Source organism: Gracilibacillus lacisalsi DSM 19029, from assembly GCF_000377765.1.
In the GTDB taxonomy this organism is placed as follows: domain Bacteria; phylum Bacillota; class Bacilli; order Bacillales; family Amphibacillaceae; genus Gracilibacillus; species Gracilibacillus lacisalsi.
The window spans coordinates 1-57,671 of the sequence record NZ_KB898667.1 but is presented as its reverse complement, the minus strand read 5'-3'; the positions used below and the strand labels follow the sequence as shown (position 1 = coordinate 57,671).

The 57,671-nt window shown below is 38.6% G+C and carries 52 protein-coding genes and 3 riboswitches; of the genes, 5 read left to right on the top strand and 47 right to left on the bottom strand.

Annotated features, from left to right (window positions below; all coding sequences use genetic code 11):
- Positions 1-245: 245 nt before the first annotated feature.
- Genes D569_RS0110430 through D569_RS0110420 form a run of 3 tightly spaced genes read right to left on the bottom strand, consistent with a single transcriptional unit; the run spans position 246 to position 2,589 of the window.
- Positions 246-755: a MogA/MoaB family molybdenum cofactor biosynthesis protein gene (locus tag D569_RS0110430; protein WP_018932359.1), complete on the bottom strand. Its 510-nt coding sequence runs from the start codon at positions 753-755 to the stop codon at positions 246-248.
- 54 nt (positions 756-809) lie between these two features.
- Positions 810-1,670 (bottom strand): hypothetical protein, encoded by an 861-nt coding sequence (locus D569_RS0110425; protein ID WP_018932358.1) that lies wholly within the window; start codon positions 1,668-1,670, stop codon positions 810-812.
- On the bottom strand, positions 1,654-2,589 hold the full coding sequence (locus D569_RS0110420) for a WD40/YVTN/BNR-like repeat-containing protein (RefSeq protein ID WP_018932357.1): 936 nt from the start codon (positions 2,587-2,589) through the stop codon (positions 1,654-1,656). Before D569_RS0110420 ends, D569_RS0110425 begins: the two co-directional genes overlap by 17 nt.
- A 141-nt stretch (positions 2,590-2,730) precedes the next feature.
- On the opposite strand from D569_RS0110420, the gene D569_RS0110415 reads away from it, so the two are divergent.
- Positions 2,731-3,606 (top strand): helix-turn-helix transcriptional regulator, encoded by an 876-nt coding sequence (locus D569_RS0110415; protein ID WP_018932356.1) that lies wholly within the window; start codon positions 2,731-2,733, stop codon positions 3,604-3,606.
- 167 nt (positions 3,607-3,773) lie between these two features.
- Here D569_RS0110415 and D569_RS0110410 read toward each other — a convergent pair whose 3' ends face one another.
- The 16 genes from D569_RS0110410 to D569_RS0110330 all read right to left on the bottom strand — a co-directional run bounded on the left by D569_RS0110410 (position 3,774) and on the right by D569_RS0110330 (position 20,056).
- Complete coding sequence (locus D569_RS0110410; RefSeq protein WP_018932355.1) at positions 3,774-4,622, bottom strand: VOC family protein; 849 nt, start codon at positions 4,620-4,622, stop codon at positions 3,774-3,776.
- 116 nt (positions 4,623-4,738) lie between these two features.
- Positions 4,739-5,995 carry a phosphoribosylamine--glycine ligase gene (gene purD, locus D569_RS0110405; protein WP_018932354.1) on the bottom strand — a complete coding sequence of 419 codons (1,257 nt, stop codon included), beginning with the start codon at positions 5,993-5,995 and terminating at the stop codon, positions 4,739-4,741.
- 389 nt (positions 5,996-6,384) lie between these two features.
- Positions 6,385-7,920 (bottom strand): bifunctional phosphoribosylaminoimidazolecarboxamide formyltransferase/IMP cyclohydrolase, encoded by a 1,536-nt coding sequence (purH, locus tag D569_RS0110395; RefSeq protein WP_018932352.1) that lies wholly within the window; start codon positions 7,918-7,920, stop codon positions 6,385-6,387.
- A 2-nt stretch (positions 7,921-7,922) separates the two neighbouring features.
- Complete coding sequence (purN, locus tag D569_RS0110390; RefSeq protein WP_018932351.1) at positions 7,923-8,495, bottom strand: phosphoribosylglycinamide formyltransferase; 573 nt, start codon at positions 8,493-8,495, stop codon at positions 7,923-7,925.
- A complete protein-coding gene (gene purM / locus D569_RS0110385; protein ID WP_018932350.1) occupies positions 8,488-9,516 on the bottom strand; it encodes a phosphoribosylformylglycinamidine cyclo-ligase in 1,029 nt (342 codons plus the stop codon). The genes purN and purM overlap by 8 nt, the downstream gene beginning before the upstream one ends.
- A 162-nt stretch (positions 9,517-9,678) precedes the next feature.
- Entirely contained in the window at positions 9,679-11,091 is a 1,413-nt protein-coding gene (gene purF, locus D569_RS0110380; protein WP_018932349.1) for an amidophosphoribosyltransferase, read from the bottom strand.
- Entirely contained in the window at positions 11,067-13,295 is a 2,229-nt protein-coding gene (gene purL / locus D569_RS0110375; protein WP_018932348.1) for a phosphoribosylformylglycinamidine synthase subunit PurL, read from the bottom strand. Before purL ends, purF begins: the two co-directional genes overlap by 25 nt.
- Positions 13,279-13,962, bottom strand: a complete 684-nt coding sequence (gene purQ / locus D569_RS0110370) for a phosphoribosylformylglycinamidine synthase subunit PurQ (protein WP_018932347.1) — start codon at positions 13,960-13,962, stop codon at positions 13,279-13,281. The genes purL and purQ overlap by 17 nt, the downstream gene beginning before the upstream one ends.
- Positions 13,959-14,210, bottom strand: coding sequence for a phosphoribosylformylglycinamidine synthase subunit PurS (purS, locus tag D569_RS0110365; protein ID WP_018932346.1), 252 nt, complete (start codon positions 14,208-14,210; stop codon positions 13,959-13,961). Before purS ends, purQ begins: the two co-directional genes overlap by 4 nt.
- Positions 14,207-14,920, bottom strand: coding sequence for a phosphoribosylaminoimidazolesuccinocarboxamide synthase (purC, locus tag D569_RS0110360; RefSeq protein WP_018932345.1), 714 nt, complete (start codon positions 14,918-14,920; stop codon positions 14,207-14,209). The genes purS and purC overlap by 4 nt, the downstream gene beginning before the upstream one ends.
- Positions 14,921-14,933: 13 nt before the next feature.
- Positions 14,934-16,229: an adenylosuccinate lyase gene (purB, locus tag D569_RS0110355; RefSeq protein ID WP_018932344.1), complete on the bottom strand. Its 1,296-nt coding sequence runs from the start codon at positions 16,227-16,229 to the stop codon at positions 14,934-14,936.
- Between the two features lie 13 nt (positions 16,230-16,242).
- Complete coding sequence (purK, locus tag D569_RS0110350) at positions 16,243-17,370, bottom strand: 5-(carboxyamino)imidazole ribonucleotide synthase (RefSeq protein WP_018932343.1); 1,128 nt, start codon at positions 17,368-17,370, stop codon at positions 16,243-16,245.
- Entirely contained in the window at positions 17,357-17,848 is a 492-nt protein-coding gene (gene purE, locus D569_RS0110345) for a 5-(carboxyamino)imidazole ribonucleotide mutase (protein ID WP_018932342.1), read from the bottom strand. Before purE ends, purK begins: the two co-directional genes overlap by 14 nt.
- Before the next feature lie 342 nt (positions 17,849-18,190).
- Positions 18,191-18,289: riboswitch (purine riboswitch) on the bottom strand.
- Positions 18,290-18,475: 186 nt separating this feature from the next.
- Complete coding sequence (locus tag D569_RS22790; protein ID WP_018932341.1) at positions 18,476-19,168, bottom strand: hypothetical protein; 693 nt, start codon at positions 19,166-19,168, stop codon at positions 18,476-18,478.
- 122 nt (positions 19,169-19,290) lie between these two features.
- Positions 19,291-19,455: an NETI motif-containing protein gene (locus D569_RS23985; protein ID WP_018932340.1), complete on the bottom strand. Its 165-nt coding sequence runs from the start codon at positions 19,453-19,455 to the stop codon at positions 19,291-19,293.
- On the bottom strand, positions 19,445-20,056 hold the full coding sequence (locus D569_RS0110330) for a DUF2179 domain-containing protein (protein ID WP_018932339.1): 612 nt from the start codon (positions 20,054-20,056) through the stop codon (positions 19,445-19,447). Before D569_RS0110330 ends, D569_RS23985 begins: the two co-directional genes overlap by 11 nt.
- Before the next feature lie 102 nt (positions 20,057-20,158).
- On the opposite strand from D569_RS0110330, the gene D569_RS0110325 reads away from it, so the two are divergent.
- On the top strand, positions 20,159-20,590 hold the full coding sequence (locus D569_RS0110325) for an Hsp20/alpha crystallin family protein (RefSeq protein ID WP_018932338.1): 432 nt from the start codon (positions 20,159-20,161) through the stop codon (positions 20,588-20,590).
- Positions 20,591-20,640: 50 nt separating this feature from the next.
- Here the strand turns inward: D569_RS0110325 and D569_RS0110320 are convergent, their stop codons facing one another.
- The 8 genes from D569_RS0110320 to D569_RS0110285 form a co-directional block, all read right to left on the bottom strand.
- Positions 20,641-21,771, bottom strand: a complete 1,131-nt coding sequence (locus tag D569_RS0110320; protein WP_033404870.1) for a Gfo/Idh/MocA family protein — start codon at positions 21,769-21,771, stop codon at positions 20,641-20,643.
- A gap of 20 nt (positions 21,772-21,791) precedes the next feature.
- Positions 21,792-22,760 carry a sugar phosphate isomerase/epimerase family protein gene (locus D569_RS0110315; protein ID WP_018932336.1) on the bottom strand — a complete coding sequence of 323 codons (969 nt, stop codon included), beginning with the start codon at positions 22,758-22,760 and terminating at the stop codon, positions 21,792-21,794.
- Positions 22,761-23,027: 267 nt separating this feature from the next.
- The gene (locus tag D569_RS22785) at positions 23,028-24,140 is read right to left on the bottom strand and encodes a Gfo/Idh/MocA family protein (protein ID WP_018932335.1); all 1,113 of its coding nucleotides are present in this window, start codon (positions 24,138-24,140) and stop codon (positions 23,028-23,030) included.
- Positions 24,141-24,153: 13 nt separating this feature from the next.
- Positions 24,154-24,804, bottom strand: a complete 651-nt coding sequence (locus D569_RS22780; RefSeq protein WP_018932334.1) for a ThuA domain-containing protein — start codon at positions 24,802-24,804, stop codon at positions 24,154-24,156.
- Positions 24,805-24,817: 13 nt separating this feature from the next.
- The gene (locus tag D569_RS0110300; RefSeq protein ID WP_018932333.1) at positions 24,818-26,395 is read right to left on the bottom strand and encodes a glycoside hydrolase family 43 protein; all 1,578 of its coding nucleotides are present in this window, start codon (positions 26,393-26,395) and stop codon (positions 24,818-24,820) included.
- Positions 26,396-26,407: 12 nt separating this feature from the next.
- On the bottom strand, positions 26,408-27,229 hold the full coding sequence (locus D569_RS0110295; RefSeq protein ID WP_018932332.1) for a carbohydrate ABC transporter permease: 822 nt from the start codon (positions 27,227-27,229) through the stop codon (positions 26,408-26,410).
- Positions 27,229-28,158 (bottom strand): carbohydrate ABC transporter permease, encoded by a 930-nt coding sequence (locus D569_RS0110290; RefSeq protein WP_018932331.1) that lies wholly within the window; start codon positions 28,156-28,158, stop codon positions 27,229-27,231. The genes D569_RS0110295 and D569_RS0110290 overlap by 1 nt, the downstream gene beginning before the upstream one ends.
- Positions 28,159-28,226: 68 nt before the next feature.
- Positions 28,227-29,579 carry an extracellular solute-binding protein gene (locus D569_RS0110285; protein ID WP_018932330.1) on the bottom strand — a complete coding sequence of 451 codons (1,353 nt, stop codon included), beginning with the start codon at positions 29,577-29,579 and terminating at the stop codon, positions 28,227-28,229.
- 323 nt (positions 29,580-29,902) lie between these two features.
- On the opposite strand from D569_RS0110285, the gene D569_RS0110280 reads away from it, so the two are divergent.
- Positions 29,903-31,891 carry a YjhG/YagF family D-xylonate dehydratase gene (locus D569_RS0110280; protein ID WP_018932329.1) on the top strand — a complete coding sequence of 663 codons (1,989 nt, stop codon included), beginning with the start codon at positions 29,903-29,905 and terminating at the stop codon, positions 31,889-31,891.
- A gap of 72 nt (positions 31,892-31,963) precedes the next feature.
- Here D569_RS0110280 and gucD read toward each other — a convergent pair whose 3' ends face one another.
- The 9 genes from gucD to D569_RS0110235 form a co-directional block, all read right to left on the bottom strand.
- On the bottom strand, positions 31,964-33,418 hold the full coding sequence (gucD, locus tag D569_RS0110275; protein WP_018932328.1) for an alpha-ketoglutaric semialdehyde dehydrogenase GucD: 1,455 nt from the start codon (positions 33,416-33,418) through the stop codon (positions 31,964-31,966).
- Positions 33,415-34,314: a fumarylacetoacetate hydrolase family protein gene (locus tag D569_RS0110270; RefSeq protein WP_018932327.1), complete on the bottom strand. Its 900-nt coding sequence runs from the start codon at positions 34,312-34,314 to the stop codon at positions 33,415-33,417. The genes gucD and D569_RS0110270 overlap by 4 nt, the downstream gene beginning before the upstream one ends.
- A 108-nt stretch (positions 34,315-34,422) precedes the next feature.
- Positions 34,423-35,187, bottom strand: a complete 765-nt coding sequence (locus D569_RS0110265) for an IclR family transcriptional regulator (protein WP_018932326.1) — start codon at positions 35,185-35,187, stop codon at positions 34,423-34,425.
- 250 nt (positions 35,188-35,437) lie between these two features.
- Complete coding sequence (locus D569_RS0110260; RefSeq protein WP_018932325.1) at positions 35,438-36,739, bottom strand: NCS2 family permease; 1,302 nt, start codon at positions 36,737-36,739, stop codon at positions 35,438-35,440.
- A 102-nt stretch (positions 36,740-36,841) separates the two neighbouring features.
- A riboswitch (purine riboswitch) is annotated at positions 36,842-36,944 on the bottom strand.
- 72 nt (positions 36,945-37,016) lie between these two features.
- The gene (locus D569_RS0110255; RefSeq protein WP_018932324.1) at positions 37,017-37,577 is read right to left on the bottom strand and encodes a DUF3267 domain-containing protein; all 561 of its coding nucleotides are present in this window, start codon (positions 37,575-37,577) and stop codon (positions 37,017-37,019) included.
- Positions 37,578-37,789: 212 nt separating this feature from the next.
- A complete protein-coding gene (locus tag D569_RS0110250; protein ID WP_026287291.1) occupies positions 37,790-38,632 on the bottom strand; it encodes a metal ABC transporter permease in 843 nt (280 codons plus the stop codon).
- The gene (locus D569_RS0110245) at positions 38,578-39,288 is read right to left on the bottom strand and encodes a metal ABC transporter ATP-binding protein (protein ID WP_018932322.1); all 711 of its coding nucleotides are present in this window, start codon (positions 39,286-39,288) and stop codon (positions 38,578-38,580) included. Before D569_RS0110245 ends, D569_RS0110250 begins: the two co-directional genes overlap by 55 nt.
- 52 nt (positions 39,289-39,340) lie before the next feature.
- Positions 39,341-40,963 (bottom strand): metal ABC transporter solute-binding protein, Zn/Mn family, encoded by a 1,623-nt coding sequence (locus D569_RS0110240; RefSeq protein ID WP_018932321.1) that lies wholly within the window; start codon positions 40,961-40,963, stop codon positions 39,341-39,343.
- Positions 40,964-41,151: 188 nt separating this feature from the next.
- Complete coding sequence (locus D569_RS0110235) at positions 41,152-42,162, bottom strand: ZinT family metal-binding protein (protein ID WP_018932320.1); 1,011 nt, start codon at positions 42,160-42,162, stop codon at positions 41,152-41,154.
- Positions 42,163-42,597: 435 nt separating this feature from the next.
- On the opposite strand from D569_RS0110235, the gene D569_RS0110230 reads away from it, so the two are divergent.
- Positions 42,598-43,119 (top strand): GNAT family N-acetyltransferase, encoded by a 522-nt coding sequence (locus D569_RS0110230; RefSeq protein ID WP_018932319.1) that lies wholly within the window; start codon positions 42,598-42,600, stop codon positions 43,117-43,119.
- 160 nt (positions 43,120-43,279) lie between these two features.
- Here D569_RS0110230 and guaA read toward each other — a convergent pair whose 3' ends face one another.
- From guaA to D569_RS0110195, 7 genes are all read right to left on the bottom strand, one after another.
- Positions 43,280-44,860 (bottom strand): glutamine-hydrolyzing GMP synthase, encoded by a 1,581-nt coding sequence (gene guaA, locus D569_RS0110225; RefSeq protein WP_051084516.1) that lies wholly within the window; start codon positions 44,858-44,860, stop codon positions 43,280-43,282.
- 280 nt (positions 44,861-45,140) lie between these two features.
- A riboswitch (purine riboswitch) is annotated at positions 45,141-45,242 on the bottom strand.
- 61 nt (positions 45,243-45,303) lie between these two features.
- Positions 45,304-47,517, bottom strand: a complete 2,214-nt coding sequence (locus D569_RS0110220; RefSeq protein ID WP_018932317.1) for a transglutaminase TgpA family protein — start codon at positions 47,515-47,517, stop codon at positions 45,304-45,306.
- A complete protein-coding gene (locus D569_RS0110215) occupies positions 47,514-48,782 on the bottom strand; it encodes a DUF58 domain-containing protein (protein ID WP_018932316.1) in 1,269 nt (422 codons plus the stop codon). Before D569_RS0110215 ends, D569_RS0110220 begins: the two co-directional genes overlap by 4 nt.
- Positions 48,779-49,729, bottom strand: coding sequence for an AAA family ATPase (locus D569_RS0110210; RefSeq protein WP_018932315.1), 951 nt, complete (start codon positions 49,727-49,729; stop codon positions 48,779-48,781). The genes D569_RS0110215 and D569_RS0110210 overlap by 4 nt, the downstream gene beginning before the upstream one ends.
- 393 nt (positions 49,730-50,122) lie before the next feature.
- On the bottom strand, positions 50,123-51,490 hold the full coding sequence (locus tag D569_RS0110205; protein ID WP_018932314.1) for a TrkH family potassium uptake protein: 1,368 nt from the start codon (positions 51,488-51,490) through the stop codon (positions 50,123-50,125).
- Between the two features lie 50 nt (positions 51,491-51,540).
- Positions 51,541-52,911, bottom strand: a complete 1,371-nt coding sequence (locus D569_RS0110200; protein WP_018932313.1) for a TrkH family potassium uptake protein — start codon at positions 52,909-52,911, stop codon at positions 51,541-51,543.
- 76 nt (positions 52,912-52,987) lie between these two features.
- The gene (locus D569_RS0110195) at positions 52,988-53,434 is read right to left on the bottom strand and encodes a hemerythrin domain-containing protein (RefSeq protein WP_018932312.1); all 447 of its coding nucleotides are present in this window, start codon (positions 53,432-53,434) and stop codon (positions 52,988-52,990) included.
- 113 nt (positions 53,435-53,547) lie between these two features.
- Between D569_RS0110195 and D569_RS0110190 the strand changes: the two genes are divergently transcribed.
- Complete coding sequence (locus D569_RS0110190; protein ID WP_018932311.1) at positions 53,548-54,327, top strand: ion transporter; 780 nt, start codon at positions 53,548-53,550, stop codon at positions 54,325-54,327.
- Positions 54,328-54,804: 477 nt separating this feature from the next.
- Here the strand turns inward: D569_RS0110190 and D569_RS0110180 are convergent, their stop codons facing one another.
- From D569_RS0110180 to D569_RS0110165, 4 genes are all read right to left on the bottom strand, one after another.
- Positions 54,805-55,479: a uracil-DNA glycosylase gene (locus D569_RS0110180; protein WP_018932309.1), complete on the bottom strand. Its 675-nt coding sequence runs from the start codon at positions 55,477-55,479 to the stop codon at positions 54,805-54,807.
- A gap of 5 nt (positions 55,480-55,484) precedes the next feature.
- Positions 55,485-56,354 (bottom strand): ribokinase, encoded by an 870-nt coding sequence (gene rbsK, locus D569_RS0110175; protein WP_018932308.1) that lies wholly within the window; start codon positions 56,352-56,354, stop codon positions 55,485-55,487.
- Between the two features lie 15 nt (positions 56,355-56,369).
- Entirely contained in the window at positions 56,370-57,302 is a 933-nt protein-coding gene (locus tag D569_RS0110170) for a nucleoside hydrolase (protein ID WP_018932307.1), read from the bottom strand.
- A gap of 77 nt (positions 57,303-57,379) precedes the next feature.
- Positions 57,380-57,671 (bottom strand): IS3 family transposase (locus tag D569_RS0110165; protein ID WP_018932306.1); only part of this gene is annotated, 292 nt, incomplete at its 5' end.

Below are 57,671 nucleotides of genomic sequence, written 5' to 3'. Positions count from 1 at the left end.
TCCCATCTCGCTATTGCGATTTTTCCAGTGCTTTTCGTTCTGAGGGACTGCGTGTTCGGGATTTTTTCGCCTTCCTGGTGGTCGAGATTCTCGGATGATAGCATTTGCTTGTACGGTTTTCTTCAATTCTTTGCTCCAAGTCTTCCATTTTCATTTTTCTCAACATCCTTACCACCTTTCAAATATTTTAAAAGTATAAGCAGCACTATGCTCTCAAACGGGTGGTTTACGAATGATTAGTATCGTTAGATATCCTTATTAATCTCCCTCATAACATGTCCCAATTCTGGAATAATCAATTTTTCCATCGCTAATTTAACAGCTCCTGAGGAACCTGGCGTAGCAAAAATAGCTTTATCCTGCACTACTCCTGCTGTTGCTCGGGAAAGAATCGCTGCTGAACCAATATCTTCGGTGTAACTTAGCATACGAAAAATTTCTCCGAATCCTGGTATTTCTTTATCTAGCATATATTCAATCACTTCAATGGTCACATCACGTTTGGCAATTCCTGTACCGCCATTGATTAAGATTGCATCAATGTCAGTCTGCTGAATACCATTTTCGATCGCTCGTTTAATTTCTATTTGTTCATCTTTTACAATATCATACGCATTCACTTGATGATGATGTTCTTCTAAATATTGGTGCATTAGTTTCCCACTTTTATCGGTGTCTTTTGTTCTGGTATCGCTGACGGTAATAATTTTACATCTTACTATTTTAGGTGCTTCTGCTTTGTGTACTTGTGACATGCTATTAAACTCCTTTTTTAGAGAAAGCTGTTTCGTTCATTTTATCATAGAAAACTAGCGTAGTGGTGCCTCTCCCTGGTACTGTAATCGGATTATTTTATTATCTACAAGTGTTGCTGGGTATAGAATAATTTCACCGGTAGGAGGATCTGTTGTGTTTTGATCAAAGTAAAAATCATCCCCTAATCCAATCGTCCATACAGCTTCATTATTTTCCGCTAACACGATAGCCAATGTACCATATTGATGTACCTGTTCCCATTTAAACAGATGTTGGTCATCATGATGGACGACCATGATCCCCTCTGAACTAGCAGTTACTACCGTATTCTCCCCTTTCCATTGTCCATGAATTTGAGCTCCAACATAAGAATAGGATAACCCGTCATTTCGATCACCATATGTACCTACAAATTGCTGAATATGCTTCTGATTATCTTCATACGTAAAAACAGCAATATCATCCGCTAACCATTTTATCTCTCCTGCTGTAACAATCGAACTGGGCAACGCTTCTTTCGGACGAGCTAATATCCGATAATAACTCCGATAATAGACCGCTTCATTCGTATCCGTATTTTTCTTCAACGAGAAAACTTGCTTCATATCTGGTGAAATACTTGTGATATTTTCAATCATTTGATTGCTTTGATACATCAGATAGCCATTTACACTAATAATCATTATCGTTATCACGACAAGAATACTATTTCCCATTTTCTTCAATGATAATAGTAGCAACAGACTGAGCGCCAGACTAACGGCAATGACCATATTAAAAATATAAAGTAAGCGGTTATCAATGTACTCCGCCTGATAGTTTGATTGAACAATTAGACTACCTATTTGCAATACGGTTAATGAGGTAGCTATTAACAATAAGCTGATCCCGATCCACTTAACCCATTTCTTCATTTTCTGGCACAACCTCCTCTGCAAACTCCCATGTACGTCCATTATCCGTTGAAATAAATTTTGCTCTAATCAATCCATCTTGGTAGTAATCACCATTAGGTCCTTGATCCATTATTAACGCAAGGTGATCCTCTTCTTTATATGGTGCTCTGGCTATGACAAAGACTCTATCATATTGAGAAGGCATATTAAATACTGCCTGTTCCCATGTCTCCCCTTGGTTATTTGTCACATATAAATCTGGTGCCTCAGGGTTTATCGTACCGTAGGACATAAAGCCTGTCTCCTCATCAACAAACCCACCATCCGCTACCAGTCTTGTTGTATCCGGCATATTGATAGATTTCCAGCTTTCACCTTGATTAGTAGATATATATATCAATGATCTCTCCTGTGACATCGTTCGATTATTAGATAAAATAACATACCAGAATTGATCATCCATGAATTCTATTTTTCTGAACCTGATGACAGGAATCCCATTATCTACAATGCTCTTTTCCCATGTTTCCCCCTGATTCTGTGAGTAGATCACTTTTATTCCACCTTCTGAATAAAGAAAAGCAGCATTGTCTTCTGTTAGAATAAAACTATTCTCGATTAACTCTGTTTCTCCGCCTTGATATTCTCCTTGGAAAAGTAGATCCTTTTCAACAGGAACAGTCGTCCATGTATTACCGTCATAATTAGTCATTTGTAATTCATCATTTTGAAGGCTATAACCTATTGTATCCTCCTCATTTCCCTTGATCGGAACTAGTGATTCCTTTTCTTCGGGTGTATTGCTTTCCTCTTGTTGTTGGTTCTGTTCAATATTATAGTAAGGTAAAGGGACTGGTTCACGACTTTGCTCATAAAAAATGGTTAAGATAATCGTTAGAACGATCATACAACTAAGTGCTATTAATACTTTTTGCATAATGTGATCCTCCTTAATCAAATTATACAACATTTTCTTACATTTAAGGGTATTATTAGTTTTTTTACATATTCGAAGCAAAAAAAATCAAAAAAAGAAAAAAATGTGCTTTTATAATGAATGTGTGAGGGGGAATTTATATTGTCATACAATGAAGCCATAAAAAGAACCATTGACTGGATCGAACAGCACCTTCAAGAAGAGATTCATATTGACGATGTTACCAGAGTCAGCCATTTCTCTAGATATCACTTTCATCGTATTTTCCAGAATGAAGTAGGGATATCAGTTGCTTCGTACATTCGATTACGAAGAATCGTTCATGCAGCAATGAAATTACTACATACATCAGACAGAATCCTTGATATTGCATTAACATATCAATTTGAATCTCAAGAAGCATTTACTAGAGCATTTAAGAAAATATATCACCTTCCCCCTGGACAATATCGAAAATTCATGAAGCAAATGATTGTGAAAAAGGAGGAACTTCACATGCACGAAGAAATTAATGGATGGTTTATCAGCGGAAGTCATCCGCACTTTTACAAAAGCGGAATTGATCGCGAACAGGTTCATCAAGGTAATGCTTCTGCTTACTTAGAATCACTCACAGTCGATGAAAACGACCAATTTGCAACACTAATGCAACAAGTTAATGCAGACAAGTACAAAGGAAAAAGAATAAAGCTTTCAGGCTTTATCAAATCTGAAAATGTAGCAACTTTTTCAGGTTTATGGATGAGGGTGGATAGTGCATCAGAGGACTTATTACAATTTGACAACATGCATGATCGTCCCATTACCGGCACAAATAATTGGAATCACTATGCTATCATACTTGATATTCCAGAAAACAGTGCCACTATCTCTTACGGAATTTTACTAACAGGAGCAGGTAAAGTATGGTTGGATGGATTAAAGTTTGAAGAGGTAGATAACAATGTGCCTACAACACATTTAGAGATTAATGTGGTACTGCTGGATGAACCAACCAACCTAAATTTTGAAGAGTAAAAAAAGCTTGGTGTAGACCAAGCTTTTTCTCCTTCTATAGCACATTATCTATGATGGACACTTTTTTGGGATTTATCACTTTTCTGTCCGTCATGACGCTTATGATGGATACTTTTTTCTGATTCACCTATCTTCTGTCCTTCATTTCGTTTATCACATCAGTTGCCTTAAGAAGTAATAATAATCTTATTACCAGACGGATCTTTTGTAATAGCTTGGTTTTCTTCTTCCTTAACTGAAGCACCAATTGCCTTCAATTTTTGCACCGTATGATGGACCGCTTCTTTTGTTGGATAGCTGATCGTATATGATTGCAAACCGACGCTATTTTCTGAAGGTTGCGGGGCACCTACTCCATTCCATGTGTTCAATCCAATGTGATGATGATACTTCCCTGTTGAGATAAATAATGCTTGATTACCGAATTGGGATACCGTTTCGAAACCTAAACCTTTTTCATAAAAATGTTTGGTATTCTCCATTTCTGCAACATGCAAATGAATATGACCCATCACAGTCTCTTTAGGAAGTCCTTGCCATCTCCCTTTTTCTCCTGCTTGTAAAAGATCTTCAAAATCCAATGGGTCAACAGCCATTTCCACTTGATTATCTTGCCAAGTCCATCCAGCAGGATCTCTGTCACGATAAACTTCAATCCCATTTCCATCTGGGTCTGAGAAGTATAATGCTTCACTTACTAAATGATCAGACGAAGCTAAAGGTAAGCCAATATCTATACTATAAAAAACAAAGTTTGCGAGGTCCCTTCTTGTTGGTAGTAATATAGCAAAATGGTACAAACCTGTTGTACGTGACTGTTTCGGCTCAGCATTATCAGGTTGTTCCAAGGTAAGAATACTTGTCTTACCATCTGCAGTTAGCTCAGCTGTTGTGTTGTTTTTTTCTAATATATCAAAACCGATAACTTTTTGGTAAAAAGCTATCGATCTAATTAAATCCTGCACTTTTACGGTGACATTGCTGACAAATGTAATCGGTTTTCGATGAAAATTCATTATTTGTCTCCTTTTTAGGTTATTTTATGTAAGTAATTATACTTTTGTAAGCATTATATATCAAGAAAAAGCTACTAATCTGGCATGAATAGTAGCTTTCCCTTTTGTTCGTTATTTTATTGTTTAGAGAAGCCTATATCTTTTCGATAGAAGAAATCATCGTTTTGATCAAATCGTTCCAAGTATTGATAAATCTCTTTTTGTGCTTGCTCCGGACTGTCCTGGATCGAACCTACTAATAGAACACGACCGCCTGTAGAGGAGAATGAGCCATCTTCTGTACGGGCTGTTCCAGCATGGATTACATAAACTTGATCATCTGCCTTAAGATCTGGGAGGCTTACATTTTTAGCATATGAACCAGGATAACCCTTGGAAGCCACTACTGTCCCTATTGCGTAGCCTTTCTTCCATTTTAGTTGTGGATCTTTTCCGGCGGTGACATCCTCAATCACTTGGATCAAGTCATTTTCCAACAATGGCAAAACAACTTGTGTTTCCGGGTCACCAAATCGAGCATTAAATTCGATTACTTTAGGTCCTTCCTTCGTCTCAATCAGACCACCATAAAGAACACCGGTATAGGTGCGTCCTTCCTTCTTCATTCCTTTGGCAACAGGCTTTAAGATTTTTTCCACTGTAAACTCAATATGCTTTGGATCTAAATCTGGTACTGGTGAAAAAGCACCCATTCCACCGGTGTTGGGACCTTCATCATTGTCATAGGCGCGTTTATGATCACGAGCAGGTACCATCGGATAGACATTTTCACCATCAACGAAAGCAAAAAGAGAGAATTCTTTTCCTTCTAAATATTCTTCAATCACAACTCTGCTTCCAGCTTCGCCAAATTTATTGTCAATCAGCATATCCTCAACCGCAGCTAACGCTTGATGCTCTGTCATGGCAACAACAACACCTTTTCCGGCTGCTAGTCCATCTGCCTTAATTACAATTGGTGCTCCCTCTTGTTGTATATACGCCTTTGCTTTTTCTACATCAGTAAATGTCTGATATTTCGCTGTCGGAATATCATATTGTTTCATAAATGCTTTAGCAAAGTCTTTACTTCCCTCAATAAGAGCAGCGCCTTTTTTAGGGCCGAATACTTTTAAATTTTTCTCTTGGAAAGCATCTACTACACCTTTTGTTAAAGGAACTTCAGGACCGACAATCGTCCAATCGATTTGTTCCTTTTGCGCAAATGCCACTAATTCTTCAATTGCTTCATCTTTGATTGGCACACATGTGGCATCTTGCGCAATACCGCCATTTCCAGGTGCAGCGAAAATTTCTGTTACACGCTCACTACTCTTTAATTTTTTTACGATGATATGCTCACGACCACCACCGCCGATTACTAATACTTTCATGGGAGGCCTCCTTTTTCTATCTATGAATAAGGGAAGATTCTCATAGACACTTTTTTGGATTTGGGATTATTTTGTCCATGAGAATGCTTCTCGTGGACATTTTTTGCGGATTCCGCTTGCTTTTGTCCGTGAGAGTGCTCCTCGTGGACACTTTTTACCGATTTCGCTTGCTTTTGTCCTTGAGAATGCTTCTCGTGGACACTTTTTGCCGATTTCGCTTGCTTTTGTCCTTGAGAATGCTTCTCGTGGACACTTTTTGCCGATTTCGCTTGCTTTTGTCCTTGAGAATGCTTCTCGTGGACACTTTTTGCCGATTTCGCTTGCTTTTGTCCGTAAGAGTGCTTCAATCTGCGAAAAAGGATTCCCAAATTATTGAGAATCCTTTTTGCTTAATGCTTGAAGTGACGCATCTTTGTGAATACCATTGCGATACCGTGTTTGTTGCATTCATCAATGGAATCTTGGTCACGCTTGGATCCACCTGGTTGGATAATCGCTTTGATTCCTGCTTTTGCAGCATTTTCTACGGTGTCTGGCATTGGGAAAAATGCGTCTGAGGCCATGACAGCACCTTCTGCTTTTTCTCCTGCCTGCTCAAAGGCAATTCCTGCAGCACCAACACGGTTCATTTGTCCAGCACCAACTCCAAGAGTTTGGTCTCCTTTGGCAACAACAATTGCATTAGACTTCACGTGTTTTACCACTTTCCATGCAAAGAGAAGCTCATCGATTTCTTTTGCATCTGGTTTACGATCTGTCACAACTTCGATATCTTCTACTAACACTTTGCCATTGTCGCGGTCTTGAACAAGTAGTCCGCCAATCACGCTGACTACTTTTTTCGTATCATTCTCGTTTACTTGCATAGGTGTTTCCAGTAAGCGAATGTTCTTTTTCACGGTTAGGATCTCGAGAGCTTTCTCAGAAAAGCTTGGTGCAATAACAATTTCTAAGAAAATTTCTTTCAGTTGGTTGGCAGTAGCTTCGTCCACTTCACGATTTAATGCTACAATACCACCAAATATAGATACCGGATCACCGGCATAAGCCTTTTTGAAGGCACCAGAAATTGAGTCACCGATACCAACTCCACACGGATTCATATGTTTTACGGCTACCGCTGCTGGTTGTTCAGGAAATTCAAGTACCACCTCTAAAGCGGCATTCGCATCTTGAATATTGTTATATGATAATTCTTTACCATGTAATTGTTTTGCATTGGCGATAGACGCGCCTTTTACATTACCCTCTTTGTAAAATGCCGCCTTTTGATGTGGGTTTTCACCATAGCGAAGGGATTGAACTTTTTCGAAAGTTTGAGTAAATGTTTCCGGATCCTCTTCACCCGTAATATCGACAAAATAGTTCGCAATCATTGCATCATAGTTTGCGGTATGACGGAACACTTTTGCCGCTAGTTGTTTACGAAACTCAACTGTTCCACCATTATTGCCTAAGTTGTCTAACACCGCATCATAATCAGATGGATCCACTACTACCGTGACATCACGGAAGTTTTTCGATGCAGATCGTAGCATCGTTGGACCGCCAATATCAATATTTTCAATTGCATCCTCTTCTGTTACATCTTCTTTTGCAATCGTTTCTTTAAACGGATAAAGATTGACAACGACAACATCAATCGGTGTAATGTCACGCTCTTCTAATTGCGTGACATGAGACTCTTGGTCTCGACGTGCAAGAAGTCCCGCATGGATATATGGGTGTAACGTTTTAACACGACCATCTAAGATTTCATCAAAATTGGTGATTTCCGAAACACCTTTTGCAGGTAATCCAGCATCTTGTAATGCTCGTAATGTACCACCTGTTGAGATTAATTCATAACCTAATTTATCTAATCCTTCTGCAAAAGGAACTAAATTGCTTTTGTCAGAAACACTTAGTAATGCACGTTTTTTCAACGTTATTCTCCTCTCGTGATCAGTTTTTGAATCGTAGTTGGATAAAGCTGATGTTCTACTTGCTGAATGGCTTTTTGCAATTCTTCTCTTGTCATGCCGTCTTCAACATCTACCGCTTGTTGTGCAATAATTTTTCCCGTATCCATACCGGCATCTACATAATGCACGGTAACACCGGAAACTTTTACCCCTGCATCGAATGCTTGTCCAATGGCATCTAGTCCTGGGAAAGCAGGCAAAAGAGAAGGATGAATATTAATGATTTTCCCTTCAAAGGGGTGTAATAAAGTGTCACCAATTAAGCGCATGTAGCCTGCAAGGATGATCCAATCGATTTTTTCTTCTTGGAGCACTTCCACTATTTTCGCTTCGAACATCTGCTTATTTCGATATTGCTTTGGATCAAATACAAAAGCAGGTGTTCCATTTTGTTTTGCCTTCTCTATTACTTTTGCATTCGGTTTATCACAAACAAGTAAGGCTACTTCTGCCTCAAGTGTACCATTTTTCGTTGCTTCGATAATAGCATCGTAATTACTGCCGGTCCCTGATGCAAACACCGCTAATTTATTCATTAGAGAATGTCACCCCAGTTTCTTCTGTCACCTCTCCGATAATAGCTGCTTGTTCGTCGATATCTTTTAATAATTGAAGTGCCATATCTGCTTCATGTGCTTCAATGATAACCGCCATGCCGATCCCCATATTGAAGACACCATACATCTCTTCTTCTTGTAAATCTGCTTGTTTTTGTAAGTAATCAAAGATAGCTGGCTTTTGCCATGATCCTTTTTCAATTCTTACACCAAGATGTTCTGGAATAGCACGTGGTAAGTTCTCATAGAAGCCACCTCCTGTGATATGACTAATCCCTTTGATCGTGAGGTCTAATTTTAATTGTTGAATTGCTTTTGTGTAAATTTTTGTTGGTTCTAAAAGTGCTTCGCCTAATGTTTTGCTCAACTCTGGTACTTGATCTTGGTAATGTAACCCTTTATCATCAATTATTTTACGGACTAAGGAAAAACCGTTGGAGTGTACTCCTGATGAAGTTAAACCAATGATTTTGTCACCAACTTTTATCTTTTCTCCAGTAATAATTTGTTTTTTATCCGCAATCCCAACGACAAAGCCTGCAAGATCATATTCATCCTCACTGTACATGCCTGGCATTTCTGCTGTTTCGCCACCAATTAGAGCAGCACCCGATTGGACGCAACCATCTGTTATCCCTTTTACAATTTGCTCGATTTTTTCTGGCTGGTTCTTACCACAAGCAATATAATCTAAGAAAAAGAGTGGGTCGGCACCTTGGGCAACAATATCATTGACACACATAGCTACAAGATCGACGCCAACCGTGTCATGTTTATCCAACATAAAGGCAAGCTTCAGTTTTGTTCCGACACCATCTGTTCCAGAAACTAAGACTGGTTCTTCATATGAGAATTTACTTAAGTCAAACAGGCCGGCGAAAGCACCGACTCCTCCGATCACTTCAGGGCGATTCGTCTTTGCGATATGTTTTTTCATTAAATCAACTGCTTTGTATCCTGCGTTCACATCGACGCCTGCATCTTTATAGATATCACTCATTCCTATAGACTCCTTTTTGGTGCGGAATTTTTATTGTCTGATTTTATTGGACACTTTTCATGGTTTATTGGACACTTTTCAACATTTACTGGACATTTTTTGCTATTTATTGGACACTTTCCAGAAGTTATGCGGACACTTTCGCCCATTTACTGGACACTTTTAATCTTTATAAGCAGGAATTACCGTATCTGGATAGATTTCGGTCGGGTAATTTCCTGTAAAACATGCTTGGCACACACCATGTTGCATACGATCACGGTCCTCTACGATTGAAACTTCCAATCCTTCTGTTGATAAAAAGAATAAGCTGTCTGCACCGATAATTTCGCGCATTTCTTCGATCGTATTATTTGCTGCGATTAACTCTCCCTTTGTCGATGTATCAATACCGTAGTAGCACGGATTTTGAATTGGAGGAGACGCGATTCGAACATGTACTTCTGTGGCTCCTGCTTCTTTTAATAATCGAACTATTCGCCGACTTGTTGTGCCACGGACGATTGAATCATCTACCATAACGACACGCTTTCCTTCTACAATCCCTCGTACGGAGGATAATTTCATTTTGACACCTTGCTCGCGTAGTTCTTGTGAAGGTTGGATAAACGTTCGACCAACATAGCGGTTTTTAATTAAACCTAACTCATATGGAATACCAGTTGCTTCAGAAAAACCGATTGCTGCTGATATACTGGAATCCGGTACACCTGTAACAACATCCGCTTCAATTGGTGCTTCCTTTGCTAATTGTTTCCCCATTGTTTTACGACTTGCATGAACATTTTTCTCATTTAAATCACTGTCCGGACGGGAAAAATAGACATATTCCATGGAGCAAAGTGTGCGTTGCATGGGAGACGTAAATTGTTTGGTTCTAAATCCATCATCATCGATCACGATTAATTCACCAGGTTTTACTTCACGCTCGTAAGTCGCACCGATTAAATCAAATGCACACGTTTCTGATGCAACAACATATGCATCACCTAAACGGCCAATAGATAGTGGGCGCAAACCGCGCGGATCCAATCCGATAAACAGTTGATCCTCTGTTAAAATCGAGAATGCATAGGCACCTTTGATCATCCCTAAAGCAGAAGAGATCGCTTCTTCCATCGGTACATTACCACTGCGTTTTACTAGGTGGGCGATCACCTCTGTATCTGAAGTAGTCTGCAAAATACTTCCTTGTGCTTCCAGTTGATTCTTTAAGGCATGGGCATTGACGAGGTTTCCGTTATGGGCCAATGCCATACTATTCGTTTGTGAGCGAAAAACAAGTGGCTGTACGTTTTCAAAGCCACCACCACCTTGAGTGGCATAACGAACATGCCCAATTGCCGCATGTCCTTGCAGGCGGGAGACTTCTCCTTCTGAAAAAACGTCATTGATTAAGCCGACACCTTTATGAACATTTAATTTTTCACCATCTGTTGTGACAATTCCGGCACCTTCTTGCCCACGATGCTGGAGAGCATGGAGGCCGTAATAGGTCATTTCGGCAGCTTTCTCATGTCCCCAGATCGCAAATACACCACACTCTTCATTTAAGCCTTTGATTTCAGCAAGCACGGGATAGCTCCTTTCCACAGTTGTTGTAATGATCTTACATCTTCTGTGATTGCTTCTGTTTCTCCGTTTTGAACCACTAGTTTATTCGTATTTGTTACCGTTCCTAATAATGTTGCATCTTCTACTTTTGCTTCGAACGCTTCACGATCTTTCTCTGGAATCGATACGATAAAACGTGATTGTGTTTCACTAAACAATACCGTTGTTAAATCTCCTTCTACTTGGACGTCCGCACCAAGACCTTTTTCAGTAAAAAGGCATTCTGCTAATGCGACACCAAGCCCTCCTTCTGCAATATCGTGAGCTGAGGAAACAAGACCAGCACGGATTGCTGCTAATAATTGCTCTTGACGTTTTGCTTCCGTCTCTAAATCAATTGCCGGAGCTTTACCGAAGTATTTACCTTCCAAAAGGTTCTGCAGCTCACTTCCACCAAACTCTGCTTCTGTTTCACCAATTACGTAAATCAGGTCCCCTTCATTCTGGAAATGAGAAGGTGTAATATGATCGAGTGACTCGTGTAATCCAACCATACCGACAACTGGTGTTGGAAAGATTGCCTGACCGTTTGATTCGTTGTAAAGAGAAACATTACCGCTGATAACCGGTGTGTTCAACTTTAAGCTGGCCGCACTCATTCCTTCTACACTTTTCTCCATTTGCCAGAAGTTTTCTGGTTTATCCGGATTACCAAAGTTTAATCCGTCTGTAAGTGCTAATGGTTTTGCACCAGATGCAACAATATTTCGTGCTGCTTCTGCAACCGCAATTTTACCGCCTGCTTCCGGATCTAAATGAATATATCGGGAATTACAGTCCGTTGTCATCGCAATTGCTTTATCATATCCACGAACACGGACAACTGCCGCATCTGATCCTGGAGAGAATACGGTGTTCGCCTGTACCATTGAATCATATTGATCATAGACATATTCTTTGCTTGCGATCGTAGGTTGCTGTAATAACTTTTTCAATGTTTCTGAATGATCTTTCACTTCTGGGATATATGCAGGCATTCTTTGGTATTCTTCATAAAAGCTTGGTACTTTCGATTCTTTATGGAAAATCGGTGCATCCTCTGCTAAATTATCAACAGGAATGTCTGCCACAACTTCTCCTTTATGCAATAAGCGGAACATTTTATCATCGGTAACATGACCTACTGCTACCGCTTCTAATCCATATTTCTTGAAAATATCCACAATTTCTTGTTCCTCACCTTGTTTCACGCATAATAACATACGTTCTTGTGACTCTGACAACATCATTTCGTACGCTGTCATGTTTTCTTCACGCTGTGGGATTAGATCTAGGTTCATTTCCATGCCCATGCCAGCTTTACTTGCCATCTCACTTGCGGATGAAGTAAGTCCAGCTGCCCCCATATCTTGAATACCAACTAATGCGTCAGAATGAATTACTTCCAAACATGCTTCAATTAGTAATTTTTCCATAAAAGGGTCGCCAACTTGTACATTAGAACGTTTGCTTTCAGAGTCTTCAGATAAATCTTCCGAAGCGAATGTTGCGCCATGGATTCCGTCACGACCTGTTTTCGAACCAACATACATAATCGTGTTTCCTAGTCCTGATGCGATCCCTTTTTGAATATCTTTCGTATCTATTAAACCGACACACATTGCATTAACAAGTGGATTGCCTTCATAACAATCATCGAATTGTACTTCTCCTCCGACTGTTGGTACTCCTACACAATTACCATATCCGGCGATTCCGTGGACCACTTCATCAAAAAGATATTTAACCCGACCAGTATGAAGATTACCGAAACGTAATGAGTTTAATGATGCAATCGGACGAGCCCCCATCGAGAAAACGTCACGGATAATACCACCGACACCTGTTGCCGCTCCTTGATACGGCTCAACCGCTGAAGGGTGGTTATGGCTTTCCACTTTAAATACGACACCTTGACCATCACCGATATCAACAACTCCGGCGCCTTCGCCAGGACCTTGCACGACTTGTGGTCCTTCCGTCGGAAATTTCTTTAATAATGGTTTAGAAGTTTTATAACTGCAGTGTTCCGACCACATTACCGAGAAAATACCGATTTCAGTAAAGTTAGGGCGACGACCCATAATATCTTTAATCATGTCATACTCTTTATCTGTTAATCCCATTTCCTGATAGACTTTATCTTGTTCTACCAATTCAGGAGTAATCTCAGGCGCCTGCAACATAACGTTCCCTCCAGTTTTCTAACATTGATTGGAATAGTTTTAATCCGTCATCACTATTTAAGATTGCTTCTACCGCACGTTCCGGGTGTGGCATCATACCTAGCACATTTCCTTGTTCATTGATGATTCCAGCAATATCTGCGACAGAACCATTTGGGTTGTTTTCATACGTGAATACAATCTGATTATTTTCTTTTAATCTAGCGAGTGTCTCTTCATCACAGTAATAGTTTCCATCATGATGTGCGATCGGAATCGATACTACTTCGTCTTTTTCATATTTCGAGGTAAAAAGGGTATCATTGTTTTCCACGATTAAGTTTTCAAAATGACACATAAATTTCAGATTTTTATTGCGTAGCATTGCACCTGGCAATAAACCAGATTCTAGTAAAATTTGAAAACCATTGCAGACCCCGAGAATGGGAACCCCTTTGTCTGCTTGTTCTCGTAATTGTACGACGATATCAGATGTAGACGCGATTGCTCCAGAACGGAGATAATCACCGTAGGAGAAGCCACCAGGAATTAAAATCGCATCATAACCTTCCAAGTTTGCTTCTTGATACCAAAGCATATCCGCTTCTTCACCCAGTGCATCCTTAGCTGCATAGTACATATCGCGGTCACAGTTGGAACCAGGGAAGACAATCACAGCAAATTTCACTGGACTACCCCCTCTTCTACTGTATATTTATAATTCTCGATAACTGGATTCGCGAGTAGTTTGTTACACATTTCTTCAATCTCTGCTTCGATATTTGCATCATCATTCACAGTTAATTCTAAATATTTTCCAACACGAACTTCTTTCACATTATCATAGCCTAATGTATTTAAAGATCCTTGTACTGCTTTACCTTGTGGGTCTAATACGCCCTCTTTTAATGTAATGTGTACTTTTACTAGTTTCATTGTTTTGCCTCCAGTCTCGATAATATATTGTCATATACAGTAACTAAGTCACCTAAGTCTTCGCGAAATACGTCTTTGTCCATCTTCTCGCCTGTTCCGATATCCCAAAGACGGCAAGTGTCAGGACTCACTTCGTCTGATAGCACAATTTCCCCGCTAGCATTGCGTCCAAATTCCAATTTGAAATCGACAAGCTGTAAATTAATTTCTTTGAAGAAAGCTTGCAATTGCTCATTTACTTGAAGGGCCATTTTTTTAATTTTTACAAGGTCTGCTTCGGTTACATCTGTTAAAAGCAATGCATGTTCGTCATTGATTAACGGATCACCAAGCTCATCTTTTTTATAAAAAAGTTCCACTAGTGGCGGATTGAAAATCGTTTTCTCCTCGATTCCTGTACGACGGACGATGCTTCCTGCCGCTACATTACGAACGACGACCTCAAGCGGTATAATCGTTGTTTTTTCTACTAATTGTTCCGTTTCATTTAATGCTTCTTTAAAATGACTATTAATCCCTTTTTGATGGAGATATTCGAATACTTTAGCAGAAATCAAATTATTATAGCGTCCTTTTCCTTGAAATTCCGCTTTTTTCTCGCCATTAAAGGCTGTTGCATCATTTTTGTAAGACAGGACTAATAAATTCGGATCATCCGCTACCGTAAATACTTGCTTTGCCTTTCCTTCATATAACAGCTTGTCTTTCATTGGATTCCTCTCCTTATGCTAGGCCAATTTTTTTGAAAATCTGATCAACATTTTTTAAATGGTACGTGTAATCAAAGCAATCATCTAATTGTTCTTTCGATAATGTACTATTAATACGCTCTTCTTGTTCGATCAGATGACGGAATGGTGTTGCTGTCTCCCATGCCTTCATCGCATTCGGTTGTACAATGTCATATGCTTCTTCACGACTCATACCTTGATCAATTAAAGAAAGCAATACGCGTTGGGAGAAAATGACACCATACGTACGATCAATATTCCGTTTCATATTTTCCGGGAATACCGTTAAGTTTTTCACGATATTACCAAATCTGTTCAACATATAATTCAAGGCTATTGTTGCATCCGGTAAAATGACACGCTCTGCAGAAGAGTGAGAAATATCACGTTCATGCCATAAGGACACATTTTCATACGATGTCATCATATAACCACGGATAACACGAGCCATCCCCGTCATGTTCTCAGATCCGATTGGGTTACGTTTATGAGGCATTGCTGATGAACCTTTTTGACCTTTCGCAAAAAATTCTTCCACTTCTCTTGTTTCTGTTTTTTGCAATCCGCGGATCTCGGTTGCGAATTTTTCAATGGAGCTTGCAACTAATGCCAGTGCGGACATATATTGCGCATGACGATCACGCTGTAATGTTTGGGTAGAAACCGGTGCTGGCTGTAATCCTAATTGTTCACAAACATATTGTTCAACAAATGGATCGATATTCGCATAAGTACCAACTGCACCTGAAAGTTTTCCTGTTTCAATCACTTTAGCTGCCGCATCAAAGCGTTCAAGGTTACGTTTCATTTCTTCATACCATAGCGCCATTTTCAGACCGAAAGTTGTCGGTTCTGCATGAACACCGTGTGTACGTCCCATCATAACAGTATTCTTATGCTCGATTGCTTTATCTTTTAAAATCTCAATAAAATTCTCGATATCACGACGGATTAATTGGTTTGCTTGCTTTATCATATAGGAGAGTGCAGTATCGACAACATCTGTTGAAGTAAGACCATAATGCACCCATTTCTTCTCTTCACCTAATGTTTCTGAAACAGCACGAGTGAATGCTACGACATCATGACGAGTCTCTTTTTCAATTTCAAAAATGCGGTCGATATGAAAAGAAGCATTTTCTCTAATTTTTTTGACATCCTCTTTTGGAATGATCCCTAACTCACTCCATGCTTCACATGCTAAAATCTCCACCTCAAGCCATGCATTAAAGCGATTCTCATCAGTCCAAATCTTGCCCATTTCTTCTCTTGTATAACGTTCGATCATAAAATGTTTCCTCCTAGTTTTCGATTATCTTTTTTTCCACTAGTTTATTATATATGATTAAAGGATTGTCCCCAATAAAAGTTACATGACCCATTTTACGCAGTGGCTTATTTTCGGCTTTTCCGTACATATGAATGTGTGCTTGTGGATTGTCATCTAATTGACTGAAAAAAGGCTCTACATCTTTTCCTAGTAAATTAACCATTACTGCTCCACCATGAGAGTGAACGGGTATTAATGGTAATCCGCAAATGGCACGAACATGCTGCTCAAATTGCGAGACATCACATGCTTCAATCGTAAAATGCCCTGAGTTATGTGGCCTTGGTGCTAATTCATTGATTAAGATATCTTCTCCACAAACGAACATTTCGATGGCGAATGTGCCGACAACACCGATCGTTTCTGCAATGGCTTTTGCCGCTTGCCGAGCTTTTTCGGCAATCTGTTCAGAAACTCGAGCAGGTGCAATTGTTGCGTGTAAAATATGATCACGATGGATGTTTTCTGCTACTGGAAAATAAGAAATTTCTCCGGATTGTGATCTTGTGAAAACAATCGAGATTTCTTTATCAAAAGGTACCCATTTTTCTATAATTAAACGATCTGCTTGTTGTAGCATTTCTACTGCTGATTCAATATCTGTTTTATTAGTAAGTTTCACTTGGCCCTTTCCGTCATATCCTCCACGGCATGTTTTGGCAACAGAGGGATAGCCAATTTCTTCAACTGCAATTTGTAATTCTTCGGTGGATGTGACAATTGCAAAATCGGCCACTGGCTGATTACTATCAACCATTGCTTTTTTCTCTAATTCACGGTCTTGCGTAACCCTCAGCGAGTTTGCCCCTTGTGGAAGAATTCCGGCATCTTCTAAAATTTGTGCTGCTGTTAAATCAACATTCTCAAATTCGTATGTCACAACATCACTTTTCTCAGCAAGTTCTCTGACAGCGTCTAAATCATCATAAGCTGCGACTATTTGCTCATCAGCTACTTGTGCGGTCGGGCAGTCTGGGGTAGGGTCGAGTACCATAACACGATATCCCATATGCTTAGCTACTGTTGTCATCATTCGTCCTAGCTGGCCACCACCAATAATTCCGATAGTAGACCCGAATAATAATTTATTGTTCTGCAAGATTGTCCCTCATTTCCGCTACTTTATCTTTTAATTGATTTTGATGATCAACTAATCGTGCTGCTGTTTCTTGATCTGTTGTGCCAATGATTTGTGCTGCGAGAATGCCTGCATTTTTCGCTCCCGCTTTACCGATGGCGACTGTGGCAACTGGTACACCGCCTGGCATCTGTACGATGGAATAAAGTGAATCGACACCGCTAAGTGTACTTGTTTTCACTGGTACACCGATGACTGGCAAGGTTGTTTTGGATGCGACCATGCCTGGTAAGTGTGCTGCACCACCTGCTCCTGCAATGATTACTTTTAATCCTCTATCACGTGCAGTTTCGGCATATTCAAACATATCTTCCGGTGTTCTATGCGCAGAGATGACTTCTTTCTCATAACTAATGCCAAGCTCTTCCAACGCTTCACAAGTATGCTGCATCGTTTCCCAATCCGATATGCTCCCCATAATAACACCAACTTGTGCCATACAATCCCCACTTCCCTTTATTTAATATCTGTTTGATTAGTATATACTGCGAATTAACATGAACTTTGACACGTTCTTGGACATTTAGCCTCGGACGGACATCTATTCCGCTATTCATCGAAAATCCCGTTCATTTAAACAGAAAGGAACTGAATAAAGGATTAAATGTCTGCTAGCACCAAAATACAGGTGTTATTCCAGCAAATAACGCACGAAATGTCCGCTCCGTTCATAACAATTAATTTATCATTGGATACAAAAAAACCTATCCATTTCTCTATCAGGAGAGAAGATGAATAGGTGGTGATTCCATAACTATCCTGATGATTTTTCTCGATAAAATCATCGGTCATCTTCCCTCATAGTCCATCATTTACGGTGATGGGTAGAAACTTTTGAGCCGTATTCTCAAATTATATGAGGTAATTACTTTGTTAGGTTTTTTACTACACTGTTATGATAACAAGAGCACTCGAATTCTGTCAACAAAAAATCGAACATTAAAATAAGAGTTTATGCCAACGTTCGGTTTTTAAGAAGTTGATCGTCTGAACTCTAGTTAATAGGAAGTTTAAACGCTAAAAAACAAGAGCTTGCTGACCATCTTGGCCATACAAGCTCTTGTTTCTATATCGTCCATTCATCATTCACCAATGCAACGAGTTTCCATTCACCTTGTTCATTTGGCTCAAAAACGACATGCAAGCTGCTCCAATCTAACTCTTCCTGACCTTCTTTATAAAATTCTACGTGATGCGAATCTGGAAAGAATTCTTTAATATTATTGATCATATTTCCACGGCTATCCGTGTTATCAAACGTTACCTCATCTGGATTAAGGTAATCAGCTTGATAAACATACTCTTCATGATATTCGACTGGGGTTAACTCAATAGGAAATCCACTACCATCTTCCACACCCCAAACATACTCTTCTGTATCTTCCTTGAATGCTGCTACTTCGCTTGGCTCAAATACAAGATCATCTTCACTCACATTAACATATGGGGAAAATAAGAGTCCCTTCTCCTCATGTACATAGTTTGCAAGCTCTTCAAAGTTTTGATTTGCTAATAATTCTATTATTTGATTTGCTTGCTCCTTTAATTTCGTTTCAACGTCTTCTTTCTCTTCCTCCTCTTCACCTTTCTTATTAAAAAACACCGGAACAGCCTCTTGCTTGTGATGCTCCGTAAATGCCCTTGTTTCAACTGCACTTACCGAATTTGCATCTGTAGAATTAAGAATACCTGCGTAATTCAAAGTCGTGATTGTTACTAAAAGAAATACAACAGCTATACCCCACCTAAAACGATTCATAATCATCCTCCTTTAAATAGTTACAAACATTCAAAATTATTATTTACAAGAGGTAGATTATTATCATCAGAAAATTAAAAAAGTACAGAATGAAGCGAACCATTCATGTATAGTAATGTCTCTTAATGTTCGTGTTTTACTAATTTCGCATCAAACACTATCTTTCTGTCATTAGGAACAGGTTGACCATTTTCTTCTATGAAAATTGGTTCCTCCACCCGCCTTGTCGGCTGATACCCTTCCTGCTTTATTCTATCTAAGCAATCATCAATGGTTTCATTCTCCATTACTTCGAACTTCTTCTTGGCTGGCTTGTTGTTGTTCTTCTTCTTCTGCTTTTTGGACACTTTTGCGAATCCTCCCTCTCTTAACTTGTTTTACCCAGAACCCACCATGGATTTGTTTTGGTTCGTAGGCGATAATAAAGGCTTTCGGATCAATCGATTTAATCGTTTCGTATAAATGAAGCTCATATTTTCGCGGTGATAAAATTTGCATCGATAACCGGTCGCCGTCCATGCCGTACGCATACCAACTCGTTACGCCATAGCCTTTATCCCTTAACTGTTTTGTAAATGAGATATCTGGATCTGATGAAATCACATTTACCGTAATATATCCAAGCGCTAATTTTTCTTCTATTTTTGAACCGATGACTACACCAAGGCCATACCCCAACCCGTAAGCCACTAGATTTTGAATCTCTCCTAAGTTATCTAACACGATGCCAAGACCTAGCGTATAGATCATGATTTCGAATATACTGATTGCTCCAGCAATATATCGTCTACCTTTTAGCATAAGAATTACTCTTAATGTGGATAACGATACGTAGACAATATTGATGATCATAATAATAACAATCATCATAAACGCGTTTTCAAGCATTTTAACACACCTCCGCTAATGCACAACGATTTGTCAAAGTCATATCTTATAACATAGCGAAACCATTTTATCACAGCAAAAAGAGAAAGGGGAGAGATAATTTTGGATCCGTTTCAACATATGCATGATTGGAAAAATAACTTAGATCAATTCTTTGGCGGCAACTTTTGGGACGACTTTGAACATATGGTTAAACCGCCAATTCCAGCAGTTAATATGTACGAATTAGACAATGAAGTAATCGTTTATGTTAATTTGCCCGGAATTAAGGATCGTAAACAAGTGAAAGTTTTCGTTGATTATGAAGTATTGGAATTAAAGGGGACGCTTTTTCCTGTTAAACAGTCGGGGAAATTAATAAAGCAGGAAATCTTACATGGAGAATTCTCGAGAAAGATTGACTTACCTTTTCCAGTAAGGGAGGATCGTATTACGGCGACATTGAAACAAGGTTTGATGACGATCCACCTTCACCGGCTGGTAAATAATAAGAAGAAAAAACATGCCATTGACATTGAGGAATTTGAGGAGTAGATGATAAAAACAGGAGAAACCAGTAGTGTCGCCTCTCCTGTTTTTTCCTTTTATTCAATGGATACCCATAATTTCGTTTCTGATGATTTCTCTACTGCTTCCAAGATGACTTGGTTCTTCACACCGTCTTCAAAGTTTGGAGCAGGTTGGTAATCTTCTGCGATACCACGGAAAAATTCATCAATTAAATGGATAAAGGTATGTTCATATCCAATAATATGTCCTGGTGGCCAATATGCACCAACATATGGATGGACTTCTTCGGTACAATTGATCAGGCGAAAGCCTTGTGTACCCTCCTCGTCATCCGCAAAATAGACTTCTAAATTATTCATGTTTTCCATGTCCCAACGGATCGAGCCTTTTTCACCGTTAATTTCGAATTTGTTTTTGTTGCGGTTTCCTCCAGCAAATCGAGTTGCCTCAAATGTACCTAATGCGCCATTTTCAAAGCGAGCAAGAAAGGCTACAGCATCATCAACGGTTACTTCACCCATTTCATTTGTATCACCTTTGGCACTAAGCCCCCCAGTCATCTCGCCGATTGGACGCTGTTTAATGAACGTTTCCATCGTGCCAGTGATTTCCGCGAATTCACCAATTAAGAAACGAGCAAGGTCAATACTGTGAGCGCCGATATCACCTAACGCTCCAGATCCGGATACTTCTTTTTTCAGTCTCCATACCAATGGGAAATTGGGATCCATTATAAAATCTTGTAAATAATTCGCTCGATAATGATAGACACGACCTATTTTACCGTCTTCCATTAATTTTTTGGCATATTGAACAGCTGGTGCGAAGCGATAATTATGGCAAATCATATGTTTTACACCATTGTCTTCCACCGCTTGAAGCATTTCTTTTGCTTCCTCTACAGTTAGTGCTAGTGGTTTTTCGGTAATAATATGTTTCCCTGCTTTGGCTGCTGCAATCGCAATCTCTGCATGAGTATGGTTCGGTGTTACGATATCGATCACATCAATATCATCTCGCTCAATTACCTTTTTCCAATCTGTTTCATAGCTTTCCCAACCCATTTTCTCTTGGGCTTCTTTGACCGCTTCCACATTCCTACCAGCAATCACTTTTAGCTCCGGTACCAATGGATTATCAAAGTAAAATGGGAGATCACGATAAGCATGGCTATGCGCTTTACCCATAAATTGATAACCAATCATACCGATTCTTATTTTTTGATTTACGCCCACCACATTTCACCAACCTTTTCTTTAATTAAAGCATTTTTCAGAACTGCTACTGCTTTTTGGAACCCTTCCTCAACAGACATTAAGCTGTCTTCATGTTCAATACTTACCGCACCTTGATAGCCTACTAGTTGTAGCGCACTAATAATTCTTTTCCATTCTTCTTCACCATGTCCATAACCAACAGTACGGAAAATCCAAGAACGATTTAGTTCATCACTATATGGTTTTGTGTCTAACACACCATTTGCCGCTGTGTTTTGCGGATCAATTGCCGTATCCTTTGCATGGAAATGGAACAACGCATCATGCTTTCCAAGCTCTTTAATATTAGCGACAGGATCCATTTGCTGCCAGTACAAATGACTTGGATCAAAGTTGACACCGATATTCTTCCCACATGCATCACGAAGCTTCAAAGCGGTTTCATTATTAAACACGACAAATCCTGGGTGAGGTTCAATGGCAATACGGACATTGTGTTGTGCGGCAAAGTCATTTTGCTCTTTCCAGTAAGGAATGACTTTTTCTTGCCATTGCCATTCTAAAACTTCTGGATGATCTTCTGGCCATGCAGCAGTCACCCATACTGGATATTGAGAATACTCCGATTCTCCTGGGCATCCGGAAAAGGTAACTACCGTGTCGACACCGATCTTCTCGGCTAATAACACTGTCTCTTCAAACTGTTGATGATGCTGACCGGAGATATTTTGATTAGGATGTAATGGATTACCGTGACAACTAAGTGCACTAATTTCAATATTTCTTTCGGTAAAAGCTTGCTGAAATGCCGCTAATTTTGCTTCATCCGCTAAAAGCTCTGCCGGATTACAGTGGGCATTCCCTGGATATCCTCCTGTCCCTATTTCAACAGCTTCCAACCCTGCGTCCTTTACCTGATCAAGTGCTTCTTCTAACGACTTATCACCAAACAAAACAGCAAATACTCCTAACTTCATTCCATTCACCTCATTTAGTAATTTTTTTAACCGGGCAGAAGCCCGATAGATAACTATTGCTAACGTTTGTTAAGCGGACATTTAGTACGTTATTTAGTTGAATAATAGCCTATTTTCGATGTTGGCGGACATTTAATCCCTTATTTAGTAGCTTTCGTTAAAAATCAGCATTAATTTCGATGAATAGCGGAATAGATGTCCGCTGAATTCCTAAAAATGCCATTTTTGTCACAAATAGCGGAACAAATGTCCGCATTCTGTCCAGGTTTACCTTGGGAGCCTCGTTTTTTTATTAAAAAATGTTTCATCAATGCCTATTGGTAATGGTTCGGGTTGTTTGCAGCTGCTTGTTAATACATAATGTTTATTGTCTCGTGATGCATCATGTACCCCGTGCATAATATCAAGTACATGAAACGCCAGCTGTCCATCTGTTCTTGCCATACGCTTATTCTCAATGGCATCAACCATATCTGCAACACCCAACCCACGGCTATTATCACTAAAACCGTGTGTCAAAGGTACTTCTGACCATTCTTTATGCTCTTTTCTTCTTACATATACAGGACCACCAAAATTATTCGGATCCGGGACAGAAATCGTACCTTCCGTACCGTAAATTTCAATTTTCGGAAGCTGATGGTGCCAAGTATCAAAGCTTGTAATAATAGAAGCAACTGCACCAGATTCAAAATCAAGTACACCGTTAATCTGCGTCGGAACTTCTACTTGAATTTTTTTACCGAAATTCGGTTCACTTGTGATCGTTCTTTCCTTATAAGTCATTTGAGCTGATCCAGTAATACGGGATACTGGTCCCATTAAATTGATAAGAGCCGTTAAATAGTATGGTCCCATATCAAACATTGGTCCTCCGCCTTCTTGATAATAGAAGGTAGCGTCTGGATGCCAGCTCTCATGACCCGGAATCATCATAAATGCTGTGGCAGAGATTGGCTTTCCAATCCAACCATCATCGATCAATTTACGTGACGTTTGAATCCCTGCTCCTAAAAAGGTATCTGGGGCATTACCAATATATAACCCTTTTTCCTGTGCCACTTCTAACATCCGCTTACCGTCTTCTCGGCTAACTGCTAACGGCTTTTCGCCATAAACATGCTTACCATTTTCTAGTGCTTGAATCGCTATTTCTGCATGAACTGCTGGAATTGTTAAATTAATAACTAACTCAATATCTGAATCCGCTAACAATTCTTCTGTTGTGTATGCCTTCGGAATTCCGAATTCCTGGGCACGTTCCTCTGCACGTTCTTTCACAATGTCTGCAACTGCCACGATCTCGTAATTGCCAAACCTTGCTGCGTTCTGTAAATAAATACGACTGATATTCCCACAACCTATAATTCCAACCTTCATGTTGACTCCCCCTTTATCTACTTGCCCAAGTCATTCCGTTTCTCATTAATGTCATTACCTCTGGCAAACGGACAATTTCAGCTACATGACCTAACCCACAGTAATACACTTTGCCTTTGCCCCATTTTTTCGTCCAAACCACCGGCATATCTACTTCTCCATTGGTCTGGTAAGGTCCTTCTGCTACTGGAAAACGTGTTGTCGCATGCACTTTTACAGCAGGGTCAACATGCATATAATACTGTTCCGATACAACGGTAAAATCCTCCATTCCTTCTGTTAATGGGTGATCTGGATCTACAATATGTACATGATAGGAAACTCCGTCATTACCCGGATGTGCTACCCATTGGCCACCAACCATAAATTGATAGTCAACTTCCCAGCGGAACGAGTCACCCATACCGCCATGAAGGCCTGCTAAACCTGTGCCTTGGGCAACTGCGTCCAATAAAGGCTGCAGTTGTTCCTTTTCAATTGTACCTTGTGTCCAATTAGGAACGATCAAATCATATTCTGTTAAATCATCTTCTTGTAAGGTGGTTAAAGTATCCGTTATTTTAACAGAAAACCCTTCTTCCTCTAGGATTCCTCCTAAAATATTTGCTACATCTTCTGGTTCATGACCTTGCCAACCACCTTGAAAAATTAATGCCTTCTTCATAACTATCCCTCCATTAGTTAGCTAATACTTTATAGTGAAAATAATCAAAGTCTGCATGTTTTTGCTGGCCACTTAAATCCTGAGTGGCCATGCCTACAAAGGTTCCCGTAAAACGAATGTATGCTGCGTCATCATCAGATAGATGACCTATATCTATTTGTTCTCCAATAGTTTGCCAGTTTCCTTCTTCTGTCGCGTAAAAGAATTGTAAAAGGTGGCGATGAATCTCTGCTTTTAAATATATTTCCGTATTTTCTGGTAATGCGACATCTTTGTCGAGCAGTTCATCATACTCACCATACTTCGTTTCGATGATACCTAAACATTTACCATGCTCCTCATGCTCTGTTACTCGTAAATAGACATGATCATTGGTATCATAGTAAATCATTAAGCCTGCCATTTGTTGAAAATGATCTGGTTGGAAATCAATTTTGGTTTCGACCTCTACATCAAAATGTTCCAACCTTCTCATCAACATACTTTGTCGATGGAACGAACTTACTGATTCTTCACCAAATAACCGTAAATAACCAGGTCTGTCTGTTAAGTTAAACCAATCTCCTTCAAAGGTGCGTCTCAATGCATTCCAATATTTTAGTAGCTTATTATCATTAAAATCATCATAGTCTGGTAGTTTCTCCGCTTTAAATTCTGGTAGATTAGGAGCTTCGACTGTAGTACTCGGATGTGGCCCATCTACAACTCTAATCCAGTCATCATCTGTCCAATAGCATTTCTGTATCGCTGTTTCTCTCCCTAATATACACTTGTCATCCATAACAGGTCGTCCACATAAATGGGCGATATACCATTCACCGTCTTGTGTTTCTACAAAACAACCATGCCCCGCTTTTTGTAGCTGATTTTCTTGCGATTTATCAGAAGTTAGAATTGGATTAGTTGGATCCACTTCATATGGGCCATCAATCGACTTAGAACGAGCTACGGTTGCTGCATGGGTATACCATGTCCCACCTTCAGCAGTTAACAAATAATAGTAGCCGTTTCGTTTATATAAATGAGGTGCCTCTGTTAATCCTAGTTCCGTACCTCTGAAAATATTCTTAATTGGACCAATTAATTTTTGCTCAGCAGGCGAATACTCCTGTAAAGCAATACCCGCAAAAGAATTCGTTCCTTTACGATGGTCCCAAATCATATTGACGAGCCACTTCTTACCATCGTCATCATGAAAAAGAGAAGGATCAAACCCACTACTATTGAGATAAATAGGTTCTGACCATGGTCCCTCGATATTCTTTGCTGTTACGAGATAATTATGGGTGTCTTTAAATGCTCCCTGTCTGCTTTTGACATCCGTGTAGATTAAGTAAAAAACACCATCGGCATAAGACAAGCATGGCGCCCAAACGCCTCCTGAATTAACATTACCTAACATATTTAACTGTGATTCTCTTGTTAACGGATAACCTGTTAGCTCCCAATTTATTAGATCTTTAGAATGATAGATTTGCACACCTGGAAACCACTCGAAGGTGGAAACGGCAATATAATAGTCATCTCCTACCCTTACGATCGATGGATCAGGATGATAACCAGGCAATACTGGATTTGTTATCGCTTTCATCTCTTTACCTCCTTAGCCCTTCACCGAACCAGCTGCAAGTCCAGTTACTATTTTCTCCTGTGCTATAAAGTATACCAATAAAAGGGGTAGACTTCCAAGTGTAAGGGCTGCCATAATTCCAGGAATGTTAACCGAAAACTCACCATAGAACTCTCTCAAGCCAATCGGAAGGGTAGCATTTTGACTGGAATTCGTTAGCACTAAAGCAAAAATAAATTCATTCCATATATGAATGAAATTATAAATAGCAACTGTTGCTACAGCTGGCGTCAATAATGGAAAAATGATATTCCAGAATAACCGTAAATGACTGCAGCCATCAATTTTTGCCGATTCTTCTAACTCCTTTGGTATATCACGCATAAACTGCGTAAAAATTACAATAGAAATCGGTAGTGCAAATGCGATATAAGGGCCGATCAATCCAAATAATGAATCATATATCCCCATCTTATTGGTTAAGATAAAGATTGGAACAAGTGTAGTATGAATGGGTATCATCATTCCGACCATAAATAAAATAAAGATTGGCCGACTCAATCGAAACTTTAACCTTGCTAGCGGATAACTGGCCATTGCCGCGATAATAATCACAATAAATACCGAGACAACCGAAACAAACAAACTGTTAGCAAAATAACCGAAAAACTCCAGTTCGACTAAAAGCATGTAATTATCCAATGAAAAGCTTTTAGGAATAGACCAAGGTGAGGTCATGAATTCCATTTGTCCTTTAAATGATGTTAAAGTCATGATCAAAAAAGGAAGACCGGTGACTACCAAAATCCCAATCGCCAATAGATATAACGGAATACCTTTTATCACTTTGATCATTATTCATTCCCCCTTCTTGTTCTGTCACCTAATAATATAAAGACTGTTACAATAAAGGCAATAATAAACATCGAGAAGGAAATACTACTGCCATAGCCCATGTTAAAATTGGTAAATGTTTGTTTATACATATAGGTTGCCATTAATTCTGTAGAGTTGTTCGGTCCACCGCCAGTCATCACATATATGAGATCAAAATATTTTAAAGAACCTATTACAGATAAAATCGCCGAGGTAATAATAATAGGCATTAATAATGGTAACGTAATATTTTTAAATCTTTGCCATCCACTTGCTCCATCGATATCAGCCGCTTCATATAACTCTTCTGGTATGCCGACAATAGTTGCTCTAAAGAGGATCATATAAAAAGGTGCAAATTGCCAACAAACGGTTGCGATTACTGCCCAAATCGCAGTACTTTCTTTTCCAATCCATGCAGTTTGTAATGATTCTAATCCGACCGCACCTAATATGGTATTTAACAAACCATAGTTTCCTTCATAAATGAAGATAAACAGAATACCGATCGCTACCGTTGACATTAAGAACGGCATAAAATATACCGAGCGGAATAACCTCATTCCCTTAATGGGACTAAAAAGCAATAATGCCATAATTAATCCAACCGGTAACTGGGTTAAAAGTGATGCAATAACTAGCAGAAAATTGTTTTGAATCGATGTCCAAAATACGCCATCCTGTAATAATCGTATATAATTCTCCAAACCTACAAAAACCATATTGGCGTCAATACCAGTCCAGCTAAATGTACTATAATAGAACGTCATAAAAATTGAATAAATAACATAGACACCATAAATAAGGAAAGCAGGTGCTATAAATCCAATAATCGCCCATGTATCTTTGTTCTTTCTCTTCTTACGAACACGTACCGTATCTAAACTGATTTCTTGGGATCTGCTCATATCTTCACCACCTGGTTAATAATGAAGAACTACATTAAAGAGCTTCCTTAATGTAGTTCTTAAAATAATTATTCTTCTAATACCTCTTCTGCTTTTTCCTCTACTTCATCCATTGCTTCTTCTGGTTCCATTGACAATCCGAATAATGCTTGCGTTGTATCTAAATGCACCTGTGCCAACTCTGGAGGTAATGTTTGATCATAATATGTTTGCATTGCTTCAGAGCTTTCTAATACTTCACTCATTTCTTGGATGTATGGATCGTCGTATTCCACACCCATGACAGCAGAGATAGAACCAGCATTATTAGCCATTTCTGTTGCCGTTTCTAAACTAGCTAATTCATTCACTAATTCAGCAGCTAATTCAGGATGATCAGTTTGTTGAGCCACTGAAAATACTGGTGAAACACCACCAACTACATGGTTTTTCGCACCTTCTCCACCTTCAACTGACGGGAATAAGAAGAATCCTAATTTATCTTCAAACTCAGGCATCTCATCACGTACGTTATTTACTAGCCATCCCCCCATTGTCATCATAGCAGCGCTCTCCGTATAAAGCATTTGACGAGATTGACCCGTGTCATAGTTCATACCATTAACACCTTCAGGGAAAGCACCCATTTCTACTAGTTCTTGAATTTTCCTACCCGCTTCCACGTAAGCCTCGTCATCAAACGTACGTCCTGAACGTTCAAAAGCTTCATTAAATAATTCTGGTCCTCCAATTCGCTCTGCTAAATACATTAAATAAAAGGAACCTGTCCATTTCGTTTGATTTGCCAAGGCAAATGGTGTGACACCATTGTCTGACAATGTCTGAACAATATCTAACAAGTCATCATAGGTTTCTGGTTCTTCTAAACCATATTCTTCAAACATGTCTTTGTTATAAAAAACAGGTACTACATCCATACTTACTGGGGCTCCATAAATATTGTGATCAAAAGTGGCCACTGACAGTGCTGCTTCATTATAAAGACTTGCATCAACGGAATCCGTAATATCTAATACTTGATCGGAGTCTACGAATTGTTTCAACCAACCGCCACCCCATGAGTGAAATACATCTGGCGGATTACCTCCACCCATAGCAACACTTAACTGGGATTTATAGGGATCATTTTCTTGTTGTGAAACTTCAACTGTAACATTTGGATTATTTTCTTCAAAACGTTCCACGGCAACTTCTATCGTTTCTTCGGATGGCCCAGTTTCAATATGCCACAAGTTCAATGTAATTTGTTCGCCATCCCCTGCTATTTCTGCATCCTCACCACTATTTTCTGTTTCTGTGTCCGTGTCTCCTGAGACATCTTCAGGCGCATCATCCGTACCAGTTGAATCAGAGGGTCCACAAGCAGCAAACACGAACATAATTGTTACTAACATTAGCCAAAATATTTTTTTATTAATCATACATACAACCCCTTCCCAAAATTGTTAACGCTTACATTTAGCAACTAATATGAGCTATACCTCCTTTTCTTCTTTTTTTATTACACAAGTTCATCCAGAGAATAAACTTAGTTAAAAACATACTATTATCACGAACTATGTTTGCCATTATAAAACATTTTTTGTTATTTGTCATTATAACTAGCAGTTAACGGTTTGTCAATAACAAATACAAAGGATTTTGTTTTATAATATAAAACAAAATTTTATATTATTGACACAATGTTTTATAGCTTCTATACTTAAATTATTAATGTAAACGCTTTAGAGGAGAGGTGTTCTTGATGGGTAAATTAGATAATTTAATGCATCATCCCGATACGATCTACGATATTAAAACTGTTGCAAGGGGACCAATTGGTAAATTACCCTTGACTGATCATATGCTGAGAAAATCACCAAGCGGCAATTTATTTGGGCTTTCCCAAAATGTAGGAATGGGCTGGAGTCCCAAAATGCTAGATGGTAAACAGGTATTATTGTTAAGTACACAAGGTGGTTTAAAGGATGAAGACGGTAACCCATTAGCCCTAGGCTACCATACAGGGCATTGGGAAGTGGATATTTTAATGAAAGAAGCTGCAAATGAAGTGAGTCAACATGCAGGTATCCCTTTTGCAGCATATGTCAGCGACCCTTGTGATGGAAGATCTCAAGGAACAACCGGAATGTTCGATTCTTTCCCTTACCGCAATGATGCAGCTATGGTATATCGTCGTTTAATCCGTTCATTACCAACTCGTGATGCTGTTCTCGGTATAGCTACATGCGATAAAGGTCTGCCAGCTATGATCATTGCCTTAGCTTCGATGCATGATTTGCCTACAGTTGTCATACCAGGTGGTGTAACTTTACCACCTTTATACGGCGAAGATGCCGGAAAGGTGCAAACTATCGGTGCTAGATATTCCAATGATGAACTGTCATTAGAAGAAGCTGCTGAATTAGGTTGTATGGCTTGTGCTACCCCAGGTGGAGGATGCCAATTCCTTGGAACTGCAGCTACAGCACAAGTGATTGCCGAAGCATTAGGTATGACTGTTCCACATGCAGCACTAGCACCATCAGGTCAAAGTGTATGGAAAGAGATGGCACGTCAATCAGCAAGAGCTATTACTGCGATGGAAGATCAACAACTGACAACAAAAGATATTGTCACAGATGACGCTATCCATAATGCTATGGTGGTACACGCTGCTTTCGGCGGATCTACCAATCTATTATTACACATCCCAGCCATTGCACATGCAGCAAAATGTAAAACACCATCATTGGAAGATTGGCACCGCATTAACAAAGAGACACCTCGCCTTGTTAGTGTACTACCAAACGGACCTACCCCACATCCGACTATCCGCGCCTTTCTTGCAGGTGGAGTTCCTGAAGTAATGTTACACCTTCGTAACTTAGGTTTATTACGTGAACATGTCATGACAGTTACTGGTCACACACTGCAAGAAAACTTAGATTGGTGGGAACAATCTGAACGCCGTCAAAAAATGAAAGAAAAATTAAAAGAAGCTGATCAAATTGATGCCGACGAGGTTATTATGTCGAAAGAAAAAGCAGAAGCACGTGGATTAACTTCTACGGTGACCTTCCCTACCGGTAATATCGCACCAGAGGGAGCTGTTATTAAATCTACTTCAATTGATGCATCGAGATTAGATGAAAATCAAGTTTACTACCATAAAAGTGAAGCAAAAGTTTTTACTAGTGAGGCAAGCGCTATTGAAGCAATCAAGACCCAACAAATTAAAAAAGGGGATATTATGATCCTTACCGGCTGCGGCCCTCTAGGTACAGGAATGGAGGAAACATATCAGGTTACCTCTGCATTGAAACATTTATCTTACGGAAAATATGTCACCTTAATTACCGATGCCCGTTTTTCTGGTGTATCAACAGGTGCTTGTATTGGCCACGTTGGCCCTGAAGGATTAGCAGATGGGCCGATCGGCAAACTACAAAATGGCGATCTGATTGAAGTTCGAATCGACGCAAAAAATCTAGAAGGTTCGATTAACTTTGTAGGTGATAAAGATCAGGAAGTCTCACCTGAGGAAGGGGCTCGTATTCTTGCCACTAGAAACGTTAATGCAGCTATTAAACCGTCAGAAGATTTACCTGATGATACACGTCTTTGGGCTGCCTTACAAAAGGTGAGTGGCGGAACTTGGAAAGGTAGTGTATATGATGTCGACCGAATTATTGAAGTACTAGAGGCAGGGGAGAAAGTGTTGAAGAAAAAAGAGGCATACTCTGCCCGCTAGGTTAGTAATAAGAAATAAAAAGCAGAAACCCATGTTACATGATAGTACATGAGTTTCTGCTTTTTTATATGATTATCCTTTAAGAAAAACCGTCTTTGTTGTTGTAAAAAATTCTTTGGCCGCTTGTCCCTGTTCTCTGGAATAGGAACTAGATGCTTTCATTCCTCCAAAAGGTGCTTGTAATTCTACACCTGCTGTTTCGGAATTAATCCGAACTAACCCTGCTTCAATATCATCGATAAAGGATAAAATATGGTCAATATTTTTAGAAAAGATCGAAGCACTTAGTCCATATTCTACATCATTAGCCAATTCAATTGCTTCTTCCACTGTATCTACTTTCATTAAAGCCAATACAGGTCCAAAGATTTCTTCTTGAGCAATTGTCATATTAGTGGTAACCTCATCAAAGATAGTCGGTTCAATATAGTAACCGTCTTTTAAATTACCTTCTGTTATCTGATTACCACCTAGTACCAATGTCGCTCCTTCTTCCTGCCCTTTAGCAATATAATGCTTCACCGTATTAAACTGCCCTTCACTTGCACATGGTCCCATCCAAGTTGATGCATCCATTCCGTCGCCTACTGTAATTTCCTTTGCTTTTTCAATCAAACGTTCTTTGAACTGATCATAGATACTAGATTGTACAATAACACGACTGCTGCAAGTACACTTTTGGCCGGTAGATTTTAGTCCGCCACTAAGTGTTGCGTCTACGGCTGCTTCAATATCAGCATCTTCTGCGATGATGATTGGGTTTTTACCACCCATTTCTAATTGATATTTACCACCGCGTGCTGCTACAACTTTCCCAATATTTTTCCCCACATTGTTGGAACCGGTAAATGTAACGGCATTAACATCTGGATTCTCCGCTAACCCTTGACCAATAACTGATCCGCTTCCTGTAACAAAATTAACAACTCCTGCAGGAAAACCTGCTTTTTCGAAGCACTTCATTACCTTAGCAGCAGTCACCGCTCCTTCTGTTGCAGGCTTTAAGACAACCGTGTTCCCATAAATTAAAGCAGGTGCCATCTTCCATATTGGGATTGCTACTGGGAAATTCCATGGTGTAATAACACCAACAACCCCGATTGGAACTCTTTTGCTAAACATTAAGGCACTGGCATCTGTTGAGGGAATGAGATCTCCATCAGAACGCATCCCTTCACCGGCATAATACTTTAGAATTTGAATACCTCGGGTCGTTTCACCTTTTGCTTCAGGCAAGGATTTCCCCATTTCTTTCGTCATCGTTGTAGCAATCTCTTCTAAATTTTCTTCTAAAATTGCTGCTGCTTTGTAGAGATAATTACCTCTTTCAGCTCCAGCTAATTTTCTCCATGATTTTTGTGCCTTCTTTGCTTGTGCTACTGCCTCATCTACTTCTGATCTTGTTGAGCTTTGCACACTGCCAACTACTTCATTCTTATTTGCTGGATTGTAGCTTTCCAACACTTCACCTGACACTGTTTCTTTCCATTCTCCACCAATGTAATTCAAGAATGCTTTTCCACTCATATCAGACTCTCCCTTTTATTAATATTACTAGTTAGTTTAACTGGATTTTTCAATACACCAATTGATCCGATTTCTATTTCAATCACATCATCTTCCTGTAATGTGAAGCTGTCATCTGGAATGATACAAGTTCCAGTCAGTAATGTTGTTCCATCTAGAATATCATTATCTTTGATTAAGTAAGACACTAATTCGTTATAAGATCTTTTCAACATAGATGTATTAGCAGATCCTTTTGACACTAACTCACCTTCACGTTTAATCCGACATTCAATTGCTAAATTATAAGGATCTTCTACTGTATCCGCTAACAAAATTGCCGGACCAATCGAACAAGAATGTTTCCACATTTTGGCCTGTGGTAAATAGAGTGGGTTTTCTCCTTCAATATCACGGCTACTCATATCATTACCAATTGTATAACCTACAATTTCCCCGTCAGCCTTCACTACTAGAGCTAATTCAGGCTCTGGTATTTGCCAATTAGAATCTGTTCTAATTCCAACCGGTTCATTAGGTCCTATTAATCTTCTAGCAGTAGATTTTAAGAAAATTTCGGGTCTTGGAGCATCGTATACCTTATCATAGAAAGAATCTTTTTCTACTTTTGCTTCTCTGTTTCTTGCTTCTTTACTTTTTAAATACGTGACACCAGCAGCCCATACTTCATCTGACACAACAGGGACTAATAACTTTAACTCTGCTAAGTCTTGCGAAATAGGCTGTTTATTGATTATTTCCTCTTCGATAACCTGACTGCAACTCTTGTTTGCTTTCTCTGCTACACGCATTAAATCTTGGAATGACTCTGCCGATAACTCATAGATTTGATTATCATCATGAACCACTGCTAATTGATTTACACCTGAATCTTTTTTAAATCTGATTACTTTCATTTAACATTCCTCCTATTTATTTAATAAAAAGAAAGCCGTTATTCCCTCCTTTTAGTTTTATATTATAAAACATAGTTCTTTATTATAATTATTAAAAAATTTATCCTTTTACAGATAAATTTCTTTATTACCTAACGCTTGGGAAATTTCGGAACATGTTTGTTTCAGTGTATCTATAATTTTTTGTTCTAAGGCGGATGTTATCGTTTGTTTTGTTGTAGAAATACTAATAGCTGCCACCACATGATTGGTGTGATTAAATACGGGAACCGCAATACAGAATATACCAGGTTCATTTTCCTCATTATCTATCGCATAACCTTGTTTTCTAACTTCTGCTAGTTCGTCAATAAATACTTGTTTATCTGTAATAGTATTGGTTGTTTGAGCAAAAAAGTCATAATGTTGAAGTAGTTCTTCTATGTCCTTTGGTTGTCTAAATGCCATTAGTGATTTTCCGACAGCACTGCTATGAATGGGAACCCGCTTTCCTATTCGAGAATAAACAACTGCTGACTCACCCTCGACCTTATCAATGTAGACACCATACATACCTTCTAGTATCACTAAATGGGTTGTCTGACCAGTTGTGACGGATAAATCAATCAGATATTTCCGGGCAATTTCCCTTATATCCAAACTATTTAGCATAAATTGACCTCGTTCTAACAATTTTAATCCTAAACTGTATTTTCCGCTATCGGCATCCTGTTTAATATAGTCATGTTCTTTTAATGTTTTTAATAATGAGTGCGTTGTGCTTTTGTTTAACTCTAATTTCTTGCTAATTTCTGTAATCTTCATTTCACTGTTATGTTCATTGAATAAATCAAGAATTTTTAATGCTCTATCGACTGACTGGATAATCGGCATATATGTGTAACCTCTTTCATACTTTAACTTTGGTAAAAGTATATCACACTAGTTTTATATAATCAAAACTATTTTTAAATAGCTGAACTCAAATAGAAACCTGATTTATATAGGAAAAAATGAAGTGGAGGCATCTTGCTAATAGTGTAACGGTGATAAGTTTAGGGTGCTCGGAGCTAGACAAATTCTCATATTTTATAGTTTCCTATAAATAAAAGGCTTTGGCGTTCTGCCAAAGCCTTCCACGCTATTAGTGTAAGAATGCTAAATACAAGATGAAGATAACGAATAAGAACCACATGATCGGGTTGATTTCTTTTGCTTTACCTTTTGCAACCATTGTAATCGGGTAGAAAATAAAACCTACTGCAATACCTGTCGCAATACTGTATGCTAACGGCATGGTTACTACCGTTAAAAACGCCGGTACAGCTACAACAAAATCATCCCATGGAATGTCCTTCAAGGAAGATGCCATCAATACCCCTACAATAATTAAGGCTGGTGCTGTCACCGATGAAGTAACTACTCCTAGTAATGGTGAAAAGAATAACGCTAAGATAAACAATACTGCTGTTATAACTGACGCGAATCCGGAACGTCCACCTGCACCAACACCTGTTGCAGATTCTACATAAGAAGTAGTAGTTGATGTCCCTAATGTCGCACCCACTACAGTAGCCGCTGAATCTGAGAATAGTGCTTTTCCTGCTCTAGGTAGTTTATTATCTTTTAGTAAACCTGCTTTGGAAGCAACGGCAACTAACGTACCTGCAGTATCAAAAAAGTCTACGAATAAGAAAGTTAAAATAACCACTAACATTTCTAAAGTAAATACTTCCCCTAAATGAGCAAAAGCTGCGCCAAATGTCGGAGCCATACTAGGAATAGGAGCAACAATTCCCTCGGGAGTTGGTACCTGACTAAAGATCATACCCACAATGGCTGTGATGATCATCCCGTAAAATACGCCACCTTTTAGTCCTAAAGCAAGCAATATAACCGTGACGAAAACACCAAAAACAGCTAACAACGTCGGACCTGCAGTTAGGTCACCTAAGGCCACCATTGTTGATGGGTCGGCAATGATAATTCCAGAGTTTTGAAAACCAATAAATGCAATAAACAAACCAATACCGGCACCTACTGCCATCTTTAAAACTGGTGGAATTGCATTAATGACTTTTTCACGAATACCAGTAAGCGTCAAAATAATAAAGATAATACCTGATACTAACACACCTGCTAAAGCTGTTTCCCATGGAATTCCATGCCCCAAAACAACTGTATACGTAAAAAATGCGTTTAATCCCATACCCGGTGCGAGCGCGATTGGATATCTAGCAAACACACCCATAATCAGTGTACCAATAGCTGCCGCTAGTGCTGTAGCAACAAATACCGCATCTCTATCCATCCCAGTTCCTTCTGCAGCTAACATATCCGGGTTAACAAATAAAATATAGGCCATAGCTAAAAAGGTAGTAATACCCGCTACTGTTTCCGTACGATAATTTGTTCCCAATTGATCAAATTCAAAATACTTTCTCACTTTACCTTTCCTCCTTTTGTTTCCGACCGAAAGAAAAAACACTCTTAGAAAAAATTCCAAGAGTGTTTTTTACAATTCGGTGTAGTCATATGGTTATTAAACTATATCCTACATCCTCCTCGTAGTCAGAGCAATTTACGGTGCTCTGGTAGAAACTCTTGGGCCATATTCCCAACATTATACGACGAATGATTATGGTTGATATGAAGTTTGCATTAATATATTACTATATTACTAGGCAGCTTTGATTTAGTCAAGACTAAATCCGAATATTCTTTTATCTTTCTATAGTATTGTTCGCTTTTATTTCCTCGAATATTTTAATACCTTCTGCAGTATCTTCGATCAGAATCGGGCGATTTTTGTTTCGCCATAACTTATAGCAATAATAAAAGTCGCCAACACAACCAGATGTATGTATTGCAAACAGTAAATAGAGTGCCACTCGATTAATGGGAAAAATAAACGACAAAAAGACTAATAAGGTGATAATAACAAAAGGCATGATCACAATCCAAGTGAATTGTTGTTTGTTGTATTTCGTGCCCGGATTAGCTGCATAGAGCATACCACTCTTGAATCCATATTGCACCTTGGACCCAGGAGCAAACACTTTAAAAAAGATGCCATGAATCCATTCATGCAAGAAGAAGGTAAGCACTAAAGTGATGAAGAAGCTAAATAAACCTAATGCAGTAATAGGGACAGACCCTTCTGAAGACAAGAATAAACCACCAACTAACAACACGAAGAACATCACCATAGCCCATACATTCAACCATATAACTAACTTTCGATCAACCAAGATGTTGATTTCGTCGATCAACTTTAGATTCATTTGTATTCCACCTTTTTTCTTTTATTTTAACATAAATTGGAATAGAAAATCCTAGGTCTTTATCACTTTAATGTTCTTAGCAAAGCGCAGAGCTATAAACCAGAAAAGTCGGTTTAACTGAGACATCTACTTTGGGAAATGTTGTGTTTAGTCATGAACAGAAGTCAAAAGAAGTCGCAACCTTTTCTAGCGTCGCGACTTCTTTTCTATTCTCATATATTACTTTTCTTAAAAAATCTTTCGAATTTATTGTAACGAAATACATTCTTGATAAATGCTGTGATAGCAAAAACTACAATTAATATTAATGTAATCGTAGCTCCCGGGGGAGTACCTACTTCATAAGAAGCGACTAAGCCACTTAACATCCCAATTAATGCAATAACTATTCCGATTAAAATAACACCATTAAAACTTTTACTTAAACGCATCGAGATAGCAGCGGGTAAAACGATGATGGCTGAAACCAACAAAGCCCCAACGATAGGCATAATCACAGCAATTGTTATTCCTGTTAATACATTAAACAAAACAGACATCGTGTTGATAGGCAGCCCAGCGGTGAAGGCTGTTTCTTCATCAAATGTCAAAATATACATAGGCTTGCGAAAAACTAAATATAGTAGACTAATAATAATGGTAAGCATTAATAACATCCATACTTGCTGTTCACTAATGGTAACAATTGAACCAAATAAAAATTGGTTGATACTTAAAGTTGCCCCGCCATCACTTAATCCCATTAGGACTAATACTAGAGCCATTCCGGCTGACATCAAAATCGCAATAGAAATTTCCGAATAGGTGCGGTACACCGCACGCAAATATTCCAGTAATATCGCAATCACCGCTACCACTAACATATTGGTCCATGTTGGATTAACACCAATTAACAAGCCCAGTGCTACACCTGCTAAGGAGACATGGGATAACGTGTCTGCCATTAGAGATTGTCTACGTAAAATTAAAAACAAGCCTAAAACTGGTGCAATTAATGATATTAAGAGTGAGGCTTGGAAAGCTCTTTGCATGAATCCATGGAAAAACATCTCCACGGTGAGTCCTCCTTCCTCACTAGCTCAATATGTTTATCAGCATAGTGGCGAATTTCTTCATGATCGTGGGTAACCATCAAAATACCTTTACCATGTTCTTTACAATTGTGTTTGAGTAACTTATAGAATTCTTTTCGAGCATTCCCATCCATACCTGTAGTAGGTTCATCTAGTACGAACAAATCAGGATCTGTTGCAAATACACGAGCGAGAGAAATTCGCTGTTTTTGTCCACCAGATAGTTCTCCGATTTTCTTATGCCGCATGTCCCACATTCCCACTGATTCAAGTGACCGTTGGACATGCATCTTGTCTTCTTTATCTAAACGTTTAAACCATTTACCTCTCTGATAGCGCCCAGATTGCACAAGCTCCAGTACAGTGCTTGGAAAGCCAGCGTTAAAGGATGCAACTTGCTGGGAAACATATCCGACAACTAACTTCTCACCAAAGTGATTTTGGGAAGCGATTCGGACACTACCTTTCGATGGCTTAAGTAACCCCAAAATATTACGTAATAGTGTCGTTTTTGCTGCACCATTTTCTCCTGTCAGCATTACAAAATCTTCTGCATCTACTTCAAATGAAATATTTTCTAACACTGGTTCTTCTTCGTACTGAAAGGCAAGGTTTTTCACTTCAATATAATGCACCATTAAGCGACCTTTCTTTTATGATATTCTTTCGACTTATGATTTAAAAATCCTGTTATTGAACACTTAACTGTAAAGCTTCCAAGTTCTGACGCATCGCATCGACGTATCCTAGATCCTCTGCTTGTAATTCTTCAGACAATACTTCTAAATCATACATAGCTGCTGTCTCTGTTCCTGTTTCAGTAGCGACCGTTTCTGCTATTGCTGAATTAGCGCCCTGTTGATAATAAATAACTGGAACATCATGCTCTTCCACTAGGTTTGCAATCTCAGCAATACGCGATGGACTTGGTTCTACTTCTGTAGATAAACCGCCAATAGCGATTTGCTCTAAATTATATCGGTTTGCAAGGTATCCAAATGCTTGGTGTTGCACTACAAAAGCACGATTCTCTGCATCTCCAAGTTTTGCTTGATATTCTTCATCTAATGCTTGAAGCTCTTCGTTAAAGGCTTCCGCATTTTCTTCATAAATTTCTTTTCCGTCTGGATCTGCTTCAATTAGTGCATCACGAATAACATTCACTTGTTCTTGTGCTAATACCGGATCTAACCAAATATGTGGATCGTGTGATTCATGATCATCGATGATAATGGACACTGGCTCAGATTCCGCATACGTATTATGATCGTTGTCATAAAGTACCGCTTTAACTTCGAAGCTTTCTCCAGTGGTTTCATATTCAAAGTGATCGGTTTGCTGACCAGATACAACTTCCCATTGCTCATCTTCACTTTCACGTGTAAACCAGTGCCAATGATCATACTCTATATTTTCATCGAGCTGAGCAACAAGTGTAACTACATCTCCTGTGTGATAGTGATCCGCCAAGCCGGCGATTTCAATGGTACCAGTTCCATTTTCATTATCCTGACCAGATTCCTCGTCTTGGCCATGTTCGTGATCATGCCCGCCTTCTTCACCATGATTATGATCGTGTTCTTCTTCGCTATGATCATGATCGTCACCATCATGATCATCAATGACAATTTCTACTGGTTCTGATGCTGCATATTCATTATGTTCGCCATCGAAAAGTACCGCTCGAAGTTCGAAACTTTCTCCTGAGGCTTCATATTCGAATTCAGGTCCTCCTTGATCCGGAACAGTTGCCCATTCCTCATCAGCACTTTCCCTTGTATACCAGTGCCAGTGATCATATTCTACATCTTCATCTAATTCCGCTGTTAATCCGATCATGTCACCAGTGTGATAATGATCAGCAACTCCTTGAATGTTTATATTTCCAATAGCTTCTTGATTTTCCTCGTCCTCATGATCATGGTCATGATCTGAACCTTCAGTATTAACTAGGTCAACACCATCTGCTGTACGAACTATTACAAGATCATCGTTCTCTACTGTATTTAATAAACTCTCTACCCAATGTTCCATTTCTTCACTGCTATAAACCAATACTTCTGCTTCATTAACACCTGCTACATCTTGTGCGCTTGGTTCATAATGGTGTGCATCTTCTCCGGCAGAGACCATCAGTGATACATCCGCTCGATCCCCTGCTACTTGTTGCGTAAATTCATACATTGGATAAAACGATGTGACAACTGATAACTTTTCATTTGCAGTGCTTTCACCCTCATTTTGATTACATCCCAAGAGAGTAGCACACATAATGAAACTAAATAAAACAGTGACGAACCAATTTCTTTTCATTATCCATTCTCCTTACACCACTTTATACGTAATGATTACGATTTAAACACTAAAAAAATACCTTCTTTGTTATATTCATTACATTTTTTATTATCTTATGATAAAGTCAGACTTCCCTCAGCAGGTTTGTTAGCCCTTGAGGGTTAAAGAATTCTTATCAAACCATTGGAATAACGTCGTTCAAACAATTAATGTGCTAGCATTTCCTGAACGATTCCATCCTTATCTAATTCGGAAGGATAATACGTTGGCCAATTCGTAACTTCCTCTAACAGTTCTTCACGATCATCACCCCAATATAAGTGATAATGATGAGAATCGACCGGGAATATATTATGATCACTAAATTGAATATACTGAGGCATTTCATCTGATCCATCCACTAATTCAAATATAAATCGTACACCTCTATTACCTGCTTCATAAGTAAGAATCTCGTAACCATCTGATTTGTACTCTCCTGAATATTCATTTCCATTTTCAAAAAAGGTTACCTGGCCATCCTCAATAATGATGCGCTCAACATCCGTTTCGTATCCAATAGTGTAGTACTCCTTATACTCTTCTGCTGTCATATCTCCATCTTCTGCTTTATGTTCAAACACTTCGTCTAAATCTCCAGATAACAGATATGGATAAACCGATTGCCAATCCCCTTCCCAATCTGACAACTCACGATCTTCTACTTGACTATCTTCAAAGTAACCTTCATAGATTTGTTGACTTTCTTCATCATGTCCATGATGGTCATCAATGATAACTTCAACTGGTGCGGACTGAACACTAGGCTCGTGATCATCATCGAATAAAACTGCTTTAATTTCTAATCCATTGACTGTTGCTTCACCTGTAAACGTTTCTGACTCCTGTCCTGAAACAACTTCCCATTCAGCTTCTTCACTTTCTCTACTATACCAGTGCCAATGATCGAACTCTGAATCTTCTTCTAAGACTGCAGTTAGCTCCATTGTATCCCCTGTATGATAATGGTCAGCAACTCCTTCGATTTCAATACCTTCTGGTGCTTCTATCTCTTGTCCTTCGTCTTCATGATGGTCATGGTCATGTTCTTCGTCTGTATGTACTTCTTGTTCCCCTTCCTCTGTTCCATCCACTTGCTCACCTTCTGTGCCTTGACATGCAGTTAGATAAAAACTGATTAACAATAAAATTGATAAACTAGTAAGTAATCTTTTCATTCTTCTTCCCTCTCCTATACATTTTTTCTTTAATCATCATTATTACGTTTTGATAGCAGCACTTATTTATCTTCTCGACCAATAAATTTAAGTTTAAACCTACGTTCTCCTTTCTATAAAGAATCAATATAACTATCCAAATAAGGTCAAATCGTAATCATTACGATTACATGATATTATAAACCATTAAACCCGAAACGTAAATAGTAATGATTATGATTTATGCGATTTTAGTAATTTCAGTCGGGAGTCCTTAGGAAGTTGGTCATCTTTTGATAGAAACTATTATTCTTTTAGTTTTAATCGGTATGAAGAACAGTAGGCACACAATTTAAAAACCATTTGCTATCTTTAAGAAGTGCGTTTTGCTTGTTAAAACGGTCTAAACTCGGTAATAATAAGAAAACACATTTTAAAAAATCGGAGGATTAAACGATGTTCGTCTATACTCGAAAAGCAACGATACATGATGCAGAAGCAATCATGTCGATTTTAAATGATGGAATTGCCTATTTAAAGGAGCAAGGGGTGCCACAATGGCAAAATGGAGAAGGCCCGACACCTGAATTAATTAAACAGGATATCGAAAAAGGATATGCACATGTCTTAATCTACGATAACAAGGTAGCGGGGTACGGTGCGTTAGTTCCTGGTCCAGAAGCGCCTTACGAAAATATAACGGAAGGATCATGGGAAGAACAAGAAGATTCTTACATCGTTATCCATAGAATTGCGGTAGATTTACATGTCCGTGGGAAAGGGTTATCTAAAATACTATTACATGATTTAATTGTGCTCTCACGTCAAATGGAATTTAAAGATGTACGTGTTGATACATATCCGAAAAATGAGATTATGCAAAAAGTGATTGTGAATGCAGGATTTAATTATAGGGGAATGATCTATTTTCCTATTGAACACGGTGAGCGTAAAGCATACCAACTTTTGCTTGATTGATAGTTAGACTAAGAATAGCCCAAACCTGATGGTATCGGCTATTCTTCACTTCTAATTATTTATTCAAAACATATTATTCACTGATTAAACATACAATCCCTTAATTATCTTCAAAAATGTAGTATAATCAATATATTTTTTACCAAAATATTCTCATCTTTTATTCCCATTCTATCGTAGCTGGTGGCTTACTTGTCACATCATACAGCACACGATTAATGTGGTCCACTTCATTAACTAACCGTACAGATATCTTCTCCAAAATGTCCCACGGAATTCGAGCCCAATCAGATGTCATTCCATCAATCGACGTTACCGCACGGATACCGATCGCGTAATCATACGTACGCGCATCTCCCATCACACCTACACTGCGGATGTCCGGTAACACTGTAAAGTACTGCCAGATGTCACGATCTAATCCAGCTTTTTTAATTTCCTCACGCAAGATCGCATCTGATTCACGGACAATTTCTACTTTCTCTGGCGTGATTTCGCCAAGTACACGGATACCAAGGCCAGGTCCCGGGAATGGTTGACGCCATACGATCTCATCAGGTACTCCAAGCTCTGTTCCTAAAGCACGTACTTCGTCTTTAAACAACGTATTTAATGGTTCAATTAACTGAAAATCCATATCTTCTGGTAACCCACCAACATTGTGGTGAGATTTAATCGTTTGAGCTGTTTCCGTTCCACTTTCAACAATATCCGTATAAAGCGTTCCTTGAGCTAAGAAATCCATGTTTTCTAGCTTTGCTGCTTCATCATCAAAAACATAAATAAATTCATTACCAATAATTTTACGCTTCTGTTCAGGGTCGGACACACCTTTTAACTTGGAAAGAAAACGTTCCTGGGCATCGATTTTGATAATATTCATATTAAACTGATCACGGAAGGTACGCATTACTGTTTCACCTTCATCTTTACGTAATAAGCCGTGATCAACGAAAATACATGTTAACTGATCACCGATCGCTTTATGAATAAGTGCAGCAACAACAGAAGAGTCAACACCACCACTTAATGCACATAGTACATTACGATCACCGACTTGCTCTCTGATTTTATCTACTTCCATATCAATGAAGTTTGCCATTGTCCAATCGCCTGCACAATTACAAGCTTGGAAAACAAATGATTTTAATAAGTCATTGCCATATTCCGTGTTACGTACTTCTGGATGGAATTGTACACCAAATAGCTGCTTATCTTTATTACTCATTGCTGCAACTGGTGTGGAAGAGCTTGTTGCTTCAATATCAAAGTCTTTTGGCGGCTCGATAATCTTGTCACTATGGCTCATCCAGACTACTTGTTCTTCCGGAGTTCCTTCAAAAAGTAATGCTCCCTCTTTGACATGAATATCTGCTTTACCATATTCACGCTCATTAGCACGTTCTACTACACCGCCGAAATGATGGGTCATCAACTGCATGCCGTAGCAAATACCTAAAACCGGTATTCCTAAATCAAAAATACGCTCATCACAACGGAAGCTGTTTTCACCGTACACGCTGTGAGGACCACCTGATAGAATAATTCCTTTTGGATTCATTTCTTTTATTTCATCGATTGTTAAACGATGAGAATGCAGTTCACTATATACCCCAAATTCACGGATACGTCGTGTAATTAATTGATTGTATTGACTACCAAAATCTAATACTAAGATCATTTCATTGTTTACTTCCAAGTTGTCCACTCCTTCAGTTTGATTACATTCTATATCATACATGCATGATGATAGTTACTCATTAATTGTTGTGAAATCTCCATCGTTTATTGCGAAATTCGCTATCTTTATTGCGAAATCCCTATTGTTTATTGCGAAACTCGCTACCTTTATTGCGAAATCCCTATTGTTTATTGCGAAACTCGCTACCTTTATTGCGAAATCCCCATTGTTTATTGCGAAACTCGCTATCTTTATTGCGAAATCCCCATTGTTTATTGCGAAATCATCTTTATCATAAAAAATCTGCCTTTCTTCATAATAAACAGAAAGGCAGAAATCCCGGCAAGACCCCCGCCTTCATAGTCCGAACATTTACGGTGTTCCGGTAGAAACGTTTGAGCCTTATTCTCAAACATATATGAAGGTGATATGATGATGCAGGGAAGACTGCATCGAATATTCGCTTTAATTTTCATCTATTCTATCAATCGATACGAGGCTGGTCAAGCTAATATTTGATCAATCATTTGTTGGAATAACCCATGTAATCGCTTGTTATCCTTTGCTAATGATGGTTGGTCACGATACAGGTATTCTTCATATGCTAGTGTGATATCATACATTTCTGAAGTTCCTAAACGCCTGTCTACTTCTTTGGCATACTGTCGTAAAGTTTGCCCTTTCGTTCGAGGCATCCCTCTTTTTTCTAGTATTTCCAGTAAGTAGACATAAGATGCTTCTATCTCTAACCTTTGTTTTAATCGATCCCATTTCTTTAACAAATACCAATCTCTTAGTTCCGTAAGTTTACGATAAATGATGGTAGCAAGAATCGCTAAGATGAGCAGTACAGCACCTATCCAATAATAGTTTCCACCATTTCCTTTCTCCTCATTATCGGCACCACCAACTTCACTTTCATCTTCATCTGGATTTAGTTGTTCATTTTCCTGTTCGACTTCACTTGATTCTTGCTCCGTTTCTTCTTCCGTTTCTTCTTCATCGATCATATAATCCTCTGTGTTCACATCTCCGCTCGTTTCTAGATAAAAGTCAGTTGGGTTCGTAAAACCACTTGTTGGTTCAAAAGGTACCCAGCCAGTTTCAGGAAAATATACCTCTACCCATGAGTGCGCGTTATTATTCGTCACTTCATATAAAGAATAGTCGTCTGGAAGTGGAGGCTGATCTGCCGCTTCCACGCCACCAGTGAATCCTTTCACCCACCGTGCAGGGATATCCAAAGCACGAAGCATCACGACCATAGAAGTTGAAAAATTATCACAATAACCTACTTTGGTCTCGAATAAAAATTGATCAACATAATCCTCGCCTTCTTCTGGGACAGATACATCTTCGATCTGATACACGTACCCATTGGTAGAGAAGTAGCTTTCTATCGCCTGTGCTTTATCGTACCTAGTGTCTTCTCCGTCTGTTATCTCAAGTGCTAATTCACTTACGCGTTCTGGTAGACTGTCTGGTAATTGCAAATACTGTTCTTTTATCCCTGCAGGATCATCGCCTGAATTATCTCTCAATTCATTTATCGCATAGGAAGGAGCATCATATTCAATCGTATAAGACAAATTTTGATTCTGTTCGGATGATTCAGATTCTATCAGACCGAATTCACTATCCGTAAAAAACTGTCCTTGGTCTAATGACGTAATACGATTAATACCATACGGATATACAACTTTCGGCAATTGATTTTGATTTACTGGTCGTACCTCCGCATTGTATGAAGTTGTTTCCACCTGTTGTGAAAAAGTACTCCAACCTAGATTACCATTGGTTAATTCTTGAAAGTCTAATTCTGTTGAACGTTCCCAGCCCTTTCCAGTATACAAGTCCTTCGATTCTATTCTCCAATAAATATCATCATGAGCAATTGCCTCAAACACAGGAGAATCATCCTGTACAAAAGAACCTCCCAATTGTGAATCGTCTTCCCCATAACCGACTTTTTGTACTGGACCATCACTAAAACCAACATGTCCTGCTGTACTTTGAATAAAAGGAACAGGATCTGGCCATTGTGGATTTAACTTCGGTGAATAGATACCAAGTATGGTAGCAAACAGTACAATGACCAGCACCGGTGTCATCCAACTCCAAACATGTTGCTTACGATGAGTGGTATCCACATTATTCATCAATTTCACATATCTGCTGAGTCCGAGAACCAGAAAGGATACGACAAACGTTCTGATCATGGCTGCTTGACCATCGTATATCGTATACGTATCTAATACTGCTAAATAAACGAACGTTAAAACAACAAATAAGAAGAATTTATTAGCAACCATAAACCAATAGTGTAATAGATAGCTCATAAGCCATAACAATAGCAAGAATAAAAAGCTTCTGAAAAAGGATGTCATTAATACCCAATCGTTTTTCCAAACCGCTGCGAGATTATACCTTAATTCCAACGTTAAAGTCTGTATCCATTCACGAGACAACAAGGTAGCATCAAGAAATAAATAATCTAGTATAAACAGTAGGGAAACAGATTTGATTACGAACTTGGCCCAGCCATTCCTTGTTAAGAAAGAAGTAACAAAGCAAATAGCCGTATAAATGACAAACAAATGCACATTACCTGTATCTGTTATTTGTTCTAACGGGCGGAGCCATTCCCAGAATAATAGAAAACCTGCTAATAATAGAATAAAAGAAGATACAGATTCTAAAGAGATATTTTTTTTCATCGAGATGCCTGCACCTCCCACTGTTCTTGCTTCAGTTCCCTTTCTGTTACGGCTTGTACACTTATATTTTTCAAGCGTAGTGCCCGAATATATTGCTCTTCTTTATCGTTCAATTGTTTTTCTGGAATAACATAGCAAACTACTATGGTATAATCTTGTTTCTTCCAGTTGGATAATCTCTCTACTAATAATTCATCTAAATGATGAATAACAAACAAAATGACACTTCCTCTTGAAAGTTCCTTCATTGGAGTTGTTATTCGTTCTGCTAATGATACCTGTTCTTGTGTTACAGTTGCGAGGTAGTTTTGCACTGCTGGAAATTGGAACTGTAATTGTTGATTGGAGAAAAATCTCTCCGTTTTTCCGAACGTATAAAACGAGATGTTTTGATCTTTCTTACGCAACGACTGTAAAACAGATGCTGTCCATTCCACTACTGCTTCAAACACTAATCGTTGCGATTGTTGTAGGCCACCCACATCTAAAACAACGACAATACTGGAATCCTTTTCCTGTTCAAACTCTTTTGTCATCACAGTATTTTTCCGAGCAGTCGTTTTCCAATCAATCCATGAAAAGCGATCCCCGGGAATATATTCTCGAACACCTGATACAACATTTGTCAGCTTTTCGTCATGGACATGTGAGGAATTGGAGCCTTCTTCTAAACTCATAGATTGCTGTTTCCACTTCAAGTCTTGAATAGCAGGATAAACAAAAAACTCTTTCGTGACATAAAATGGATGATTACATTCAACAAAACCGAATGGATCACCCATTTTCAGATTGATATCGGACAACTGATGTTTTCCTCGTGGCAGATGCTCTATCCGATACGAAACAGTAAATTCTTTCTGAAAACCTGGATATATGACTTTTTTTACATAACGCTTTCTATTATAGGATGGTTGATCAGAAAGAGATTGATATTTTTTCTTGCCGATATCTTGAAACTGAAGTGTTTCAGGAAACATCTCTTCTAAAACTAAATAGAAAATAGGAAAGCGTGATTTTCGCTTGATCGTAATCGTTACCTCTATCTCACTACCTGTTTCCAAATACCGGTCCGATAATATTCTATCGATCTTCCAATTGTGAATCGGATAGAATGGGATAAACAGCATATAGAGAATAATAGGTAACATACTGTAGAATAAAAACCAGCTAACAAATCCTCCTTGAAACATTGCAAATACAAACAAGATCCCTAGTAAAAGAAGTAGTTGCAGTTCTCTTACCATTTTTTTAATGATTCGTTTCATCCATGCAATTCCTTCCGTACAGGGACATCGATTTCTTCTAGTATTTGCGTAATAAGAGAAGATTGGGTAACACCTTCATATCTTGCTTCCGGACGTAATATGACCCGGTGTGATAGAACATAAGGAGCTAAATAAACGATGTCGTCTGGTATCACATAGTCGCGTTTTTGAATATAAGCATATGCTTTTGCTGCTTTCATCAATGAAATCGAACCACGTGGACTTACCCCTAGTTGAACGTAAGGACTTTTTCTCGTTTCAGATACCAGTTGAACAATATAACGTTTTACCGTGTTATCAACATAGAGACTGTCTACTTCTTTTTGCATATTTAGTAATTGTTCTTTATTGATAACTGCTTCTATTTCATCAATTGGATGCTCACGATCAGTTCGATTTAACATTTCTAATTCATCTGCTTCGTTGGGATATCCCATACTTAACTTCATGAGGAAACGGTCAAGTTGTGCTTCAGGTAGTGGATATGTTCCTTCATAGTCTACTGGATTTTGGGTTGCCATTACGAAAAAAGGCTTTTGCAGTGATTTTGTCATGCCATCTACTGTTACATTCATTTCCTCCATCGCTTCCAGTAAAGCGGATTGGGTTTTTGGTGAGGTTCTATTAATCTCATCCGCTAATACGATATCACCAAAAATAGGGCCACTTCGAAATTCAAATACCATTTCTTTTGGATTATATATCGAAACACCTGTTACATCAGAAGGTAATAAATCAGGTGTGAATTGGATTCTTTTAAAATCACAATTTAATGATTTTGACAATGCTCGCACCATCATTGTTTTTCCTACACCTGGTACGTCTTCCAATAATACATGCCCATCAGCTAACAGAGCAACAAGACTGAGTGTTACCTCACGTTCCTTTCCAATCATAACTTTTTCAATGTTTTCTAGAATTTGTCCTACTTCGTTTCCGTAATCCATCTTATCCGCCTCCATTCTCACTACTCTTTCCCGAAACTATTACTACCTATAACTATACTATATTATAACCCCCTTTTCCTACTGATTAATCTAGGTGAATGAAGAAAATCTTGGATTTCTCCGGCATAGATTGATTTCAAAAACTGTGAAGACTCGAGCACACCACAAAATGGAACGTCAACATTTATTGAGCGGACATATAGTGCGTTATTTGGCAAAATAACTACCATTTCTCGATGTTAGCGGACATTTAGTTCCTTATTCGGTTACTTTTGGTGAAAATTAGCGTAATTTTCGATGAATAGCGGAACAAATGTCCGACCGAGGTCAGGTTTGTCAAATCGTAAATTCAATACTTCTCCACAAAAATAACCCCATGCAAAGGCCTTGAGGTTATCCGATAATAACTCGTTCTGTTGGGTAATGAAAACGATCTTTGGTATCATCGCCACGGATGATAAATAAGAAGGTAAAGAGTCCGATCCGACCAATAAACATGAGACACATGATTAAACATTTACCAAAAGTAGATAATTCAGGAGTAATCCCCATTGATAAACCGGTAGTACCAAAAGCAGATGCTACTTCAAAGATAATTTCCATCAGAGTAAATGGCTCTGTTTTATTTAGAATAATAACCGATCCGACACAAAGCATTAATGCAGTAGTGATGACGATAAAAGATCGCAACATATCTTCTTGGTGAATTTCACGTCCGAATACTTTCACACTTGAATTCCCTTTAGCATAATTCCAAATCGTCAAAAGCATAATCGCAAATGTTGTCGTTCGAATCCCACCTCCAACACTGCTTGGAGAAGCACCAATAAACATTAAGGCACTGATTAAAAATAGTGTAGCCGTTGAAAATTCAGACACATCCATTGTTGCCAAACCACCACTTCTACTGGTAACCGATTGGAACAAGCTATAGAAGAATGTTTCATGCCATGATTTATCCGCAAAGAATGCGTTTTTCTCAAGTAAAAAGATCAGCAAAGTTCCAATCACAACCAGCCAAAAGAATGTAGCTGTCGTAATTTTGGTAAACAAAGAAAATTTATGACGATCATTAATTACTTGACTTCTTCCTTTTAGAACTTCCTGCACTTCGACTAACACTGGAAAACCAATGGCTCCTAAAACAATCAGAATCATATTGATAAATTGTACAAAATAATCATCAGCAAACGGGATTAACGAAGCACCAGTAATATCTAAACCACCGTTCGTAGTTGCACTGACTGCTCCAAATAAACCGTGTAACATAGCTTCTCCGACACTGTCATAATAATTGAGAAAATGAATCGATAAAATGGCAGCACCAATCAACTCAATCAACAAAATCAGTTTAAAGATCTCCAGCATTAATTTAACTAGACCAGAAAGTGTTTTACTATTTTGCTCAACCATAATCATTTTCCGACTGCGAATACCGATTTTTTTACCGAGTACTACCCAGATAAAGGTCCCCATCGCCATAATCCCTATACCACCAAGGTGTAATATTACCGCAATGGCAATCTGACCAGCTGGGTTAAAGACATCTGCAACAGTAATAACCGTTAATCCTGTCACACTTATCGATGTAACCGCAGTGAACATAGCGTCAATAAATGATAATTCGATTCCTGGATTATGAAAAATTGGCAAACTAACAATTATAGTTGCAATAATGACCGCTAACAAGTAATAGATAACGATATGATGAATGGCTGTCCATTGTTTCATCACATGTTTTAATTTTTCGATGGTATTCATCTCTATGACCCCTTGGTATAATTCAAACTAGAGGATAGTTTATCATAGATTTATCCAATTATCATCTTTTCTTTTGGATAGTGATAGCGGTCGTGAACGTCCTCTCCACGAATTAAGAACAAGAAAGAGAAAATTCCAATTCTTCCGATAAACATCAATAAAATAATCACTATTTTACCGATTACCGATAAATCGGATGTCACTCCCATTGACAGCCCCGTGGTACCAAAAGCCGAAAACACTTCAAAAACAATTGCCATATTCGATAGTGGCTCTATCCAAATCAAAAACACGATGGCACTACCACATAACATAATCGCTGTAATCGCAACAATAAATGATCTTGTTACATCATCAGGATCAACCTCACGTTTGAACACTTTAATCGTATTATGCCCTTTTGCGTAATGAAAAATAGCCAGCATCATAATGGCAAACGTTGTAGTACGAATTCCGCCTCCTACACTACTAGGGGATGCTCCAATAAACATAAGTGCACACAAAAGTAATAACGTAGGTGTGGTGAATTCTGCAACATCCATTGTTGCCAAACCACCATTTCGTGTTGTAACGGACTGAAAAAGACTATAAAACAACGATTCATGCCATGCCTTTCCCTGCAAGAAATGATTATGTTCAAACAGAAAAATACCTATGGCTCCGACCACAATTAATATAAAAAACGTAATCGTAGTTATTTTCGTAAATAAAGAGAATTGATATTTCCATTCTAAATTGCGATATCTTCCCCAAAGTACTTCCTGTATTTCTAATAAAACAGGAAATCCAATTGCCCCTAAAACTAGAAGAAGAATGGTAATAAATTGCACGAAATAGTCATGTGCAAAAGGTACAAGCGAAGCACCAGTAATATCAAAACCTGCATTTGTTGTCGCACTCACAGATGCAAAAATTCCTTGTATTAATGCTTCTTGCCATGTATCAAAATACTTTAGAAAGTAAATGGAAAGAACGACAGCACCAAACAATTCAATGACTAATATCGTTCTTAAAATTTTCAACATCAATTGGACTAATCCTGCTAATGTATTGCGATTTTGATCAATTTGAATCAATTGCCTTGTTCGTATTCCGATTTTTTTACCAAGCACTAAATATATAAATGTTCCTAACGTCATAATACCAATCCCGCCAAATTGCAAGACAAACGCTAAAACGAAGTAACCGATATTATTAAACGTGTCAGCTGTAGATACAACAGTGAGTCCTGTCACACTGATGGCACTGACTGCAGTAAAGATACTATCTAACAAGGATAGCTCGACACCTTCACGGTGGAAGTATGGGATACTAAGTAAAAATGTAGATAATAATGCAGCTGAAAAATAAAATAAAACAATAAGATGAATACCAGACAAATTACTTAATTTATCAAAAAAAATACCTAATCTTTTACGCACAGTGTTCACTTCTTTCTATTTTCTAGTGCTACAACTGACATTATAGCAAAAAATAGAAATGGAATCCTAGTTAATTTTAAAATCCGCTGTATGAATCTCGATGAAACCTGCCGTTCGCCTGATACAAATAATTCTCAGGAATAGCTTGCTCTATCATCGGGAAAATTACTCGTTCCTCTAACCGGACATGCTTTTGCAACAACTCCCCTAAATCACGGAAAATTTGACGATCTTTACGTTGCATACTTCTGATTTGTTGAACATAGCTTCTGATCTGCACATGTTGCATCAGCATTTCACGAATTTCAGGGATATCTATCTCTTGATATTGGGCAAACAATGGTAATAACACTTCTTCTTCATCACGAAAATGATCTTCTCCATCGTTTTTCCAGAACTTAATAACATCTCTTGTCATCTCCTGAATACTCGCTTTTTCATCTGCATTTTTTAACTGTTGTGCCATTACTAGTGTGTGGTGATGATGATGAGATAACGGATGCAGCGCTTCATGTCGTTTCATTTATATCGACTCCTTTTTTTATTATAGTATCAAGTTTGTGTTTATCCTCATTTCATTTTAAAATAATTTGGAGAGATATAATGTGATTTGTTATATAGAAAAGGAGAAATCGGATGAATTCATTAAGAAAATTTGTCATGGATATACGCTTTAATCGCTTTATTACAGGACTAATTATATTTAATGCGATCTTAATTGGTCTTGAAACATTCCCAAATATTTATGAAAACTATCATACTTACTTTGTTGTAATTGATATAATCATTCTCGCCATTTTCACTTTAGAGGTGATTTTAAAAATTATTGTACTGAAAAAAGGTTTTTTCTCTAATCCTTGGAATATTTTTGACTTTGTGATCGTACTGGGAAGTTTGATTTTATATAGTACCCCGTTCGTTAGTGTATTACGTATTTTTCGTGTTTTGCGTGTTTTCCGTACGATTACCGTTATTCCCACTTTAAGACGGATTGTATCCGCACTATTTATGGCTATTCCAACGATCAGCAGTGTGTTGTTAATTATGACCATCATTTTCTATGTTTATGCCATTCTCGGTACATCTTTTTATGGCGATATTGCACCTGAATATTTTGGTGATATCTTTTTAAGCTTTGTTACATTGTTCCAGATTTTCACTTTGGAATCCTGGGCAAGTGGTATTTTCCGCCCAATATTTGCAGAAGAACCATGGTCATGGCTGTACTTCCTATCCTTTATTGTGATCGCAACGTTCATCATGATTAATTTAATCGTTGGGGAAATCGTCAATAATGCACAAAAAATCACTGACGATATTGAAGAAGATACAGATGAGATCAAAGAGGATACAAGTGAAATTAAAGAATTGCGGAAAGAAATACGAGAGCTGAAGGAAATGTTACAGAATAAATAAACCTTTCTAATTTTGTTCCTTGGATATCTCCTTGCATCTATCCAAGTTAAGAAAAACCGGCAAAGCCCACCCGACCCTGTCCAAAGTAGTAGTTATAAAGTAGTAGTTATTTTGACATGAATAAAAGGTTAAACAACCGCTGCGGCTTGCCCACTTCAACTCCTGTGGAAACTGTTTTACCTGAAGATCCACTTTTTCAAGCGGTTTTTGCTTGGAAAAGTTAGCTGAAGGTAAAACTCCAGAAAGGGAAGCGGGCAGCCGGAGCGATGCTTTCCGTCTACATATCATTTCAAAATGACCACCTATGATACAAAAAAACACTATCATGCCGCGTATAATGCTTTCCTTATAAATAAGAAAAGCGAAAAGCGCCCGTTTAGAAACGTAGCGGTAGTTTCTGGTGCTTGGAGCTAGACAGACACCTAATTTTTATACTTTCTTTCTTATGAACAAATGAACGATTCCTATTTATCTCTATTATTCAATCTCCCAATCTATTGCTTCTTGTCCATTTCCTTCAAGAATCTGATTAGCTTTAGAAAATGGTTTGCTACCGAAAAATCCGCGATGAGCTGATAATGGGCTTGGATGTGGTGATTTGATTACATAATGTTTAGTTAAATCAATCAGAGCTTGTTTTTTCTGTGCTGCTGCTCCCCAAAGGATATATACGACAGGTGTTTCTTTTTGATTCAATGTCATGATAACTTGGTCAGTGAATTGCTCCCATCCCTTACCACGATGAGAATGTGCTTGTCCTTGCCGTACGGTTAATACGTTGTTAAGTAGCAGTACACCTTGTTCTGCCCATTTCACGAGATAACCATGATTCGGAATGGGGCATCCAATATCTGCATGTAATTCCTTATAGATATTTTTAAGTGAAGGCGGAATATCAACCTCTGGCTTAACTGAAAAACTTAAACCATGCGCCTGATTAGGTCCATGATAAGGGTCCTGACCTAGAATCACCACTTTCACATGATGAAAAGGTGTGTAATGTAACGCATTATAAATATCATACATATTGGGATAAATCGTGTAGTTCTGATACTCCTGTTTCAAAAACTCTCGTAATTGCACATAATAATCCTTTTGAAATTCAGCTTCTAATAACTCTGCCCAATCATTATTCAATATTTTTGTCGTCATAACTATCAACCTTTTCCTAAAAATTGTTCTACTTGGTCTTTTGTCGGCATACCGCCTTGGGCTCCTTTCTTGCCGACGGATAACGCTGCTGCTGCATTCGCAAACGTGACAGCTTTCGTTAAAGCTTGACCTTCGGCTAACGCCACTGCTAATGCTCCATTAAAGGTATCACCAGCACCTGTTGTATCTACAACATCTACTGGATGACCTGCTACTTCTTGCTCTTTGCCAGCTTCAACAAAAGATACACCTTGTTTACCTTTTGTGATAATTAATTTCTCATTAGACTGATTTCCGAATAGTTGTTGCCGTTCGGTTTCATTCGGCGTAATATATGTAGCTTGTTCCCATGTTGCTTGATCCAATTCCATAGCTGGTGCAGGATTAACAATAACAGGAATCCCATGTTTATAACATAATTCCATACTATATACAATCGTTTCTTTCGGAATTTCAAATTGAAGTAAAACATAATCACTCTTGAGAATCGCAGCTTTGATTTGTTCGATATAATCCTTTGTCACTTTGCCATTTGCTCCAGCAATGATAATGATTCGATTATCCTGTTCAGATAAGATGATATTAGCAAGACCTGTTGGTGTATCCCTTACATGATCAACGTGGTCTACTTGAATGTTTTCTTTCCGTAAATGATCCATTAAAACATCACCAAATTGATCGTCACCCACACGGCCAACCATCGTTACTTCCGCTCCCAAACGAGCAGCCGCTACTGCTTGATTTGCACCTTTTCCACCAGGTACCGTTTGGAAATTGGCCCCTCTTACCGTTTCACCTTGGACTGGCATTATATCTGTTTCGGTAACTAAGTCCATATTAATACTGCCAATCACCGTGATTTTAGGTTGATTCATTCCTGACGTCTCCTCTCACTCGGAGTATGATTCTAACGCTTTTTTAAATAAGCTCCAAAATTTCCCCTGATCGAGTCCCGTAGCAAAATAAGCATTCGGCTGATGACCTGTTACAGCTAAACGATCGACTACCGTCATCCCGTAACTGTGCTCTCCTTTTGTTTCTATCGCAACATGAACATCTTCAAATTCAAAAATGGAAGGATCAATAAGATGTGCAATCGTACATGCATCATGAATCGGGCCACCTGAAAATGCAAAATAGTCTTTGTACGCTTGCATAAAAAAGACTAATAACTCTGCCACAAATTCACTTACTGGATTGGCAATTTCTTTTAACTGTTCTACTGTTTCTTTGGTAGCCAGGGCTTGATGTGTTACATCCAATCCAAACATTCGAATCGGAAGTCCACTCTCAAACACGACTTTTGCTGCTTCTGCATCCACATAAATATTAAATTCTGCTGCCGGTGTCCAATTACCAAAAGTACCCCCGCCCATTAAGACAATTTCCTTTATCTTCGTCCTGATAGAAGGATCTTTGACTAGTGCCAAGGCAATGTTGGTTAATGGACCTGTCGGAACTAAGGTAATCGGCTCTGCTGAATGGTGTAATTGCTCAATAATATAATCAACCGCATGTTGACTAATCGCTGTTCTTTTTGGAGTCTTCGGCAGATTAGGACCGTCTAAACCGGTCTCTCCATGAATATGCTCTGCTATTTCTGGTTCTCTTACCATCGGCCGTGCTGCACCTTGTACTACCGGAACATCGTCTAAACCGATAATATCACAAACCTTTAATGCATTTAAGGTATTCTTTTCTACTTCTACATTTCCCGAAACCGTTGTAATACCGACGATATCTAACGGACTAACTTTAGACGCTGCTAGAATAATAGCAATCGCATCATCATGCCCGGGATCACAATCTAAAATCACTTTCATATTCATCACTCCTTACCCTATATTGTACACAAAAAAACTGTGAAGCATGGTGGTTACCCCCAAAAGTTAGAGTCTTGTTATACAGCTGATTGGTTAGATTGAGTTCGGTATTCTACTGGACTCAATCCAGCCAATTTTTCTTTTGATCGTTCGTGATTATACCAGTAGATGTATTCTTCAATTCGTCTTTTTAATTCCTCATAGCTTACTAGTTCTTCTCCATAATACATTTCTTGTTTCAATAGACCAAAGAAATTCTCTATTGAAGCATTGTCTGCACAAGTAGCTTTACGTGACATGCTTTGGAATACTTTATTTTGTTTTAATGTACTTACCCATTGGTTGTGCTGATAATGCCATCCTTGATCA

What these genes read in the sequence shown, in the direction of transcription:
- D569_RS0110430 (WP_018932359.1), bottom strand. Translation starts at nt 755, where the DNA reads ATGTCACAAGTACACAAAGCAGAAGCACCTAAAATAGTAAGATGTAAA.
- D569_RS0110425 (WP_018932358.1), bottom strand. Translation starts at nt 1,670, where the DNA reads ATGAAGAAATGGGTTAAGTGGATCGGGATCAGCTTATTGTTAATAGCT.
- D569_RS0110420 (WP_018932357.1), bottom strand. Translation starts at nt 2,589, where the DNA reads ATGCAAAAAGTATTAATAGCACTTAGTTGTATGATCGTTCTAACGATT.
- D569_RS0110410 (WP_018932355.1), bottom strand. Translation starts at nt 4,622, where the DNA reads ATGAATTTTCATCGAAAACCGATTACATTTGTCAGCAATGTCACCGTA.
- purD (WP_018932354.1), bottom strand. Translation starts at nt 5,995, where the DNA reads ATGAAAGTATTAGTAATCGGCGGTGGTGGTCGTGAGCATATCATCGTA.
- purN (WP_018932351.1), bottom strand. Translation starts at nt 8,495, where the DNA reads ATGAATAAATTAGCGGTGTTTGCATCAGGGACCGGCAGTAATTACGAT.
- purM (WP_018932350.1), bottom strand. Translation starts at nt 9,516, where the DNA reads ATGAGTGATATCTATAAAGATGCAGGCGTCGATGTGAACGCAGGATAC.
- purL (WP_018932348.1), bottom strand. Translation starts at nt 13,295, where the DNA reads ATGTTGCAGGCGCCTGAGATTACTCCTGAATTGGTAGAACAAGATAAA.
- purS (WP_018932346.1), bottom strand. Translation starts at nt 14,210, where the DNA reads ATGAAACTAGTAAAAGTACACATTACATTAAAAGAGGGCGTATTAGAC.
- purC (WP_018932345.1), bottom strand. Translation starts at nt 14,920, where the DNA reads ATGAAAGACAAGCTGTTATATGAAGGAAAGGCAAAGCAAGTATTTACG.
- purB (WP_018932344.1), bottom strand. Translation starts at nt 16,229, where the DNA reads ATGATCGAACGTTATACAAGAGAAGAAATGGGCAAGATTTGGACTGAT.
- purE (WP_018932342.1), bottom strand. Translation starts at nt 17,848, where the DNA reads ATGGCACAAGTTGGTGTTATTATGGGGAGCATATCGGATTGGGAAACG.
- D569_RS22790 (WP_018932341.1), bottom strand. Translation starts at nt 19,168, where the DNA reads ATGAATCGTTTTAGGTGGGGTATAGCTGTTGTATTTCTTTTAGTAACA.
- D569_RS23985 (WP_018932340.1), bottom strand. Translation starts at nt 19,455, where the DNA reads ATGGAGAATGAAACCATTGATGATTGCTTAGATAGAATAAAGCAGGAA.
- D569_RS0110330 (WP_018932339.1), bottom strand. Translation starts at nt 20,056, where the DNA reads ATGCTTGAAAACGCGTTTATGATGATTGTTATTATTATGATCATCAAT.
- D569_RS0110320 (WP_033404870.1), bottom strand. Translation starts at nt 21,771, where the DNA reads ATGATTGGTTATCAATTTATGGGTAAAGCGCATAGCCATGCTTATCGT.
- D569_RS0110315 (WP_018932336.1), bottom strand. Translation starts at nt 22,760, where the DNA reads ATGAAGTTAGGAGTATTTGCTGTTTTGTTTGGTGATAAGTCGTTAGAA.
- D569_RS22785 (WP_018932335.1), bottom strand. Translation starts at nt 24,140, where the DNA reads ATGAAGGTTGGAATTATAGGTTGTGGGAATATCAGTCGTATTTATTTA.
- D569_RS22780 (WP_018932334.1), bottom strand. Translation starts at nt 24,804, where the DNA reads ATGAAGAAGGCATTAATTTTTCAAGGTGGTTGGCAAGGTCATGAACCA.
- D569_RS0110300 (WP_018932333.1), bottom strand. Translation starts at nt 26,395, where the DNA reads ATGAAAGCGATAACAAATCCAGTATTGCCTGGTTATCATCCTGATCCA.
- D569_RS0110295 (WP_018932332.1), bottom strand. Translation starts at nt 27,229, where the DNA reads ATGATCAAAGTGATAAAAGGTATTCCGTTATATCTATTGGCGATTGGG.
- D569_RS0110290 (WP_018932331.1), bottom strand. Translation starts at nt 28,158, where the DNA reads ATGAGCAGATCCCAAGAAATCAGTTTAGATACGGTACGTGTTCGTAAG.
- D569_RS0110285 (WP_018932330.1), bottom strand. Translation starts at nt 29,579, where the DNA reads ATGATTAATAAAAAAATATTTTGGCTAATGTTAGTAACAATTATGTTC.
- D569_RS0110280 (WP_018932329.1), top strand. Translation starts at nt 29,903, where the DNA reads ATGGGTAAATTAGATAATTTAATGCATCATCCCGATACGATCTACGAT.
- gucD (WP_018932328.1), bottom strand. Translation starts at nt 33,418, where the DNA reads ATGAGTGGAAAAGCATTCTTGAATTACATTGGTGGAGAATGGAAAGAA.
- D569_RS0110270 (WP_018932327.1), bottom strand. Translation starts at nt 34,314, where the DNA reads ATGAAAGTAATCAGATTTAAAAAAGATTCAGGTGTAAATCAATTAGCA.
- D569_RS0110265 (WP_018932326.1), bottom strand. Translation starts at nt 35,187, where the DNA reads ATGCCGATTATCCAGTCAGTCGATAGAGCATTAAAAATTCTTGATTTA.
- D569_RS0110255 (WP_018932324.1), bottom strand. Translation starts at nt 37,577, where the DNA reads ATGAATCTAAAGTTGATCGACGAAATCAACATCTTGGTTGATCGAAAG.
- D569_RS0110245 (WP_018932322.1), bottom strand. Translation starts at nt 39,288, where the DNA reads ATGGTGCATTATATTGAAGTGAAAAACCTTGCCTTTCAGTACGAAGAA.
- D569_RS0110240 (WP_018932321.1), bottom strand. Translation starts at nt 40,963, where the DNA reads ATGAAAAGAAATTGGTTCGTCACTGTTTTATTTAGTTTCATTATGTGT.
- D569_RS0110235 (WP_018932320.1), bottom strand. Translation starts at nt 42,162, where the DNA reads ATGAAAAGATTACTTACTAGTTTATCAATTTTATTGTTAATCAGTTTT.
- D569_RS0110230 (WP_018932319.1), top strand. Translation starts at nt 42,598, where the DNA reads ATGTTCGTCTATACTCGAAAAGCAACGATACATGATGCAGAAGCAATC.
- guaA (WP_051084516.1), bottom strand. Translation starts at nt 44,860, where the DNA reads ATGTATGATATAGAATGTAATCAAACTGAAGGAGTGGACAACTTGGAA.
- D569_RS0110220 (WP_018932317.1), bottom strand. Translation starts at nt 47,517, where the DNA reads ATGAAAAAAAATATCTCTTTAGAATCTGTATCTTCTTTTATTCTATTA.
- D569_RS0110215 (WP_018932316.1), bottom strand. Translation starts at nt 48,782, where the DNA reads ATGAAACGAATCATTAAAAAAATGGTAAGAGAACTGCAACTACTTCTT.
- D569_RS0110210 (WP_018932315.1), bottom strand. Translation starts at nt 49,729, where the DNA reads ATGGATTACGGAAACGAAGTAGGACAAATTCTAGAAAACATTGAAAAA.
- D569_RS0110205 (WP_018932314.1), bottom strand. Translation starts at nt 51,490, where the DNA reads ATGAATACCATCGAAAAATTAAAACATGTGATGAAACAATGGACAGCC.
- D569_RS0110195 (WP_018932312.1), bottom strand. Translation starts at nt 53,434, where the DNA reads ATGAAACGACATGAAGCGCTGCATCCGTTATCTCATCATCATCACCAC.
- D569_RS0110190 (WP_018932311.1), top strand. Translation starts at nt 53,548, where the DNA reads ATGAATTCATTAAGAAAATTTGTCATGGATATACGCTTTAATCGCTTT.
- D569_RS0110180 (WP_018932309.1), bottom strand. Translation starts at nt 55,479, where the DNA reads ATGACGACAAAAATATTGAATAATGATTGGGCAGAGTTATTAGAAGCT.
- rbsK (WP_018932308.1), bottom strand. Translation starts at nt 56,354, where the DNA reads ATGAATCAACCTAAAATCACGGTGATTGGCAGTATTAATATGGACTTA.
- D569_RS0110170 (WP_018932307.1), bottom strand. Translation starts at nt 57,302, where the DNA reads ATGAAAGTGATTTTAGATTGTGATCCCGGGCATGATGATGCGATTGCT.